The sequence below is a fragment of the Gordonia desulfuricans NBRC 100010 genome (genome assembly GCF_001485495.1).
Taxonomy (GTDB): Bacteria; Actinomycetota; Actinomycetes; order Mycobacteriales; family Mycobacteriaceae; genus Gordonia; species Gordonia desulfuricans.
Map to the genome: position 1 here is coordinate 1 of NZ_BCNF01000080.1, position 45678 is coordinate 45678.

The 45678-nt window shown below is 66.3% G+C and carries 43 protein-coding genes; 14 read left to right on the forward strand and 29 right to left on the reverse strand.

The annotated features are described in order from the left end of the window. Positions 1-207: 207 nt before the first annotated feature. The 12 genes from GD1_RS13645 to GD1_RS13700 all read right to left on the reverse strand — a co-directional run bounded on the left by GD1_RS13645 (position 208) and on the right by GD1_RS13700 (position 13846). Entirely contained in the window at positions 208-1284 is a 1077-nt protein-coding gene (locus GD1_RS13645) for an ABC transporter permease (RefSeq protein WP_020792255.1), read from the reverse strand. Next, complete coding sequence (locus tag GD1_RS13650) at positions 1284-2825, reverse strand: sugar ABC transporter ATP-binding protein (RefSeq protein WP_053777340.1); 1542 nt, start codon at positions 2823-2825, stop codon at positions 1284-1286. Before GD1_RS13650 ends, GD1_RS13645 begins: the two co-directional genes overlap by 1 nt. Positions 2826-2830: 5 nt before the next feature. Then, positions 2831-4015: a sugar ABC transporter substrate-binding protein gene (locus tag GD1_RS13655; protein WP_059037610.1), complete on the reverse strand. Its 1185-nt coding sequence runs from the start codon at positions 4013-4015 to the stop codon at positions 2831-2833. 190 nt (positions 4016-4205) lie between these two features. Then, the gene (locus GD1_RS13660; RefSeq protein WP_053777308.1) at positions 4206-4862 is read right to left on the reverse strand and encodes an isochorismatase family protein; all 657 of its coding nucleotides are present in this window, start codon (positions 4860-4862) and stop codon (positions 4206-4208) included. Beyond that, the gene (locus GD1_RS13665; RefSeq protein ID WP_020791452.1) at positions 4859-6367 is read right to left on the reverse strand and encodes an MFS transporter; all 1509 of its coding nucleotides are present in this window, start codon (positions 6365-6367) and stop codon (positions 4859-4861) included. Before GD1_RS13665 ends, GD1_RS13660 begins: the two co-directional genes overlap by 4 nt. Continuing rightward, on the reverse strand, positions 6357-8012 hold the full coding sequence (locus GD1_RS13670; RefSeq protein ID WP_053777342.1) for an amidase: 1656 nt from the start codon (positions 8010-8012) through the stop codon (positions 6357-6359). The genes GD1_RS13665 and GD1_RS13670 overlap by 11 nt, the downstream gene beginning before the upstream one ends. Next, entirely contained in the window at positions 8009-8998 is a 990-nt protein-coding gene (locus tag GD1_RS13675; RefSeq protein ID WP_059037564.1) for a carbon-nitrogen hydrolase family protein, read from the reverse strand. Before GD1_RS13675 ends, GD1_RS13670 begins: the two co-directional genes overlap by 4 nt. A gap of 99 nt (positions 8999-9097) precedes the next feature. Then, positions 9098-10183 (reverse strand): pyrimidine utilization protein A, encoded by a 1086-nt coding sequence (gene rutA, locus GD1_RS13680; protein ID WP_059037566.1) that lies wholly within the window; start codon positions 10181-10183, stop codon positions 9098-9100. Positions 10184-10330: 147 nt separating this feature from the next. Next, positions 10331-11362 carry a LacI family DNA-binding transcriptional regulator gene (locus tag GD1_RS13685; protein WP_053777309.1) on the reverse strand — a complete coding sequence of 344 codons (1032 nt, stop codon included), beginning with the start codon at positions 11360-11362 and terminating at the stop codon, positions 10331-10333. Positions 11363-11424: 62 nt separating this feature from the next. After that, positions 11425-12354, reverse strand: a complete 930-nt coding sequence (locus tag GD1_RS13690) for an LLM class F420-dependent oxidoreductase (protein ID WP_059037568.1) — start codon at positions 12352-12354, stop codon at positions 11425-11427. Positions 12355-12392: 38 nt separating this feature from the next. After that, positions 12393-13376 (reverse strand): isopenicillin N synthase family dioxygenase, encoded by a 984-nt coding sequence (locus tag GD1_RS13695; protein WP_059037569.1) that lies wholly within the window; start codon positions 13374-13376, stop codon positions 12393-12395. Then, positions 13373-13846: a nucleoside deaminase gene (locus GD1_RS13700; RefSeq protein ID WP_053777310.1), complete on the reverse strand. Its 474-nt coding sequence runs from the start codon at positions 13844-13846 to the stop codon at positions 13373-13375. Before GD1_RS13700 ends, GD1_RS13695 begins: the two co-directional genes overlap by 4 nt. An 86-nt stretch (positions 13847-13932) precedes the next feature. Between GD1_RS13700 and GD1_RS13705 the strand changes: the two genes are divergently transcribed. Next, positions 13933-15516 (forward strand): PucR family transcriptional regulator, encoded by a 1584-nt coding sequence (locus tag GD1_RS13705; protein WP_157079477.1) that lies wholly within the window; start codon positions 13933-13935, stop codon positions 15514-15516. A gap of 70 nt (positions 15517-15586) precedes the next feature. Here GD1_RS13705 and GD1_RS13710 read toward each other — a convergent pair whose 3' ends face one another. Continuing rightward, positions 15587-16999: a purine-cytosine permease family protein gene (locus tag GD1_RS13710; RefSeq protein WP_059037571.1), complete on the reverse strand. Its 1413-nt coding sequence runs from the start codon at positions 16997-16999 to the stop codon at positions 15587-15589. Between the two features lie 236 nt (positions 17000-17235). Between GD1_RS13710 and GD1_RS13715 the strand changes: the two genes are divergently transcribed. Further along, on the forward strand, positions 17236-18033 hold the full coding sequence (locus GD1_RS13715; protein ID WP_059037573.1) for an NADPH-dependent oxidoreductase: 798 nt from the start codon (positions 17236-17238) through the stop codon (positions 18031-18033). Positions 18034-18094: 61 nt separating this feature from the next. Here GD1_RS13715 and GD1_RS13720 read toward each other — a convergent pair whose 3' ends face one another. The 10 genes from GD1_RS13720 to GD1_RS13760 form a co-directional block, all read right to left on the reverse strand. Further along, positions 18095-18568, reverse strand: coding sequence for a hypothetical protein (locus GD1_RS13720; protein ID WP_059037575.1), 474 nt, complete (start codon positions 18566-18568; stop codon positions 18095-18097). A gap of 223 nt (positions 18569-18791) precedes the next feature. Further along, positions 18792-19508 (reverse strand): FAD-binding oxidoreductase, encoded by a 717-nt coding sequence (locus GD1_RS13725; RefSeq protein ID WP_059037577.1) that lies wholly within the window; start codon positions 19506-19508, stop codon positions 18792-18794. Continuing rightward, complete coding sequence (locus GD1_RS13730; protein WP_059037579.1) at positions 19505-20101, reverse strand: sulfite oxidase-like oxidoreductase; 597 nt, start codon at positions 20099-20101, stop codon at positions 19505-19507. The genes GD1_RS13725 and GD1_RS13730 overlap by 4 nt, the downstream gene beginning before the upstream one ends. A gap of 135 nt (positions 20102-20236) precedes the next feature. Further along, positions 20237-20929, reverse strand: a complete 693-nt coding sequence (locus GD1_RS13735) for a tyrosine-protein phosphatase (protein WP_059037581.1) — start codon at positions 20927-20929, stop codon at positions 20237-20239. A 117-nt stretch (positions 20930-21046) separates the two neighbouring features. Next, on the reverse strand, positions 21047-21310 hold the full coding sequence (locus tag GD1_RS13740; RefSeq protein WP_157079478.1) for a hypothetical protein: 264 nt from the start codon (positions 21308-21310) through the stop codon (positions 21047-21049). Positions 21311-21409: 99 nt separating this feature from the next. Next, positions 21410-21562, reverse strand: a complete 153-nt coding sequence (locus tag GD1_RS24745; protein WP_157079479.1) for a hypothetical protein — start codon at positions 21560-21562, stop codon at positions 21410-21412. After that, positions 21562-22797 carry a phosphotransferase family protein gene (locus GD1_RS13745; protein ID WP_059037585.1) on the reverse strand — a complete coding sequence of 412 codons (1236 nt, stop codon included), beginning with the start codon at positions 22795-22797 and terminating at the stop codon, positions 21562-21564. The genes GD1_RS24745 and GD1_RS13745 overlap by 1 nt, the downstream gene beginning before the upstream one ends. 1 nt (position 22798) lies before the next feature. Continuing rightward, a complete protein-coding gene (locus GD1_RS13750) occupies positions 22799-23311 on the reverse strand; it encodes a DUF7064 domain-containing protein (protein ID WP_059037587.1) in 513 nt (170 codons plus the stop codon). 139 nt (positions 23312-23450) lie between these two features. Then, positions 23451-24311, reverse strand: coding sequence for a helix-turn-helix transcriptional regulator (locus GD1_RS25260; protein WP_059037588.1), 861 nt, complete (start codon positions 24309-24311; stop codon positions 23451-23453). Continuing rightward, on the reverse strand, positions 24308-25261 hold the full coding sequence (locus GD1_RS13760) for a helix-turn-helix transcriptional regulator (RefSeq protein ID WP_162128860.1): 954 nt from the start codon (positions 25259-25261) through the stop codon (positions 24308-24310). The genes GD1_RS25260 and GD1_RS13760 overlap by 4 nt, the downstream gene beginning before the upstream one ends. Before the next feature lie 254 nt (positions 25262-25515). Between GD1_RS13760 and GD1_RS13765 the strand changes: the two genes are divergently transcribed. The 4 genes from GD1_RS13765 to GD1_RS13780 all read left to right on the forward strand — a co-directional run bounded on the left by GD1_RS13765 (position 25516) and on the right by GD1_RS13780 (position 29484). Next, a complete protein-coding gene (locus GD1_RS13765) occupies positions 25516-26622 on the forward strand; it encodes an NAD(P)-dependent alcohol dehydrogenase (protein WP_059037592.1) in 1107 nt (368 codons plus the stop codon). Positions 26623-26704: 82 nt separating this feature from the next. Continuing rightward, positions 26705-27721 carry a DUF7064 domain-containing protein gene (locus GD1_RS13770; RefSeq protein WP_059037594.1) on the forward strand — a complete coding sequence of 339 codons (1017 nt, stop codon included), beginning with the start codon at positions 26705-26707 and terminating at the stop codon, positions 27719-27721. Positions 27722-27742: 21 nt separating this feature from the next. Further along, on the forward strand, positions 27743-28945 hold the full coding sequence (locus GD1_RS13775) for a phosphotransferase family protein (protein WP_020790070.1): 1203 nt from the start codon (positions 27743-27745) through the stop codon (positions 28943-28945). A gap of 2 nt (positions 28946-28947) precedes the next feature. Continuing rightward, a complete protein-coding gene (locus tag GD1_RS13780) occupies positions 28948-29484 on the forward strand; it encodes a hypothetical protein (RefSeq protein ID WP_059037596.1) in 537 nt (178 codons plus the stop codon). Between the two features lie 7 nt (positions 29485-29491). On the opposite strand, the gene GD1_RS13785 is transcribed toward GD1_RS13780, so the two are convergent. From GD1_RS13785 to GD1_RS13805, 5 genes are all read right to left on the reverse strand, one after another. Next, on the reverse strand, positions 29492-30865 hold the full coding sequence (locus GD1_RS13785; protein ID WP_059037598.1) for an aminotransferase-like domain-containing protein: 1374 nt from the start codon (positions 30863-30865) through the stop codon (positions 29492-29494). An 81-nt stretch (positions 30866-30946) separates the two neighbouring features. Then, on the reverse strand, positions 30947-32590 hold the full coding sequence (locus GD1_RS13790) for an AMP-binding protein (RefSeq protein WP_059037600.1): 1644 nt from the start codon (positions 32588-32590) through the stop codon (positions 30947-30949). A gap of 204 nt (positions 32591-32794) precedes the next feature. Then, positions 32795-33955: an acyl-CoA dehydrogenase family protein gene (locus GD1_RS13795; protein ID WP_083534193.1), complete on the reverse strand. Its 1161-nt coding sequence runs from the start codon at positions 33953-33955 to the stop codon at positions 32795-32797. Between the two features lie 83 nt (positions 33956-34038). Next, entirely contained in the window at positions 34039-34836 is a 798-nt protein-coding gene (locus tag GD1_RS13800) for a hotdog fold thioesterase (protein WP_169798195.1), read from the reverse strand. 105 nt (positions 34837-34941) lie between these two features. Next, on the reverse strand, positions 34942-35733 hold the full coding sequence (locus tag GD1_RS13805; protein ID WP_059037604.1) for an SDR family NAD(P)-dependent oxidoreductase: 792 nt from the start codon (positions 35731-35733) through the stop codon (positions 34942-34944). A gap of 305 nt (positions 35734-36038) precedes the next feature. On the opposite strand from GD1_RS13805, the gene GD1_RS13810 reads away from it, so the two are divergent. The 5 genes from GD1_RS13810 (at position 36039) to GD1_RS13830 (ending at position 41057) form a co-directional block, all read left to right on the forward strand. After that, the gene (locus GD1_RS13810) at positions 36039-36887 is read left to right on the forward strand and encodes a PaaX family transcriptional regulator (RefSeq protein WP_373855325.1); all 849 of its coding nucleotides are present in this window, start codon (positions 36039-36041) and stop codon (positions 36885-36887) included. Positions 36888-37094: 207 nt separating this feature from the next. After that, on the forward strand, positions 37095-38243 hold the full coding sequence (locus GD1_RS13815) for a 2-hydroxyacyl-CoA dehydratase subunit D (protein ID WP_202927198.1): 1149 nt from the start codon (positions 37095-37097) through the stop codon (positions 38241-38243). Between the two features lie 14 nt (positions 38244-38257). Continuing rightward, entirely contained in the window at positions 38258-39598 is a 1341-nt protein-coding gene (locus GD1_RS13820) for a 2-hydroxyacyl-CoA dehydratase subunit D (RefSeq protein WP_053777321.1), read from the forward strand. Positions 39599-39600: 2 nt separating this feature from the next. Next, complete coding sequence (locus GD1_RS13825; protein WP_020790130.1) at positions 39601-40533, forward strand: acyl-CoA dehydratase activase; 933 nt, start codon at positions 39601-39603, stop codon at positions 40531-40533. Beyond that, the gene (locus GD1_RS13830; RefSeq protein WP_059037608.1) at positions 40530-41057 is read left to right on the forward strand and encodes an SDR family oxidoreductase; all 528 of its coding nucleotides are present in this window, start codon (positions 40530-40532) and stop codon (positions 41055-41057) included. The genes GD1_RS13825 and GD1_RS13830 overlap by 4 nt, the downstream gene beginning before the upstream one ends. A 78-nt stretch (positions 41058-41135) precedes the next feature. Here the strand turns inward: GD1_RS13830 and GD1_RS13835 are convergent, their stop codons facing one another. After that, positions 41136-42419 (reverse strand): MFS transporter, encoded by a 1284-nt coding sequence (locus GD1_RS13835; protein WP_059037614.1) that lies wholly within the window; start codon positions 42417-42419, stop codon positions 41136-41138. Positions 42420-42688: 269 nt separating this feature from the next. Here GD1_RS13835 and GD1_RS13840 point away from each other — a divergent pair, with 269 nt between their 5' ends. From GD1_RS13840 to GD1_RS13850, 3 genes are read left to right on the forward strand one after another with little or no spacing between them, the layout of a single operon-like run. Further along, a complete protein-coding gene (locus tag GD1_RS13840; RefSeq protein ID WP_020790135.1) occupies positions 42689-43483 on the forward strand; it encodes an enoyl-CoA hydratase-related protein in 795 nt (264 codons plus the stop codon). Between the two features lies 1 nt (position 43484). Beyond that, positions 43485-44621 (forward strand): acyl-CoA dehydrogenase family protein, encoded by a 1137-nt coding sequence (locus GD1_RS13845; protein WP_053777346.1) that lies wholly within the window; start codon positions 43485-43487, stop codon positions 44619-44621. Between the two features lie 36 nt (positions 44622-44657). After that, complete coding sequence (locus GD1_RS13850) at positions 44658-45554, forward strand: SDR family oxidoreductase (protein ID WP_020790131.1); 897 nt, start codon at positions 44658-44660, stop codon at positions 45552-45554. The last annotated feature ends 124 nt before the right edge of the window (positions 45555-45678 follow it).

A 45678-nucleotide genomic window follows, 5' to 3' on the forward strand; every position in this document is an offset into this window, starting at 1 on the left:
GACTCGGGACCTCGCCGTTCCGGCTCGGTCCCGGCTCAATCATCGGAGGAGGGTTCCCGCTCAATCAGCCACTGGCCGTTGCTGGTTGAGCCGATGAGGAGCGAAGCGACGAGACGTGTCGAAACCTCTGTCGGCCGACGTCGTCGACGTGACCACCTCGGAGGTGGTCACCGCCCCCCGCGACCAGCGGTGATTTCGACACCTACCTCACCTACGTGCAGGGGCTTTGGTGGTCGACCGGCGACGTACAGCCCCCGACAATGCGACCGCCATGATCAGCGCCCCACCGTAGAACAGCTGCTGCACAAAGCTGGCCACACCGAGCATCTGCAGTCCCACGACACCCGCGGCGAGAAAGTACACCGCGAACAAGGTCCCGACGGCATTGAACCGGCCCGGGATGATCGCGGTCGCACCAAGGTAGGCGGCGGCGAATGCCGGCAGCATGAACGACTGCCCCGACGACGGGTCGGCGCCACTGAGCATGCCCGCGTAGATGATGCCCGCGATACCGGCGATACCCGATGAGGTGACCAAAGCGCCTGCCCGAATCCGATCGACGTGCAGTCCACTGAGTCGTGCGACGGCCGCACCCCGGCCGACGAACAGCAGTCGGCGGCCGACCGGGGTGAACTGGAAGATCAACGCGACGATGACCACCAGGACCAACGCATAGTAGAACTGCAACGACACCCCGAAGACGCGAGTACCGACGGTTGCCTCGACGAGTGCCGAATCAATTCCCGTGACCGAAGTGGACTTGGAGATCCACTGCACTACACCGAGTACCACGGTCCCAGAGCCCAGAGTGGCAATGAACGAATCGATCTGGAGCCGCACGACAAGGAACGCATTGATCAGACCGACCACCAATGTCGCGATCAGCGCAACTATCACTGCCGAACCGAGGGACCAGCCATGCTGGACGTTCAAGACCGCGATCATCATGGCAGACAGGGACATCACCGAAACGCTCGACAGGTCGAACTCGCCTGCGGTGAGCGGCACGATCAGACCCAGCGCCAAGATCAGCAGTACGGCCTGTGACCCCAGGATGTTCTGGATGTTGCTCGCAGTCGGGTAGACCTCCGGTTTGAGGATCGAGAAGAAGGCGAACACCACCACCAGCGCCGCAACCAGTGCGTAGCGTTCGAACAGTCCGTTCCCGCGCAGGTACCGTCGTGGGGACTTCGGCTCGGCGACGACGAGATCGGTGGTCTTCGAGACCGCGGTGTCGGCGGCTGCAGCACCGCCCGACGTAGGCGAAGAGACTTCGGTGGGCATCAGACGTTCACAACCTCTCGGGTCGAGCTGAGCACGGTATCTGAGATCGTTCGTTTGGCGATGTCGCTCCCGGTGAGCTCGGTGACGATGTCGCCGTTCGCCATGACCAAGACGCGATCACACAGAACCGCGAGTTGCTCATAATCGGAGCTGGCCACCATGATGGCCGCGCCGCCGTCTGCGGTGGCGCGGAGGAGTTCGAAGATGCGGGCACGCGCGCCCACATCGACGCCCTGGGTCGGTTCGGCGAGCAGTATCAGTCTCGGATCGAGCTGCAACCACTTGCCGAACAGTGCTTTCTGTTGATTTCCACCCGACAGCGAACCATATGTTGCAGAGGGATCCCGCGGACGGACGTCACACGTCTCCGCGATCCGCATCGCGACGGTCTTCAGGTGTCGAGGCCGCACCAACCGAGACAACACCGGAAGCGTGACGTTGTCGGCGACCGACAGTTCGGGCGCACTCCCCTCGACCTTTCGATCTGGCGGGATGTACACCACTCCGGCTTCGAGTGACTCGATCGGACTCACCGATACCAGCGCAAGGGTGTGCTCACCCACCGACAGTTCGCCGCCGTCGGCCCGGCTCGCGCCATAGAGCGCGGGCAGTACGTCGTCATATCCCGATCCTGCGATGCCGGTGATCCCGACGATCTCACCGGGATGGACACTCAGATCTACCGAGTTGACGCGGTCGCAAGACAGTTCCCGGACACGGGCGAGTGCGGCCACCCCGTTGAAATCCCTAGGCGCATTATGGCGCTCGTCTGCAACGGCGGACCCGACGATGAGCTCGATCAGGCTCTCGGTGTCCAGCGAGGATGTCGAGTGCGTCCCTTGTGGCTTGCCGTCCCGCAGGATCGTCACCCGGTCGGTATGCGTCAGAACCTCGTCGAGGTCGTGCGAAACGAACAGCACTGCGGCTTTGCGGTCCGCGATGATGTTACGCACCACCGAGAACAACAGGTCCGTACCCTCACGGGGCAGGAACACCGTGGGCTCGTCGAGTACGAGCAGAGTGCGTCTGTCGTCCAGCTCGTCCACCGCACGCATCAACGCCAGCAGCGCCTTTTCGGTAGCACTGAGCGCCGACACCGGTTCCGCCGGATCGATGTCGATACCGTATGTGGCGAAAAGGTCTTTGGCATAGTCACGTTCGCGACGCCAAGAGATCCACGGCGACGAGCCGGCGACAACCTGGCCGACCCGAAGGTTCTCCACCACAGACAGATCCGGTACGAGCGCGAGATCCTGATGCACAAAGCTGATCCCGAGTTCCCGAAACCCCCCGGCACTGATCGGCAAGGCGATATCTCGACCTCGAACCTGCAGCGACGAGCCGGGATCCGGTTCGTGGAATCCGGCCAGAACTTTGATCAACGTGGACTTACCGGATCCGTTCTCACCGAGTAGTCCGTGGACCTCCCCGGCATGAATGGTCATTCCCACGTTGTCCAAGACCCGGTGGGTGCCGAAGGTCTTCGACAGCCCGACGATGTTGACCACCGGGTCCCGCTCCACCCGGGCAGTCGGTGACATGCCGGTCACGGAGCGCCCCACAGCGCCTCGTAACCCCTCACATATGCGTCGCCGTAGCCCTTCCCGGCAACCGGCGGAGTACCGAACGCGTCGATGTTCTCGGCGGTGATCACTTTCAGTGGCGTCTTCTCTGCGCCATCGGCGACCGGCGGCAAGCCGTTGAGAAGCCGTCCGACCTGGTCCAGCGTTGCCCACGCAAGCCACGGAATCGACTCGCCGACATTCATTGTCACGATGCCCTCATCCTGCTGGATCTTGAGGACAGCGGGCGTTCCGTTCACCGACGAGATCTGCACCTTACCCTTGGCGCCGGCAGCCTGGATTCCTGCCTGTGCGTATAACGACATCGAATCATAGATGGGCAGAACGAAATTGATCGAGGGATCGGCCGAGAGCGCCGACTGGATCTCCGGCTGGATCTTGGTGGCCCAGTCGGCAACCGGAACGTTCACCACCTTGTAGGTACAAGCCGGGCAGTTCTTGGATATCTCGTCCTCCATCGCCACCACTTCTGCCTTCGCCGGCGGCACCTCGTCGGAAGTGATGATGATGGCATTGCCCTTGCCTTCGGTCTGGGTGATCATCCAGTCGACCGTGAGCCGGTTGGCTTCTCGCAGAGGAGCATCGGTGTAGGCCGCGATCAGTGGCTGCAGGTCTTCGGGCATCTGCTCGCCGGTCAGGATGGTGTGACTGAGGACCACCGGAATGTCCGCGGCCTTGGCCTTCTCCAGAGCCGGCTTGATCAGCGATGCATCGATGCCCTGCGAGAGCACGATCACGTCGACTTTTTGATTCACGGCCTGCTCGACGCCCATCGACCACTGGGTTGGCTGCCCCTGATTGGTGTACTCGATCCACGTGGCCCCGTACCGCTCGGCCACCTTCTTCGATTCCTCGTCGACCGCGACGTTGTACGGGTTCTCACTGCTGGTGGGAATCGCGAAGATGGTCTTCCCTGCGATGTTCTTCATCGGGAACGCCGGTGCGTCCAAGGTGAATTCGGGATCCCCGGAGTACTTCGCCAATTGCGCCGACGCGGCTTCTATGCCTGCCTTGATGTCGGCCTCCGATGCGTCGGATCCCGATGCACCGCCGCTACATGCCGCCAGGGACAGGGCAGCGCTGATGCTCACCGCCGCAAACAGACTACGACCGACTCGTCGGGTGGATGGGGATGCTGCTGTGGACATGAACATGGAACTCCTGCGCGATGAGAGGTGGAAGGAGGGTGACATCCAGCAGGATCGTGACGACGTAGGCACATCACCAGACTGGCATGACTTCGAATGTCTTCTGACTTCGAATGTATCGAATGCATGTTGCGTCTACCGACGAGATTGTGTGCGTTGTGTAAACGCCGGACCCCCGCCCAGATGTGGTCTACGCGTCAGGGACTGCGAGTCCAGCCACGTACTCAGAGACTCGCGAGAGTGGCCAGACTTCTGCCATTTTCTGTTGCATATCAAAGAGATTCGATCGGTGGATGACATCATCCCGATCACCCACAGCATCCTCGACGACGATTGGGACAAATCCGTTCTGCATGGCATCCAGCGTTGTCGCGCGCACACATCCACTGGTGGAGAGTCCTGCGATGAGCACCGTGTCGATCCGATCAGCATTGAGCGACGACGCAAGGTGCGTCCCGAAGAAGCCACTCGCGTACTTCTTGGTGATGACCAACTCGCCAGGACGCGCCTCGAGCCCGTCGATCGGTTCGGCGAACGGGCTTCCCTCACAGAAGGCCTGCAGAGTTCCGGACTTCCGGAAGAACAGTCCCGCGTCACGGCCATCAGCACGTAGTCGTACCTCGGTGAAGATCACCGGGATGCCGCGCTCGCGGGCGAGTTCCACCAACGCCCGCATGGCCTCGGCCGCGGCCTCCACACCGGCGTACAGCGGACAGTCGACGTCCACATAGGCGCGCGCCGGATCCACCACGATCACCGCCGGGCGGTCCCCGGGCTCCAGCGGCAGCCCGAACCCGGCCTTGGCATAGTCGGCGGCCTGCGCGGCTCGCCCATCACCGATGGTCATACTGGCTCCTTCACAGAGATCGGGTCATCGTCATCGAGGTCGACCGGCGTGACGGTGACCGGGGTTCGAGGAAACATCAGGCACACCAGGACTCCGATGGCGGCGACCACGGTCAGGACCAGACCACCCCACCGAAGATTGCCGATCAGAACCCCGATGTCGGCCGCGCCGAGCGAATCGGTCGCCCCCGCGTAGGTGGCCTCGCGAGCACTCGCCCCGAGTCCGATCGTGGCGATGGACAGGATCAGCGCGGTGCCGAGAAGATTGCCCACGTTCTGCAGCATCGATCGCAAACCGTTCGCGATTCCCCGTCGTTGCGGGTCCACGGTCAGCATCAGCGCGCTCGTGCTGGGTGTCATGAACAATCCGATACCCATACCGATCAACGCAAGACACAGGGCCGAGGCCCATCGGGGCGTCGAGTCCGGCGTCAGCAGCAGCGTCATGCCGCCCAATCCCATGGTGATCAAGACGAGCCCGATCGCCATCAGCGTCCGCGGGCTGTACCGATTCACCACCGATCCGGCCACCGATGCCGCCAGCACGGTACCCAGGGCCACCGGCATAACCAGGATTCCGGCAACGAACGGTGAGGTTCCTTCTGCTGCCTGCTCGAACAGCGAGATGATCAGTGGAACAGCGTATGTGGTGACAGCCGTGAGAAGTGCCGCCACCATGATGATGCCGACCCGCCGATCCCGAAAGAGGGTCAGATCGATGAGCGGTTCACTCCGCCGGACAAACCACGCGACCATCACGACGGCAAGCACCATCGATCCCGTGCCGTACACAAATGGCATCCATGCGGGCCCGGACAAGCCCGGGGTCAGGGCGAGGACGATCCCTGTCAAGAGTGTTGTGGACAGCAGTGCACCCACTACATCGAAGTGTTCGCGCCGACGTCGGACCCGAGGCGAACGCGGGATGACCAGTACCGAGGTGACGGTGGCGATCACCGCGAGCGGAGTCACCACGAGGAACAGTCCGTGCCAGCCGAGCAGAGCCGTGGCAGCACCCCCGATGAGCGGACCCACGACCTGCCCGAGCGCCGCAACGGTGGCGTTCCACCCGAGCGCGCGGCCGAGTAGATGTGTCGGAAAGACATCGGTGAGCAGGGCGGTGTTGTTGGTGACCACTGCACCCGCCCCGACACCCTGCAGGATTCGTGCGACTATCAGCCACTCCGCCGACGGTGCGAACACACACGCCGCACTCGCCACCGCGAACACCGCCAGTCCACCGAGGTACAACGGCCTTCGGCCCACGATGTCGGCCAGTCGTCCGAACACGAGGATCAGGGCGGTCGTGACCACCATGTAGCCGAGCACGATCCACGTCGATTGTGCTGGAGTCGCCGAGAGCTCACGGGTCAACGTGGGCAAGGCCACGGTCAGGCCACTCATCGAGATGAAGACCGCCAGCACCCCTATGCTCGTGGTGGCGAACACCAGCCACGGGCGTGAATGTCGCTGCACTGCAACATCTACCGCCAGGTCATCGGTCATCGAAGCGACGCTGGTGGTGCGTGGTGAGGGTCTGGAACACCGACGCGAGCCCGAGCACGGCATCGTCGGCCCAGGGGCGGCCGACGATCTGCATTCCCACCGGCAGGCCCGCCGATGTTCCGGCGGGGATCATCACGGCCGGCAGTCCCAGGTAGTCGAAGGGTCCGGTGTTACGGCCGATCATCGCCTGCATGGGAATCCGGTCACCGTCGACCTCGATCCTCAGGTCGGACAATTCGGGAGCGACCCCACCGACACCCGGAGTGATCAGCAGGTCCACCGCACCAGCATCGAAGGCGGCGATCGTGTCACGCAGCGCACCGGCCCGGCGGCGCAATGCCCGGAGGTAGTCGACCGCCGACGGCACCCCACCTCGAACGATCCGGACCTGCATGCCGAGGTCGTGGTCGGCGAATCGGTCGGCGACGGCTTCTTGGTTCGATGCCAACTCGCTCGTGAGGATCACGGTCAGCTCGTCATGGATCAACCGCATGGACGGCAGATCCACGTCGACGATCTCCACTCCCGCCGTGGCGAGTCGTCCGATCGCCTGGTGCCAGGCCTGACGCACGCCGGAATCACAGAGGTCGGTGAACCAGCGGGTGGGTACTCCGACTCGCTGTGCACCGACGGACGGCCGTCGGTCAGGCGAGAGCGACTGCGACCTCACCTGGTCCCACACCTGGGTCGGCGAGCCGGTGGCATCCCCGGCATCCGTACCGAGCAGATGCGGCAGCACGAGACGTAGGTCGTCGGCACACCGGGCCATCGGCCCGACGTGGTCGAGACTCCACGCCAACGAGACGACCCCGGTCCGCGGAACCAGCCCGTAGGTGGGTTTCAGACCGGACAATCCGCACAGCGCACTCGGCACCCGGATCGATCCGCCGGTATCGGTGCCGAGGGCGAACGGCACCAGTCCTGCGGCAAGCGCACCGGCCGATCCGGTCGACGACCCGCCAGTCCAGCGATCGGTGTCCCATGGGTTGCGGACCACGCCGTATCGGGCGTTGACCGGTGCACCGCAGGCGAACTCCGTCGTCGCGGTGATCAATGCGGGAATCGCGCCTGCGGCACGGAGCCGGGCGACGACCACGGCGTCCCGAGTGGCGATCCGATCACCGGTGACAACCGAACCGGCCGTGACCGGCGCCCCGGCCACGTCGATCATGTCCTTGACACCGAAGAAGACACCTTCCAGCGGCCGGGCGGTGCCGCTGCGCCATCGGCGATCCGCCTCGGCGGCGAGCTCGTCGAGACCATCGATCACAGCAAGGACCGCACCCGGAGCCAGTTCTGTTCTATCCCAGCGGGTTCGGAGTACGGACAGGACATCCACAACGGCTGCGCGGCCAGATGCATAGGCGTGCAGTAGTTCTCCGACGCCGAGATCATGAAAGGGAACGTCGGGCCGCATGGGTGTCGGCGGGACCGGCAGTCCCGGAAACCGGCCGGGCACGGATGCGCCGTGCAACACCGCGATGAAGTCGATGGGCTCCGAACCCGGCGCATCCGGTGCCGACGGCAATGGGCTGCTGCGTGAGGTTTCCAGCACCTCCGTCATGTCAGCGGTCGCGGCAGGAAGCAGTTCGTCGGGTGATGATGCGCTACCACGGGTCAGATCGGGATAGTACGGAGCGGTCACCACCGACCCCCAGACGTGGCCAACCCTTGGATCGACATCGTGCCGGCCGCCACCCCGATCGGATTCGGGGTGAGGGATCTGTCGGACAGAGCGGCGAGCTGGTGCATCACCTCGGGGCGACGATCACGCATAAGCGGAAAGGCCACACGCGTGCGCGTCACCTCATCGAGGTCGACGGTCGCGCGCAGTACGGCACCGGCCTCGTGTGCGGGCGCCTGGGCGACGATCGTGCCGTTCGGTGCGATCACGCACGACAGGCCGAAGTACGAGACCGTGGTCCCGTCGAGGTGTTCTGGTCCGCCACGGTTGGCGGCGATCACCCATGTCTGTGATTCCATTGCGCGCGTCTGCAACTCCGCGAGAAACAGCGCCTCCCGGGTTCCCAGGGACGAGACGATCGCGAGCATCACCTCCGCACCGGCCAACCGGGCGACGCCCCAGTACTCGGGAAAACTGCGGTCATAGCAGATGACGGCACCGAAACGGGTGCCGAGAAGGTCGACGGTCACCGGGGCCGGCCCAGGTGCGAAGTGGTACTTCTCGTCGATGTCGATGTCGCCGACCTTGGAGGCCGGAAGCGACAGCTTCCGGTACGCCGGCGTCAGCTCACCTGTCGCAGTGTGCCAGTCCACCACGTCACCATCGGCGGTGAGGATCGCAACCGAGTTGTGCGTGGTCCCGTCGACGGTCCGCTCGAACATCCCGAAGGCGATCGCCGTGCCGCATTCCCGCGCGACATCGGCCAGTATCGCAGTTGCCGGTCCAGGAATCGGTTGCGCCCAACCCGATCGGTCGACCTCGTGGGTGGTGCAGAAGTAGGGGGTGGTGATGAGTTCGGGCAGGACCACCAGATCGGGAGCTCCCTCATCGGCGGTCGGGGCGGCAGCCGTCCGGACCAGATCGGCCAGCGTGGCCATGTTGGCGTCGATGTCCTCGACGAGGCCACCGGCCTGGGCGATGGCGATGGCGATTGTGCGGGAAGACATGTCGGGGAGTCCTTCGGCAAAGAGGTGTGGCGAGCGATCATCGTCGCACCGCCCGCCACACCGTCGTGAGTGGAGATCGTTCAGAGAAGGTCTCGTCGACTATGCCGCCGGCTCGATGACCTCCTTGCGGCTCATCATGAGCGGCTGAATTCGGGTGCCGAAGTTCTCGATTCCCTCGAGGAAGTCGTCGAAGGTCAGCATGATGCCCTTGATTCCGTCGATCTCGGCGATCTCGTCGAGCATCCCGGCAACGGTCTCGAACGAACCGACCAGCGTTCCCATGTTGAAGTTCACAGCCCCCTCGGGCAGAGAGATCGTGCGAGCGGTGGATTCGCCGTCGGCCTCGGTGTCGGCGGCAGACTGGTCGGCCATGTAGCCGAGGGCCGCGAGGTCGGCGTTGTCGTGGTAGTCCTTCCACCGCGCCTGGGCTTCTTCATCGGTCTCCGCGGCGATGATCATGAACAGGGTCATCGCGCCGACATCACGTCCGGTCGTGGCGGCGGCCTCCACCAGGGTACTTGTTGCCTCGGAAATCGCTGTGGGCGTGTTTATCCCGGTCCCCATGATGAAGTTGTAGTCGGTCATCTCAGCGGCGAACTTCATCCCCGACTTCGACTGTCCGGCCGCAACGATCGGGGCCGTGCCACCCGTCGGGCGCGGAGACAGGACACAGTTGTCCATCGTGTAGTACTCGCCCTTGAAGTTGCTGACACCATCTGCCCACAGTTCCTTCATGACGGTCACGTACTCGGTGGCCTGGTCGTAGCGGTAGCCGAAGTACTCCTCCCCCGGCCACAGCCCCATCTGGGTGTATTCGTTTGGCGCCCAGCCGGTCACGATGTTCACGCCGAAACGCCCCGGAGCGATCGAATCGATGGTCGAGGCCATTCGGGCCACCATGGCCGGCGGAAGGGTGAGGATCGGAGTGGAGGCGAACAGCTTGATGCGCTCGGTCGCCGCAGCCAGACCGGCCATCAGCGTGAACGATTCGAGGTTGTGGTCCCAGAACTCGGTCTCGCCGCCGAAACCCTTCAGCTTGATCATCGAGAGTGCGAAGTCGAGTCCGTAGTGCTCTGCACGCTGGACGATCTCCTTGTTGAGCTCGAACGACGGCATGTACTGCGGAGCACTCTTGGAGATGAGCCAGCCGTTGTTGCCGATGGGAATGAAGACGCCGATATCCATGGGAGTGCTCCTGACGATCGAGGTACAGAACGGAGATAGGGGAAGTGAGGAGAGAAGATGACCCGCCTCAGCGCCGGTCGTGACTTCGAATGTATTGATCGTCATTTACGCGCCCATGGCCCCACTGTTTCGAAGATGTTTCCTTCGCTACGCGCTGTTCTCCGGTGCCGTGCCCACACTCCCGCGCCGAACCCAGCCGACCTCGAACTCCCGGTGCACCGGCGCACCCGTGGCACCGTCAATTCGTGCGAGCAGCAACTCGGCTGCCGCAATTGCCATGTCCTCCAATGGCTGTCGCACGGTGGTCAGATCGAGTAGCGACCAGCTCGCGATGTCGAGATCGTTGTATCCCACCACCGAGACATGATCCGGAACACTCATCTGCAACCGTTTCGCGGCATCGAGCGCCCCGAACGCCACATAGTCGGTGATACAGAAGATCGCTGTCGGCGCCTGCGGTCGCGCCAGCAGCTCCAGGCCACCGTCGAGTCCGGTCTTGGCATCGACCGGACCGCGCGCGACAAGGGACTCGTCGAGGTCGATCCCATGCGCGGCCAACCCTTCCCGGAAACCCCGTTCACGGAGCACCACGCTCGGGTTGGTGAGCGGACCCGAGATCAGACCGACGCGTCTGTGCCCCAAAGCGACGAGGTGGTCTGCGACCAGGCGCCCTCCACCCACGTTGTCTGAGGTGATCCGGTCCACCCGGTGCGCCTGGCTCTCGTCGACGTCACGATTGAGGATCACCAGCGGCATCTTCCAGTCGATCATCTCGGTGACGATCGGTGAATCCTTGCGGGCCGAGATGAAGACGATTCCATCCACCAGCCCGCCGCGCAACGCTTCGATGTCCTTGCCGATCTCCCCGCGTTCGCGGTCGTTCATCAGCAGCACGCGATAGTCATCACGGGCGAAGCGGTCTTGCAACGTGTTCACGAGCAATGGAAACGACGGGTTGCGCAGATCACCGGTGATCACCGCGATCGCGGCCGACCGGCGTGTGATGAGGTTGCGCGCGGCGACGTGCGGGACGTAGCCCATCTCCTTGGCGAGAGCCTGGATCGCGTCCCGCGTCTCCTGGATCACGCGTGGGTCGTTTCGCAATGCCCGCGACACCGTTGACTGCGAGACGCCGGCCCGCTTGGCCACGTCGTAGCCGGTGATGTGTTTGCCGCGCATTCTGGCAGTCTAGGGGCAGGTCTCCGGCCCGCCCCACGACGCGCAACCGCTTGGAGACCCGATCACCCTCCGACGTTCGGGACGACCTCCGCGGCGACGAGATCGAGGTGGTCGAGATCGTCGAGGTCGAGCACCTGCAGGTACACGCGGGTGGCGCCGAGTGCTCGGTAGGCCTCGATCTTGGCGACGACCTCGTCGGGAGTACCGGCGGCACCGTTCTCGCGCAGCTCGTCGACCTCGCGACCGATGGCGGCGGCACGGCGAGCCAGCTCGTCCTCGGTACGGCCGCAGCACAGCACCAGCGCCACCGAGTAGGTCAGGTCGTCGGCGTCGCGGCCCACCTGTCCGCAGACCTCACGAACGCGGGCGTACTGACCGGCGACGGCGTCGAGCGACTGGAACGGGATGTTGAACTCGGTGGCGAACCGCGCCGCGAGCTCCGGGGTACGGTTGCGGCCCATCCCGCCGACGATCACCGGCACTCGCTCCTGCGTCGGCTTCGGCAGGGCCGGGGAGTCCTGCACGGTGTAGAACTTGCCGGCGTGGTCGAAGGTGCTGCCGACCGGCGTCTGCCAGAGTCCGGTGATGATCTCCAGCTGCTCGGTCAGTCGGTCGAATCGCTCGCCGAGGCCGGGGAACGGGATGCCGTAGGCGGTGTGCTCGGCCTCGAACCAGCCTGCGCCGAGACCGAATTCGACACGCCCGCCGCTCATCTGGTCGACCTGGGCCACCGAGATGGCCAACGGTCCGGGGTGCCGGAAGGTGGCGGAGGTGACCAGGGTGCCGAGCCGGATGGTCGACGTCTCTCGGGCCAGACCGGCCAGGGTGAGCCACGCGTCGGTGGGTCCGGGCAGACCGTCGGCGTTCATCGCCAGATAGTGGTCCGAGCGGAAGAACGCGTCGAAGCCGAGGGCCTCGGCCCGCTTCGCCACGGCGAGCAGCTGATCGTAGGTGGCGCCTTGCTGGGGTTCGGTGAAGATACGAAAGTCCACTCGCCCCAACATACGCGGGCGAGTGGATCTCGGTTCGATCAGCCGACGGTGATCGCGTCCAGCCGTTCCTTGATGAACTCTCCGGACACCACTGGCGGCCGCCCGCCGACCTTGCCCACCGGCGGTTCGAGCGGGGTCACGACGGCGTCGTGGTCGAGTTCGTAGAAGAAGATCAACGACACCAGGTCTTCTTCCGGTGCATCGGGTTGCGGCGGCAGGACACGATGGCGCCCGGCCGGCCAACGGCCACCCGACCAGTATTCGAGCAGGTCACCGATGTTCACGGTCAGCGCCGACGGATCGTACGGCGCATCCGCCCAACCACCCTCGTCGCTGTAGACCTGCAGGCCACCGGCCCCGGGCTCGCGGTCGAGGATGGTGACCGTACCGAAGTCGGTGTGCGGGCCGATCCGGAACTGACCCGGCTCCGGCTCGCCGACCACCGCCATCGGCGGATAGTGATTGATGTTCGACGTCCACGTGGAGTTGCCGGCGAGGTCGGCGAACGGATTGTCTGCCGGGGCCGACCCCAGGGATGCCGCCATCAGCGCGAGCAGGTCGTCGGAGAGCGCCTTCATCTGCGACGTCCACGCGGTGAACAGCTCACGCAACTTCGGCACCTCGGCGGGCCACACGTCGGGAGCGAACCAGTAGTCGTCGATCTCGGGGATACCCACCGGTGTCTGCGCACCGGAGTTGTAGGTCTCCTTCAGATCCGGCGGGGTCTCGGTGCCCTCCGAGTAGCCGTTGGCCTCCAGACCGGGACCGATCCAGCCCCGCCCGCCCACGGTCACCGCATACCGGGACTTGACGTCGTCGGGCATCGCGAAGAACTGCCGCGCGGTCGCACGCAACGCGGCCGGCAGTCCCGGATCGATACCGTGGCCGGTGACCAGCAGGAAGCCGGCCTTCTGCAGCGACTCGTCGACGTCGGCACACACCTTGGCGGCCGCCTCACCGCCGGCGCGCCACTGCGACAGGTCGACGGTCAGGATCGGGCTCGCACCCGCGGCGCCGGTCACTTCGCCTCCTCGTGATCGACGACGCCGATGTCCTCGTTCCACACGGCCGGATGGTTCTCGATGAACTCACCCATCATGGCCACGCAGCGCGGATCGTCGACGACGGTGACGTTCACCCCGAGCTCACGCAGCCAGTCCTCGCCACCGGCGAAGTTGCGGTTCTCACCGATGATCACCGAACCGATGCCGAACTGGCGGATCAGGCCGCTGCAGTACCAGCACGGCGCCAGGGTGGTGACCATGATGGTCGACGAGTAGTCACGCTGGCGGCCGGCCGCACGGAAGGCGTCGGTCTCACCGTGAACGGACGGGTCGTCCTGCTGCACACGACGGTTACGCCCCTCGCCGAGCAGCGTTCCGTCGGCGGCGAACAGGGCCGCGCCGATCGGGATTCCGCCCTCGGCCAGGCCGGTCATGGCCTGGTGATAGGCGGTGTCGAGCAGGGTCACCGGATCAGGGATGGCGGTCATCATTCGAGGATCCGCCCCCGACGACGCCGCAGCAACCGACAGTTCGTCGCCTCGCGGCCAGGTCTCGACGTGCATATCGTCTATCCATGCGCGACACCACCGGCACCCCCACCCTGCGAGAGGTGATCGACCGCCACCTGGCGGCCTCCGACCCACGGGTGCTGACCGCCCACGACCGGCTCGACGTGGCCGTGTCGTGGGTGCACTCGAGCGAGATCTTCGAGATCGGCCCGCTGTTGTCGGGTGGCGAACTGCTGCTCACCACCGGCCTCGGGCTGGCCGGACTCGACGCGGGCATCCGCCGCCACTACATCCGCGACCTCGCCGAACGCGGTGTCGCCGCCCTGGCCTTCGAGATCGGCCGGACCTTCGACGAGGTGCCCGAGGAAATGATCCGTGAGGGCTCGGCGGTGCACCTGCCGATCATCGAGCTGCGGACGGTGGTGCCGTTCATCGACGTGTGCCGCGCCGCGAACACCGCCATCGTCTCCGACGAGGTGGCCGGCCTGCGACTGCGCAGCACCCTCGACGCCCGGCTGCATGCGGCACTGACCGCCTCGGGCGGTACGGCGGCGATGATCACCCACATCGCCGACGCGACCGGATGCCCGATCGTGCTGGTCGGCGCCGGCGGTGCGCTGCTCGCCGCGCACGGCGCCGACGACGACCGCGCCGCATGGCGTCTGGTCGACTCCGCGATCGCCTCGATGCCGATCACCGTGCGCGACCGGGAGATCGGCACCCTGTACGCGGGACCCCGTGCAGATCAGCAGGTTTCGGGACCCGAGGACCCGGATCAGATCACCGAGCTACTGGGTGTCGGTGCGGGGCCGGTCGGCGCCGCACTCACCCGGTCGGGTCCCGGCCGCTCGGCGATCGGCGCCCGGCTGGTCGCCGAGTTGCTCGACGGGCGTCCGGTGCGCCGGGCCGACCTGTACGCCAGATTGACCAGTTCCGGTGTACCACTGACCGATTCATCCCATCTCGTCGCAGTCGCGATCGACGCCCCCGACCCGCGGATGGCCGAGACGGTCCTCGCCCGCGCCGACGCCACCGGCGCGGTGGTGCATGCCATCGTCGATGCCACCGTCCACGCCTTGATGGTGGTACCCGGCACCCGCGACCCCGCCGACGCCGACGCCGATCCCGTCGAGCGGACCCATCGGGCGATGGCCGCGGCCGCGGCACGGGTCGGACGGGTCACCGCCGTCGTCGGGGATGCCATCGCCGTCGGCGGATTCGACGCCGGGGCCGGGCTGTCCGGGGTACTCGCCGATGCACTGCGCACCTGCTCGGAACGGCTGTCCATCGCGATCGGGGAGCGTCGGGACGGCTCCCGTGGCGACGGCGTGTTCACCTCCCGGGAGCTGGCGGTCGACGCCGCGGCACGCACCCTGCCCGACGGGGTCGGAACGGAACTGGCCCGGCTCCTCGAACCCCTTCGCGCACATGACGAGAGCCAGTCGGCGCAGCTCGCACACACCCTCGACGTCCACCTGCGGTACGGCTGCAGCGCGACGCGCTCGGCCGCAGCCCTGCACATCGGCCGGCAGAGCCTGTATCAACGCCTCGACCGGATTCGCGGACTACTCGGATTCGATCCGACCACACCCGAGATGTACCCGTCGGTGTTGTTGGCGCTCAGCGTTCTTCGCGCACGTCCCAGCTGATCGGAGAAATGGAACGGGGTCCGGACCGCCGCCCGTCGGCGCCGGCCCGGACCCCGGGTCTGCTCCCCCTCTACCGGCCTTGCGAACTCTCGACGCGGCCGCGGGCCAGGATCACGTATCCCACGAACGCGAGCACGAACCCGACGAACGCGCCGATGTCACCGAGTTCGGGGATCGCACGCACCGCATAGCCGACAAACCGTTCCTGATTGCAGAACAGCAGGACCGATACGACGAGCGCGATCACGAATGCGGCCACACCACCCCAGTTGGTGTAGCTGCGGTCGTAGAGCAGAGTCAGGGACGGCGGCTCCTTGCGGAGCAGCCGGTCGGCGAACACGACGCCCAGCCACGGACCGATCCAGTAGGCCACCAGCAGCAGGAACGCCTCATACGACGCGGCGGCGTCGGCCAGCGCCCACCAGGCGACCAGGAATCCGACCACGCCGAAGAACACCGACACCAGCGCACGCTGCGCGCCGACCGGGAGTTTGAATCCCATCGTCACGAAAGCCATTGCGCCCGAGTACACATTGATCGCATTGGCGGCGACGGCACCCACCGCGATGGCCAGCAGCGTCAGGTTGGCGACGAAGCCGGGGAAGTTGGCGGTGAACGCCTCGGTGGGGTTGTCGGACTCGACGCCACCGATGGTCATCGACGCCGCACCCACCACCATCAGGAAGGTGGTGGCCACGAACAGTCCGGCCGAGGCGAACAGTCCGGTCTGTACTCGCGACACGGTCGGCGGCAGATACCGCGTGTAGTCGGCGGCGTAGGGGGTCCAGCCGGCGGTGTAGCCGAAGGCCGCACCCATGGTGAGCAGGAACCCGCCCATCGAGAAGCCGCCCTCTGCCGACCCCATCGCGACGTCGGCCTTGCCGAAGATGATCATCGCGCCGACCAGGAAGATGATCGCGAGGATCGGGGCGGCGAGCCGCTCGAACCGCTGCACCAGATTGTGGCCGAAGAACGCAAACGCGGTCTGGATCACGACGATCAGGACCAGACCGGCCAGCGGGGTGATCCCGCACAGGGTGGACAGCGCGAACGCACCGCTGACGCTGTTGGTGGCGAACCAGCCGACTCCACACATCACCGCCATGAACGTGGCCGGCAGGATGTTGCCCCGATAGCCGAAGCTCAACCGGCCCAACACCATCTGCGGCACGCCGTGCAGCGGCCCCTCCGCCGACAGCAGGAAGTGCGCGATCGCACCGAGCACGTTGCCGATCACCATCGCGAACACGGCCTGCCAGAACGACAGCCCGAAGTAGGCGACGGAGATGACGCCGACGAAGATGGTCGCGAACTCGAGGTTCGGCGCCGCCCACGTCCAGAACAGGCCCCGCGGCTTGCCGTGGCGGGCCTCCAGCGGGATGGGTTCGTTGCCGCCGGGCTCGACGGCCAGGACCTTGTCGCGGTAATCCGTGCGCGCAGCGTCGACGGTGCCGGCGGCCGTGGTGTCGGGAGAAGCGGTCATGGCGACACTTTGCTGCGCCACTTCGCCAGGGGCAACCGACGGATTGTCAGTCCGACCCCCGGTCAGACCCGACAGATCGGATGGATCGGCCTGGACCGTCCCAGATCCTGCGATTCCCGCGGCCGCGCGCACCGGTCTGTGATGTTCGTCGATCCGGCTGCGTCCACGGGAATCGAATCACCCCTCCGCGAGGTTTCCCACAACTGACCCCCGCCCCGACCGATCAGGAGAACGACGTGCCCGTCACCGAACGCTATGCCGATGCCACCGCAGAATTGCAGGTCACCAGCGAATCCCTCACCGTCGCGCTGGCCCATCGTTCGGTCCGCAAGTTCACCGACGCCCCCGTCGACGACGACACCCTCCACGCCGTCATCGCCGCCGCCCAGTCCGCCCCGACGTCGTCGAATCTGCAGGCGTGGAGTGTCGTCGCGGTGCGCGACCCGCAGCGCAAGGCCCGCCTGTCGGCATTGTCCGGTGACCAGCAGCACATCGTCGACGCCCCGCTGTTCCTGGTGTGGATCACCGATCTCGACCGGGCCCATCGGCTGGCGGCGCGCGCCGGTGTACCGCTGGACGGGGCGAACCACCTCGAGAGCACCCTGATCGGGGTGATCGACGCATCGCTCGCAGCACAGAACGCGGTGGTGGCCGCGAAATCGGTGGGCCTGGGCACCGTGTACATCGGGGCGATCCGCAACCATCCGCGCGAGGTGGCCGCCGAGCTCCGGCTGCCTCCGCACACCGTGGCCGTGTTCGGGATGGCCATCGGCACCCCGGACCCCACCGAGGACGCCGGGATCAAACCGCGGTTGCCGCAGAGTGCGGTCCTGCACCATGAGGTGTACGACACCGAGCGCGCCGACGCCGACATCCCGCGCTACGACGCCGCGGTCGAGGAGTACTACGGCCGATTCGGGTTGACCGGCAACTGGAGCGATCGCGTGCTGGCCCGCCTCGGCGACACCGCCGCACTGCACGGCCGGGAGAAACTGCGCGATGACCTCGAACACTTCGGGTTGTCGACCCGCTGATCGGCCCGCTCGACACGGCGGTGGCGGCCTCGGGTGAGGCCGCCACCGCCGTCGATTCTGCTCACCACAGATCGTAGGAGACAGTCACATTCGGGTATCCGGAGTCGATCTGCGGGGCGTTGATCATGTAGTGCCCGCCACCGGAGATCCCGGTCATCGCGGTGTTCACATCACCCTGCACGTCCTCGACGTTGTAGGTGGCACGCGGCCCGAGGGCACCGATCCGGTAGTTGACGAAGACCGTCTCGTAGGAGCTGTTCGGGGCGACGGTGGTCACCGTCTCACTCGCCCCCGGTGCCAGCGTCGTCCGGGGTGCCTGCACCCACTGGCCGGTGCCGGGTGTCGCCCCGGCCAGCCGCTCGGTCTGATCGGTGTGGTTGGTGATCGTCATCGCGATCGTGGGCTCCCCGGGGTGGGTGACCGGCATCGTGCCGGCACTGGCCAGTCCCGCGCCGCCCAGGGCCAGGCCGGCGGCGACACCCACGCCGGCCAGGCCGGCGATCGTGCGGTTCTTGATGCTCTTGGTGATCTTCACGACGTACTCCTCGGCCTCGGGTCCAGGCCCATCGTGGTCCGCACCGTGTGTGGTGCGTGGTCCGTGGGGTCCGGGCTCTGTGTTTCTGACATCACCGACTCTGCCGTGCCCCGCCGTGATGCGGACTCCACCGGTGGTGGGAACCGATGGCCGAGTACGGCCTCCCCCGATCGGGGGAGGCCGCAGGCCGACGTGGCCGACGAGGGCCACCGACACCGATCGGTCAGCCGAACCGTTCGGTCCGGATCCGCCCGGCGGCATGGCCGGCCGCGACCATCGCCGTCGCACAGTGCTCGACGAAGCCGTTGGTGCCGCAGATGTAGATCACCGGTTGCGCCTCCGGTGGGATCGTCGCCTCGATCAGCTCGTCGGCGGTGACCCGCCCCGGCGGGCGGGTGTCGTCCTCGGGTGCCACGCGAGTGTGGAAGATGTTGATGGGCAAGCGATTGTGCTCGGTCAGCTGTCGTAGCTCGGCGGCGAAGTACCGCCGTTCCGGTGATCGGATCGAGTAGACCAGGTTGAACCGTGTCTGCGGGGCCCAGAGTTCACGCATCCGGATCATCGACATCAGCGGGACGATCCCCGAGCCGCCGCCGATCAGCTGGACCGGCTGCGCATCCTCGATGTTCCACGTGAACCATCGACCGTGCGGGCCACTGATCTCCAGGGGTTCGCCGATCTCGACCACGTCGACCAGATATGGCGAGACCTCACCGTCTTCGGTGCGTTCGACCGTCACCTCCACGGTTCTGGTCTCCCGCACATCCGACAGCGAGTAGGCACGCGCGGTGGAATAGCCGTCGGCGGCGGTGAGCCTGATGTCGACATGTGCACCGGCTTCGGCGTGGACCGGTTCACTCAGTGCCAGTCGCAGCGTGCGTGCGGTGGGGCTCTGCCACTCGTCCCCGATCACGGTGGTGATCTGCCATGCGGTGGTCACGAGTACCGCTGCTCACGCCAGGGGTCACCGTAGGTGTGGTAGCCCCGCTCCTCCCAGAATCCTGGTGCGTCGGTAGGCATGAAGCGCAGGCGCCGAACCCATTTCGCACTCTTCCAGAAGTACAGGTGTGGCACGAGCAGCCGGACGGGACCGCCGTGCTCGGGTGCGAGGGGCTCACCGTCGAAGGTGTCGGCGAGCCACGCACGGCCATCGATCAGGTCTGCCAGGGGGATGTTGGTGGTGTATCCCCCGTAGCAGTGCGCCATCACGAACGTGTCCGGCGCCCACGGAAGGGTCGCGAGCAGATCGTCGAACGACACACCGCGCCACCGGGTGTCGAACTTCGACCAGTGCGTCACGCAGTGGATGTCGGTGGTGACGTCCTGGTGCGGCAGCGCACCGAACTGCGCCCAGTCGAGGGTGTGCGCCCGGTGATCCGACGATTGGATCGTCAACCGCCACTTGTCCAGTGGCAGAACCGGAGTGGGTTCGGCCGACAACACCGGAAAATCGAGCGTCGAGTACTGCCCCGGGGGCAGACGCTCGGCGTTGCGGTCACGGCGGCCGACGAAACCCCTGTTGACTATCGCCATGTGGCGAGTCTACGGCGTATCGCCGATTCTTCTGTGAGGGATCGATGGTTCTCACCACAAGGCGGCAATGGGAGCGATAGCACTCCCCGACAAGGACCTTCGGCCCTTCCGAACCGATTGCCGATGCGCCTGAGGTCAGATCTCCGACCCGAACCGCTCGGCCCAGCGCCGCAGTCGCTGCTCGTCGGCACCGTTGCCGGCCACCCACCCCCAAGCGCCACCGGCAGACCCACCCACCCGGTCGATGACGAGTTCGATGGCCTCCGACGGCGTCCCGAAGACCGGGTGATCGACACCGATGGCCGCGGGCAGCCGACGACGATCAGACATCCGGGCGTAGATGTGCTCGATCGCCTCCCCTGTCCGCAGGTAGTCGGCGACGATCGCCTCGGGCTCCACATCGGCCAGCATCAGGGCGATGGCGACGACGACACCGGTCCGGTCCTTGCCCGCCGCACAGTGCACCAGGGTCGACCCGTCCGGATCGAAGCTGTTGAGCGCACCGGCGATCCGCTCGGCGGAGGTGTTCAGCATCCGGTCGTACAGATCGACCAGTGACACCTCCACCAGCCGATCGAGCCGCGCACCCGAGAACACCGGGTTGTTGACCACCCGGACACCGGTACCCCACGACGCCGCGAGCTTCGCCGCCTCGGTACCGTCACGCAGATCCACCACCGTGGCCGGTGGCCACGCGATGTGGACCGGATCGGCGTCACCGAGATACGGCGCATCGCTGCGCAGCAGGATGCCCTGCCGCGTCCGGCCGCCACCCCGGACGGGTAACCCACCGAGATCCCGGCCGTTCACGATCGACTCCACGGCCATCCTCGCTCCCATCGCGCTCCACCCACTCACCTCTATTGGTCATACCATAGCCCGGTCACGGCACCCCGGACCTTTCCGGTCGGTGAAGACCCGCCGAAGTGACGGTGGAGACCACGCTCAACCCCGGGCGCCGAGGATGTCGTCGAGTGACCGGATGCTCTCCGGATGCGGGTCGAAGCCCAGCGGTCGATACCAGGACCGCTCGAACTCGACCAGCGTCTCGGAACCGTCGAGAACCGCGGTCTCCATCGCCGTCCGGACCTCGGCGTCCACCTCGGAAGCCATGACCTGCGCGACGACGGCACCCAGACGAGCGCTCGCCGCCCGAAGTTCGGCGACCTGTGCGTCGACGTTTCCGAGCAGTCCTTCCGCCTGTTCCATCGCTTCCGCCATCTGGACCGACCCGCTCGGGAGAACCACATGGAGTCCACGGGCCAGGTGCAGGCGGGCCCGCAACTCGAACCGGGCCCGCGCGTCCGATCAGTCGAGCCGGGAATGCAGGAACTCGAGGGTGCCCAAGGACAGTGCCAACTGCTCCTGCGCCATGGGATCGCCGGGATCGACCGCAGGCGCCACCACATCTCTCAGGGATTTGATCACCGCACGCAATGCGTTCTCGGAATGATCGATCATCAGATCCGCTCCTTCAGCAGGTCGATCAGCTGTCGCGACAGCACCGGGACCATGCCCCCGACCCAGGACAGGAGCACATCTTGATGCGTCTTGCCCAACCGTGAGATGCGATATGCCGTGGCCCGTGTGGCGACGATCAGCTGGTAGGTGTTGGCGATCTTGTAGTAGGCCAACCGTTCACGGTCGACGGTGAATCCCGATGCACGCTCGTACTCGCGGAGGAATTCCTCCTCGGTGAACAGACCGCAGACCAGGTAGTCACCCGTCTCGGGATCGGTGTGGCCGAAGGTGGCGTCGGTGGCCCACGCGAGATCGCGATGGCGATCCCCCAGATGGCAGTACTCCCAGTCCAGCCACGCGGTGATATCCGAGGTGCTCTCGTCGAAAAGGAAGTTCCCACTTCGATAGTCGCCATGGATGATGCTCACGTGGTCGACGACGGGCAGGTTGCGTCGAAGCCAATGTCCCGCCACGTCCATCAACGGGAGGTCTTCACCGCGGTCTTCCTCCCACACCCGCTGATAGTGGTTGAGTTTCCATTCCGCCGCCTGGGTGGTACCCGGTTCGGGCCGGTCGAACCACCGCAGGTCGAGTCGGGTGGGATCCAGCGAATGGAGGGCCGCGAGCTGGTCGACGAACTGTCGCCCCAGTCGTTTTCGGAGTTCTGGCCCGAACATGGTCCCCAGTCCGCTCACCGCACCCGAGTCGGTGGCGGTCGGCTTGGTCACACCGGAGGCGAAGTCGTAGATCAGCGCCGGCTCGGGAAACCACTCACCGGACGCGTCGAGCCATCGCACCGTGGGCACGGGTAGGACGTCGCCGACCACACCGAGGATCTCGGCCTCCTGCTTACGGCTGGTGGCGTTGAGCGATTCGGCCGGGTCCATGCGCACGACCAGGACATCGGTGACGTCGCCGCGGTGCGGATCGGTCCACTGCAGCGTCACACGCATCTGCATCTTCGAGGCACCGCCGGACAGCCATCGGCTGTCGGAGATCGTGAACGGGCCGTCGACGGTGTCGGCCAGCATCGACTCGAGATAGCCGACGAGTTCGTCGAGGGTCACCCTCTGATACTGACTCCCATTACGTCGCTGCATCTTTCGGACGAGCATGGCGTCGAGTTCGGCGTCGACCGGGAATCGACGACGCAGATCCTCGATGAACTCGGGCGACGGATCGTCACGGAGACCGAACTCGTCGAGCGAACCTGTATGCGGTTCCACGGTGGTCATGTCACGCCAACTCCAGCTCGCCGGTGATATGTCCCTTCACCTCGAAGTGGCCGTTCGCCCAGCCGTCACCATGGGTGTCGGCCGATGCCACCGAATCGGCCGCGGTGAGCAGCGCGTTCTCGGCGGGATCGTGCATGTCGAACGGATGATGGGTCGCCTCGAAGGTGAGATCGAACGCGCAGTTGTCCAGCGCGTTCTCGTATCGGAAGTGGTAGTCCCGCGGCGCATCGGACACCTTGACGCTCAGCCCGTTGGCGAGTTCGAAGTCGGAGAACGACTCCGGGCACGGCAGATGGACCTGACAGTCGGCGAGATCCATCTCGGCCGGCGACGGGCACATCCCCTGGGCGAGCGCCACCGACGACAGCGCCACACCGAGATTGGGGCGGGCCAGGACGTAGGCATTGCCCAGGATCCCGGCTTCCGGGACGCTGAAGATCAATGCGGTTGTCTCGGTCCACGTCCAGTCCTCCGGATCGCGGTCATGGAAATCGCAATCGTGTTCTTGGATCATGTTGCTTCCTTGCGAGTTCGACGTTTCGGACCCGACGGGTCACGTGCCAACAGCATCCGCCCGAACTCACGTCGCAGTGGCGCACGTCACGCGATATCCCCCAGAAGCGCCCCCAACATCACCCCAACGGAACAGCCCGTCAGTACCGCGCCGATCGGGTCACGAACTCGGCGCGGCTGCCCGCACCGCTCTTGCGCAGGATGCTCTTGACATGACTCTTGGCGGTCTCCACCGAGATCACCAGTTCGGCGGCGATCTCGGGGTTCGACAATCCCCGCGACACCAGTGTCGCGACCTCGCGTTCACGCCGGGTCAGGTCACCGAGCGCGAGACCGGGAGGCCGTCCTGCGACCGCAGGCCCCGGGTGGCCGTCATAATTCGACTGAGCTGCTGCATGTTTCACCAGTTCACTCAGTCCCCGTGCCTCGGCATCGTGTTTGGCGACACCGGCCGCGATGGCCTCGATCATCGCGAGGTACCCGGTGAGGGCCGACGACGGTGCGTGCCCACCCACGTCGACGACGATGCACTCGTCGCCGGCCCTGACGACGAGTGCGCCACGCTGCCGTGCGGCGGACACATCGACGTGACCTGCCTCGGCGACGGCCGCGGTGACCGGGTGGTGGGTGACGGCCCGCACGGCGTCGACCAGGGCCTGTCGTCGCGAGTCCCGGTCACCGGTCCGCAGCCGGGAGACCAGGAGGGAGAGCGATCCGAACAGGCGTGCATCGATCCCGTCGAGCACATCCAGCAGACACTCGTGCACGGTCAGGTACCGGATCACCCGTGCAGCCGATGCCGACCGCAGCCCGTCGGGGATCACGGTGTGCGACCGGTCCTCGTGCGCGAGGGCAGCCTCCACCTCGGCGAGGCCGGACGCCGTCTCGGCCCGGAGTTCGATGAGATCGACTGTCCCCGGGGAGCCCTCGGCCACAAGCACTTTCCCGCGGTCGGCAAGATCACGCAGCCGCTCCACCACACCGGCGGGAGCGACGGTCATCGTGTCGGCCGGGAGTCGAGGCCCGCCCGGTAGGCAGCGGCCGCGCCGGCTCTGCTCCGAACGCCCAGGGCACGATAGATGTTGCGCACGTGGGTCTTCACCGTCCCCTCGGATACACCGAGCTCCCGTGCGATCTGCACATTGGTGGCCCCCTCACAGAGCCGGCGCATGATCGAGTGCTGGCGGACCGTCAGTCCGGGATGGACATCCCGCCGGACCGACGACGGGGCGGTACCGGCCGGGCCGAGATCGGCGCGCCCGGCCAGAACCTCTTCGGCATAGGTGACGACGTCGGCGAGCCGCGTGGCCAGCTCGGCCAGATGCCGACGCCGTGCCACCCGTTCTGCGACCATCGCCATCATCTGCGTGGAGAACGTGACGCGTTCGAGATCGGCGGCGGTGGCGGGCTCGTCGAATCGGTCGGCATGGATCATGCCGACCACGGTGCGATTGCAGACCACCGGCGCGACGACGTAACCATGTGAGTCCGACACCGACATCAAGGGTTTGTAGGTCATGCTGTGCGTGTGCGGCGAGGTCACGAGGTGCGGTTCACATCCCTTGACCGCGAGTCTCTCCACCTGCGCCTGATGCAGGTCGATCGGATTGTCGAGGAGGTACTCACGGAGCCTCAGGTGGGTGTCGGCCAGGCCGTGCTCGACGAAAAGGCATGACGGCCACCATCGTCCGTCGTCGACGGTGGAGAACAGTGCGCGCCGAAACCCGAGTGCAGCGGCCACCGGGCGGAACGTGGCGTCCACCGCCTCGTCGGGAGCGCCGACATCTGCCGAGACCAGGTCGCGCATGAGTTCGGCGGTGGCGAGGATTCGGTTCACCGACGCGCGTCCGGCACCTCGACGTACCGCGTCCAGCTGCCCCAGGATGCGGTCCGCGTCCGCGAACTCTGCCGGCTCCATCTTCCCGTCGCGGATCGCACGTGCGACGTCCACCAGGAGACGCTCCGGATCGATTCGACCGGCAGCCGCCGGATCCACCGGTGCGGTCCTCGACGCCGTCGTCGTCCCCGATCCCATCCCTGCTGTCTCCGACACCATCTGTGCTGCCACCGCCTACCGAAACCCGGCCCGACCACCTGTTGTGTTCCACGCCACTCCTCCCTACACTTTGGCCTAACCATTTTCTAATCGCAATGGTTTCCCGCATTCTCACATTGGCCCAGCCAATTCCGCGCAAAGAGGTTCCCATGCAGATCACCGCAGCCGTGGCACACGGCGCCCACCAGGACTTCACCATCGAAGAAGTCGAACTGGCAGCACCCCGCAACGACGAGCTCGTGGTCGAGATCCGAGGAGTCGGTCTCTGCCACACCGATATCGCCGCCCGCGACGGCGTCTACGGGCTCCCCTATCCCGTCGTCCTCGGCCACGAGGGGAGCGGGGTCGTGGTGGCGGTCGGCGACGACGTCACAATCGTCGCCGTCGGCGACGAGGTCGCCGTGTCGTTCAGCAGTTGCCGGCGGTGCCGCCCCTGCACCACGGGAAGGCCGGCCTACTGCACCGAGTTCACCGCGGAGAACTACATCGGGAGCAGACCGGACGGAACGGACACGATGTCATCCGACGGGGCTCCGGTCCACGGACACTTCTTCGGCCAGTCGTCCTTCGCATCGCACGCACTGGTCAACGAACGCAACACCGTCAAGGTGGAGACCGACCTCGACATCTCACTCGTCGGACCGCTGGGATGCGGAATCCAGACCGGTGCCGGCGCGATCATGAACTCGATGCGTTGTGGCGCAGACCGTTCCCTCGTCGTTCTCGGTGGCGGACCGGTGGGCCTCGCCGCGGTCATGGGTGCTGTCATCCAGGGCTGCACCCCGATCATCGTCGTCGAACCGATGGCATCCCGGCGTGCCGTCGCCACGGAACTCGGGGCCACACACGTCATCGACCCGATCGGTACGGATCTGACCGCGGCGCTGCGGACGATCGCCCCGGACGGGGTCGACCACATCTTCGACACGACCGGCCGAGTCGACGTCATCGGGGCGGCGATCGATGCCGCCGCGCAGAATGCCGTCGTGGGTCTCGTCGGTGTGCCCGCGGACTTCTCGGTGGACCTCCCGGTCAACATCGTCGGTGCCATGCAGAAGGGACTCACCATCACCGGGATCGTCGAGGGTGACAGTGTGCCGGAAACGTTCATCCCGGAGCTGCTCGCCCATCATGCCGCGGGACGCTTCCCGTTCGACACCCTCATCACCACATACCCGTTCTCCAAGATCAACGACGCCATCGCGGCGCAGGAGCGTGGCGAGGTGACCAAGCTCGTCCTCGTTCCCGATGCCTGATCCCGTCAGCCTGATCCCGTCAGCCTGATCCGCCGCCCTGATCCTGGCTCCCTGATCCTGACGCCGATACCGAAAGGCAGCAATGATCCATCCCGAAGACGCCGACCTGCACCCCGTCGATCCGTCGCTCACCACCTGGACCGAGACGATCGGCTTCTGGTTCGCGATACCCGAGGAGAACCTCTACGGCAACGTGTACGTGTTGGCCAGACCCAATGTCGGCGCGGCGATCTCGTCCGTCAACGTCGTCGCCGGCCTCAACCGTCACCCCTTCACCGTGGATCTGACCGATCCGCAGATGCATTGTCCCTGCCCGGATTCCATGATGTCGTTCGAGATGCAGAGTGGGCTACGCGTGGAGGTCACCCAGGCCCCCAACCACTACCGGTTCGCCTACGACAACATCGCGGGGGCATGTTCGTTCGACATGACCCTCGACGGCGCGATGCCTGCCTGGGACCCAAACGATCCCGCCGAGAACCCGCTCCTGGACTCACCCGACGACGACCATGCCGATCTCGGCCTGGGCGATGCCTGGGCGGGAGGCCATCTCGACTTCCTCGGCCGGGTGCGCGGAAGCCTGACGTTGCGCGGCCGCACCTACGAGATCGACTCGATGGGCGGCATGGATCGCAGCTGGGGAACCCGCACCGAACTCGGACAGGCCGCCATCGCCTACATCCACATCCCCTTCGACGAGGATCTGGGTATCCATCTGGTCACCGGAATCGAGCTGCGGGGCGGTGACGTCGTCTACGGCCCACTACGATTCGGCTACATCCACGAGGGCGAGAAGGTGTACGGGATAACCCGGGCATCGGTATCGGCAAACCAGCAGGGGCTGAGCCCGTTCCAGAACGAGATCACCGTCACCGACTCCACCGGCCGGACCATCACGGTGCGCGGCTCGGCGGTGGCCGGTGCGCCCTGGTACACCTTCAGCCCGTCCTATGTGACGTTCCAATCGCTCATGCACTACGAACTCGACGGCCGACATGCCTACGGACTGCAGGCCGACACCTATGGCATCGAATTCCTCGCCGATCGGACCTCGCGTCACGGCTCCCTGACCGCGCAGGCCTTCGGACCTGGAATCTGATCCCCGACAACAGGACTGAGAATGACCCGAACACTCTCCGCACCCGGCATCTCCACCGCGACGGTGGCCGAGGTCCGCGACCGCTTCCCCACCGACCCCGCCGCCCAGCGCGCGATCGATCGCAAGTTCACCCGCCGTCAGGGGCCGGGCTGGTCCCCGATCGGTCTCGACGAGCTGACCGAGGCGCTGCGCGGGCTGATCGCCGCCCAGGCCGATGCCGGCACCGATGTCGAACTCCGCAACTCGCGCTGGCTCACCGGTGGTGCATCGAAGATCCAGATGGCCTTCGACCTCGTCTCCGATGAGCACCCCGAACCACGGAAGCTCCTGCTCCGCATGGATCCGCCCGAATCGTTGAACGCGACCATCAAGACGAGCGAGTTCGAGATCCTCCGCGGCGTCGCGGGCGTACTCCCCGCGCCGGAGGTGCTCTGGGTCGACGACGAAGCGTGTCATCTTCCCGAGCCGGGCCTGGTCTGCGGTTTCGTCTCCGGCGTGACCAAGCCGACGCTCGCCACCACCGGTCAGGTCAGTGGTCTGGGCACCGATTTCGGTCCGGCGCTGCGTAAACCGCTCGGCGATCAGCTCATCGCGGGGCTCGCCGCACTCCACACCATCGATCCGGGTTCGTGGGGTTCCGAGGCTCTCACCGTCCCCGCCGCCGGGACCACCGAGCGTGCGAGCCGGCAGCTCAACTTCGAGCGTCAGCTCTGGACACTCGACAGCCTCGACGCCTCCCCGATCATGGAGCTCGCGGCCAACTGGCTCGCCCGCAACCTTCCGGTCATGGATCGGGTCAGCGTGGTCCACGGTGACTTCCGAAGCGGGAACTTCTTGTTCGACGAGGACACCGCGACGATCACGGCCTGGCTCGATTGGGAGTCGGCCCACCTCGGCGACCGGCACTACGATCTCGCCTACTGCGCACAGGATCTCTTCGGCCACTACGACGAGACGGGCGAGACGTTCCTGGTCTCCGGACTCGTCCCACGCGAGGAGTTCTTCGAGCGCTACTCCGAGGCATCCGGACTCACCGTCGATCCCGAACGCCTGCGCTGGTATTCGATCTTCTGCGGGTTCTCGGCCACGGTGAAGACGCTCGCCACATCCATGCGTATCGCCCAGCTCGGACGATCGCATCAGGACGTCCTGCTGGCACGGCTCGAAGGTACGGTACCGATCCTGCTCGGCCAGTTGGGACGTCAACTCCAGGAGGTGCTCTGACCATGGACTACACCACGATCACGCTCAAGGCCGCGGCGAAGGCGATGGAGGACGCCGTGTTGCCCGCACTGTCCGCCGCAGGAGACCAGCAGGCACTCGAACAGGCCCACCTCGTCTGGGACGCGATCCGATTCGTGGCCGACCGTGTCGATCTCGTCGCGGCGCGACGCCGGGCGGAGGCGATCGCACTGATCGACCTCGTCGGCAGGTTGGCCGAGCTCGACGCGATCGACGACACGACCACCGCCCGTCTGGGCGGCATCCGATCTGCGGCCATGGCCCGCATCGCAGACCCCGAGACCACCGCCGAAGGGTATGCGGTCGTCATCGCCGGTCTCGGTGACGAGGTCACCGCCGTACTGCGGACCGCCGACCGGCTCGCACCCGCACAGCGGGCAGGCGTCGAGCGAACTGTCCTGGCTCACGCCCTGCGACGACTCGAACTCGACCGGTCATGGCTGCTCCCACTGGGATTCGACCCGGATCCGGCCGGCGTTCCGGAGCTTGCCGGGTTGCTCGCCGCCGGCACCACGGGCTGACTCACGGTCACACCGGCGACGAGAGCAGCTCGGCCAGATCATCGGCAGGGTGCCAGATCGGCAGTCTGATGTGGGTATCGAAACCGCGCGTCGCCGAGAAGGCCGGTCCCGCGGCGATACGGATGCCACTCGCCTGTGCGGCCATCGCATAGTCGATGGCATCGGAATGGATGTCGACCCAGAGTCCGCTGCCCCCTTCGGGGGGCAGCGGATTCCATTCGGGCCGACACCGGCGCACCACACCGACGGTTGCGGCGGCATGGTCCATCAGCGATCTGCGACGCTCCTCGGCGATGGCGCGGGCACCGAGGAGCGCTTCGGACGCCACGACCTGGTCGAGCACCGATGTCGTGACATCGATCGTCTGCTTGACGTCGGCCACGCGGGCGATCATCGCCGGCTCCCCTCGGATCCACCCGACGCGTAGTCCGCCCCAGAACAGCTTCGACAGGGTCCCCACCGTGAGGAGTTTGTCGGGTGCGATGTGACCCGCCAGCCCCGACGTCTGGATCTCCGGGTCAAAGATCAGATCGGCTGTACTCCGATCCTCGATCACCAGGAATCCCTGCCTGTTCGCCGACTCGGCGAGGTCGAGCAGCATCTCCTCGGAGCGCACCAGTCCGGTCGGGCTGTGGACCGACGACTGGGCGTAGACCATGGCCGGGCCATGTCGGCCCCGCCGGGTGAGCGTGTAGTCCGACCACGGGAGCGCGTCGACGCGAAGATCGCGGCCACACCCGGCGAGCACGGCGAGGATCCCACGGTAGGTGGGATCCTCGACCATGATGGTGTCCCCGGTCTCGGCCAGCGCGAAGACCGTGAGCCACAACGCCTGCTGCGCACCTGCGGTGATCAGGATCTGCTCCGGAACCGTGGGCGTGCCACCGACGGTGAGATACCGCGCCACCGCATTGCGCAAAGCGGCGAGCCCGAAGGCATTGTGGCCGTCGGTCTCCAGATACGGCCGCAGGGAGTTCGACCGCATCCGCTCGAGGACGTCGACGAAGGTGCCGCCGGCCGGCAGGGATTGGGTCGACAGATCGGCCACCACCGACGACAACCCCGAACCCGGGTCGTCCAGCGGGCGCAACCGCGGCTTGTTGGGTGGGCTCACCGTCGAGCCCCGCCCGACCTCTGCTGTGACATATCCGCCGCCGGCAAGGATCTCGTACGCCGTCGTCACCGTCCCGCGGGCGACCTCCAGCTCGGCTGCCAGAACACGCTGCGCGGGAAGACGCACACCGCTTCTCAGTTCCCCCGATTCCACCAGGTGGGCGATGGCGGTCGCGAGGCCGATACTCAACGTGCCGTCGTGGGAGCGCCAGGTACCGAGCATCGACGCCAGCTCGCGGGCGGAGAGCTGTGGACCCGGATCACGCATGGTCCGATCATCGCACAGGGTCAGATCACGGCGCCGCCATGCGCGAAGGCGCAGGTCCGATCACCACCCTGCGCGCCCCCGTCACGCCTTGGCGACCGACGACCGGCCACTCGTCACCGCATCGGGGACCAGATCTCCCGATTCGATGTCGGCACGCACCCGGAACTTCTGGATCTTGCCCGACGGCGTCATCGGGAACTGATCGGTGAAGAACCACAGGGACGGCACCTTGTGCGCCGAGATCCGTTCGCGGCACCATTCTTTCAGAGTCAGCGGGTCCGGCGGGGCGGCATCGTCGGCAGGGCGGATGACCGCGGCGATCTGTTCACCCCAGTACTCGTCCGGCACGCCCACGACCACCACGTCACTGATGTCCGGATGGCCGAAGAGCAGTTCTTCGATCTCGCGGGGATAGATGTTGACGCCGCCACGGATCACCATGTCCTTCAGACGTCCGGTGATCTTCAGGAAGCCCCGGTCGTCCATGGTCGCGAGGTCGCCCATGTGCAGCCAGCCCTCGGCATCGATGGTGGCGGCCGTGGCCTCGGTCATGTCGTAGTAGCCGAGCATGTTCTGATAACCGCGGCAACAGATCTCGCCTTGCTCACCCAGCCCCACCACCTCGCCGGTGATCGGGTCCACCAGACGGACCTCGAGCTCCGGGAGGGGTTGTCCGACGGTGGTCGCCTGGTCGGCGGGGCTGTCACCGATCCGGGTCTGGCTGATGACGCCGTGCATCTCGGTCTGGCCGAACAGGATCGAGAAGTCGCAGTTCCACTGCGCGGTGACCCGACGGACGAGCGCCTCGGGCACCGCCGCCGCGCCGGACATCACCGTCTGCATGCTCGACAGATCGCGGGTCGCGGCATCCGGGTGATCGAGTAGCGCCAGCAGCATCGTGGGTACCAGGAGACCATGTGTGCCCCGATAGGTCTCATACGCCTCGAGTACCGCGGCCGGGTCGAATCCCGGTAGTACCACGTAGGTTCCGCGCGCCGAGAAGGTGCCCAGCTCGGTCACCGCACCACCGCCGATGTGATACATCGGCATGGCGTTGACACAGACCCCGCCGTCCCCCATACCCGCACGCTCGAAGACGAAGGTCGCCTCGTTCACGATTCCCTTGTGGTGCAGCAGTGCACCTTTCGGGAATCCGGTGGTACCGGAGGTGTACTGGATCTGGACGGGCGCACTCGCCTCGACGTCGGGCAGGACCGTCGCCGGGTCGGCACGCTCGGCATAGGTGGCCCACTCGGCGTCGGGTACCGCCAGCCGGATCGCGGGCAGCGCGGTGGTCACCTGCTCGACGATCGCCGCGAGATCCGCCCCGCGATACTCGGCCTGATAGAAGATCCCCGAGGCCCCGGACTGCCCCAGCACGTACTCGAGCTCGTCGGCCCGGTAGGCCGGATTGGCCGCGACGACGATCATGCCCGCCATCGCGATGGCCTGCTGCAGGATCACCCAGTCCGCACTGTTCGGCGCGAAGATCGCGATCCGGTCGCCGGGCGCGAAGTCGGACAGCAGCCCCTTCGCGTAGCGCTCGACATCGGCGACCAGTTCCGCATACGTCCAGCTGCGTCGCGCATCGACGTCGGCGACCGCGTCGACCAGTGCCATCCGGTCCGGATCTGCGGCCGCCCCTTCTCTGATCAACTGCGGCAGGGTGACGTCCCGGACACCCGAACCGGCGACGGCCGGCCAGGAAGACATGGTGAGTGGCATGGATTCGGCTCCGATCGGCTACGTGAACCGTACCCGGACAGGTTCACGGATGAGTGGCTCACATCACATACTAAAGGTCGTACCATTCAAATGCAACCGCTATGTCGGAAAAGTACCGTTGCGCTGCAACGCATTTCACCGAAGCCACAAGGACCACCGGTACCCGCCCACGACATCGCGGGCGGGTACCGGTCGGCATGCCGATCACCTGGAGTACGGAATGAAATCCTTGCCGTACGTCTCACGCATGATGATGATCTTCTGGATCTGCGCCGTCCCGTCGGCGATCTCCACCGACATCGCGTCCCGCAACCGCTGCTCGAACGGCAGCTCGCTCGAGTATCCGTAGTTCCCGTGCAGCAGAAGGCAATCCTTGATCGCCGCGGAGGCCGTGACCGGCCCGAACCACTTCGCCATCGCCGCCTCGGCCGTATGCGGCAGACCCCGGTTCCGCTTCTCGAGTGCCGAGTAGCAGATCAACCGTGCCGCTTCGAGTTTCGTCAGATGCTCGGCCAGCGGGAACGACACCCCCTCGCATGTCGCGAGCGGAGCACCGAACGCCTCCCGGTGCCGCACGTACTCGGCGGTCTCGTCGACCGACCGCTGCGCGGTCCCGATGCCGGCCAATGCGAGCAGCGGCCTGGTGAAGTCGAATCCGTTGAGCACCTTGGAGAATGCCCGACCTTCCGGACCCACCCGGTTGACGTCGGGCACGACGACGTCCTCCAGGTGCAGTACGCCGCGGCTCAGCGGACGCCACCCGGTGTCGGCGACCTCCGAGGTGGCGATCCCCGCGGCGTCGAGCGGGACGAGGAAGGTCGACACACCCACATCCGAACCGTCGCGCACGGTCCTGGCCGCGAGCAGGATCGCCTCGGAGTTCGGGAGCATGGTCACCGAGGTCTTCTCACCGGTGATGCGGTACCCGCCGTCGACCCGGGTCGCCGTCGTCCGAATCCGGGCGGCATCCGAACCCACTTCCGGTTCGGTGAGCCCGAACGCGACATAGGTCTCCCCCGCGACGAGACGTGGCAGCCAGGCGTCCTGCACCTCCGGTTCGGCATGAGCGGCCAGCAGCGAACTCATCAGCATCACCGGGATCACCGCGTTGGCCATGTTGAAATCCGCCGCGGCCAGTTCCTCGATCACGAGGCCGACGGTGACGTAGTCCTCGGTCCCGAGCGCGTTGTACTTCTCCCCGGCGAGCAGCCCGAGGGCGCCCAGTTCGGCGATGCCGCGATGCAGTTCCCACGGGAAGTCACTGCTCTTGGCCCGCGCGAGGTAGCCGTCGGCGAGGCGGCGGTCGGCGAAGTCGTGGACGGCCTTGCGGATGTTGTCCTGTTCGGGTGTGAGCAATGGTGGCATCTGTGCGTCCTCTCGGGTCGAGCAGCGTTGGGGTAGGTGGTCGGGGCCGTCCACATCCAGGGGCGGCCGGTCGGCGGTGGCCGTCAGGGGCGGCGGTAGGCGATCGAGGCGCGGGTGCACACCTTGCCGTCGGGGCGGACGGAGTCGACGGTGACCAGCGCCGAGTTGCGTCCGATGTGCACCACGTCGGTGACGAAGTCCAGCGTCGATCCCGCCGGTCCCGGGCGGAGGTAGGTGATGTGCAGCGACGCCGTGACCAGGCCCGGCACCCTCGCCGACACCGCGGAGGCCCCGGCCAGGTCCGAGGCGTAGATCGCGATGCCGCCGTGCAGCGACCCGCCCGGATTCACCAGCGGGTCGACGACGTCGAGTTCCACCGTCCCGGCCGACCGTCGGAGTCCGAGCAGCGCCGGCAACGGCCGGCCCGAACCGGCGGGCGCGCCCTCGCCCGGCACCGTGCGCAGCTGCGGGGACGCCGTGCTGAACTCAATGCGTTCGACGACTGCGGCGACCATGCCGCCGTTCCTGTCGGTGACGGTTCCCGTGGCGCTCGCACCGGTGGACCCGTGGTGAACGCAGCGGCCTCGTGCGACGAGCCGCGTGCCGGCGGCGGAGGGGAAGCGACCGCAGAAGGTGATCGTGAGATCGGTGGTCACCGCCCAGCCGCCCGCCGGCCGGTAGGCGACCGCGGCGCTGCCGATCGCGGTGTCGACGAGGACCCCCAGTACGCCCGGGGTGACGCCGCCCGGCCCGGTCATCGAGGCGTCCAGCGTCATCTCGCCGACCGTGGCCAGGCTCGTGCCCACCACACCGGCCACACCGAAGACCTGTTCCGGCGGTCCGTGGATGTAGCTGATCGGCATCGACGCGGTCTCCGCCATGGTCACCCCGCCGGATTCACCATCCGATCGGGAAGTGCTGTCGACCAACATGTTCCGACCTCCATCGAGGGTGTGGTCCGCCGGGACGAGCAGCCACGGCGTGGATCAGAAGGCCGAGATCCCGCCGTTGACGCTGATGGACTGCCCGGTGAGACGCGCGGCCCCCGGGCCGGCGAGGAAGACGATCAGCGAGGCGAGGTCGTCGGCCTCGGCGACTCCCAGATGCGCTTGGGTGGCCGCCTTTTCGAACAGCGACCGGCTGAAACCGTCACTCAGGACGTTGGCGGCGGTACGGGTGCCGTTGATCAGCGACGGCGTCACCGCGTTGACCCGCACACCATTTCGCTTGGCCTCGATCGCCGCGACACGGGAGAACATCACGATCGCCGCCATCGCCGCCCCCAGGACGCTCTCCCCGGGGGTGGGCACCTTCGCCGCGTCGGAGGCGATGTTGACGATGCTCCCGCCGCCCTGCTCCTGCATCAGCGGGAGCACGGCGCGGGTGAACAGCATCGGGGGCAGCGCCTGTCCGGTCAGGATGCCGGAGAAGTCCGTGGCCGGTGTCCGGTGCAGCAGTTCGGGGCGATAGGCGGTGGCCGTGGAGTTGACGCAGATGTCGAGCGACCCCAGCTCGCGGTGAGCGGTGGACACGACGCGTTCCACCTCGGACTCGTCGGTGGCATCGGCGGAGATGAAGTGGACGTCCGCATCGGGATGGTGCTCACGCACGGCCTGACGCGCGGCGTCGCCACGTTCCTTGTCGCGGCCGACCAGCACCATTCGCCGGACACCGGCCTCGGCGAGGCCGAGCGCGGTCGCGAGCCCCACACCGGAGGTCCCGCCGACGATGAGTGCACCGGAGTCCGCGTAGGTCCGGACCAGGGGAGATTCTGACACGACTTCACCTCTCGAAGACGAACACCGACGAGTCCGACGACCCGGGACCGGGTCACGCCGCACCGTGGTGACGAAGGGCTGTGCGCGCCGCCCCGACGTCGTCGAGGGGTATCCGCGCCTTGGTTAACGTTCTACACTATGGATGCGGATCTATCCAGAGATGTATCAAAAAGGACGGGGCCCGACCCCGCTCACCCCGGAGGTATCCGATGACCCCACCCGCGCAGACCGCCACGACGCCGACCGCGCCGCGCCGAGGCCGGCCGCTCCCGTCGACTCCGTCGGGCCGATCCCCGCTGACTACGATGTCGCTCATGACCGATCAGTGCGACGAGATCCTGGAAGGCACCACGACCTCCATCAAGAGCGCCCGATCGGCACTGATCTCCATCCTCGGCGAGCTCGTCGCCCCCTACCGCAGGCCGGTACGGACCGCCGCACTGCTCTACGCGCTCACCGGCGTGGGGTTCGGCGAGTCGGCGAGCCGGCAGGCGATCTCCCGGGCGGGTGCATCCGGCCTGATCGCCCCCGAGCGGGACGGCCGCGAGACGAAGTGGGCGGTCACCGAGCGGTCATACGAGCTGTTCCGCGAGGGCACCACGCGCGTGTTCCCGGACACCTCCGCGCAGCGCTGGGACGGCAACTGGCTCGTCCTGATCGTCCCGATCCCCGAATCACAGCGGGCCACCCGCAAGAAGCTCTACGCCGCCCTCCGATGGGCGGGCTTCGGCAACCCCAGTGCCGGGATCTGGGTGTCGCCGCATGCCGACCGTCTGTCCGAGGCCCAGTCCGCCATCGAATCCCTTGACCTGCAATCCAATACGATCTCGTTCATCGGATCGCCCACGACGGTCGGCATCTCCGAGTCCGAGATCGTGCACCGGTCCTGGGATCTGGACAAGGTGTCGAGCGCCTACGAGTCCCTCCGCGCACGGTTCGACAACAACAACCATCTCACCGGCAAGGCCGCACTGGTCGCACACATCGAGCTGATCGACGCACTGCGCCACACCCCCTACATGGATCCCCAACTACCGCAGGAGCTCCTGCCCGACTGGCCCGGCCTCACGGTGATCCGGCGGTTGCAGGAGCTGCGCACCGAACGCGCCCCCGCCGCGCATGCCCACTGGCTGGAGATCGCCCGGCCGGACTGACGACCGGACGATGCCGAGAGGTATCGACACCCGGCCACCCCGTCATCCCCGACCACCCACGGATCCGCCTCAACGTTTTACACATCTAGACATGATCTAGCATGAAATGTATCGTTTCAGGTGACGCCCGATGAGCTCGACTCGTCCACAGCCACCGCGTCTCATCTCAGCCAAAGGAACATCGTGAGCCAACTCCACGCACCCTCCATGGCCCTCCTGAAGTCGGCCGCCGACGATCCCGCCGCCTACGTGCAACGATGGAAGTCCGCGCACGGGCGTCCCGCGATCGGGACGTTCCCGATGAACTTCCCCGTCGAACTCGTCCACGCGGCGAACGCCCATCCGGTGATCATCCAGGAGAGCCGCACACCCATCACCGAGGGACGCAGCCTGCTCGCCGAGTTCTACTGCGGTTACACCCGCAGCGTCGCCGACCAGATCGCCATCGGTGAACTCGACGGCATCGACGCCTTCGTCGCCGCCGACCACTGCGTCCAGCTGCTCGGGGCCGTCGACGTCATCCGTTACAAGCGTCCGGACACCCCGGTGCACTTCGCCCAGTTCACCAGCGCCATGGACGGCGCCCTGACCAGACCACGGGTGGAGAACCGGATCTCGGAGCTGACCGCCGAGATCGAGCAGGTCACCGGCACCGCGGTCACACCCGAGCGGATCACCGCGAGCATCCGGGCCTACAACGGCAACCGGCAACTCCTCCGGGAGTTCTACGCGCTGCGCAAGTCGGGCCGGGCACGCATCACCGCGAGCCAGATGCAGCTGCTGGTCAAGTCGTCGATGGTGATGGACATCGACGAGCACACCGCGATCCTGCGGACGATCCTCGCCGACCTCCGGGTAGAGCAGGATGCACCGGCCGACGTGGTCCGAATCCACCTGTCGGGCCACTTCTGTCATGCCCCTCGACCCGAGATCCTCGACGCCATAGAGGATTCCGGGGCGATCGTCGTCGACGACGACCTCTACACCGGCTACCGCTACATCTCCACCGACGTGCCCGAGACCGACGATCCGCTCGCCGCGCTCACCACGTGGTATCTGGACCGCAATGTCAACGCACCCTGCCCGACCCGGGTGACCAGCGACGTCGACTGGGACACTTACCTTCTCGACTCGGTCGCCGAGAGCGGCGCCAACGGTGTGGTGGTCCTGATGGCCAAGTTCTGCGAACCGCACATGCTGTACTACCCGGAGCTGCGCAAGGCCCTCGACGCCCACGGTATCCCGTTGCTGCTCATCGAGACCGAGCACGAGGGCCTGCCCCTCGAGAAACTGCGCACGCAGCTCGAGACCTTCGTCGAACGAATCCGCCGCCGTCCGGCCCCGATCGCGGTCTGAACCCAGGAGACATCATGACCAGTGAACTCTTCCAGAAGAACAAGACCAACAAGCTCGCCAGCACCCGCGTCGGCGGAAAGATGACCGCCGACTACTGGGAGAACATCTTCACCGCGAAGGAACGCGGCAAGCATGTCGTCTGGTACAACGGCGCCGCCATGAACCCGCTGTTCCAGGCGGCGGGCCTCGAATGGTGCCACGGTGAGGCATTCGCCGCCCGCCTCGCCGCACAGCACCTGGAGGAACCCGCCCAGCTGGCCGGCGCGGAGTACGGCTACATCGGAGAATTGTGCTCCTACGCAAGGACCCACCTCGGCTGTGCGGTCCTGACCCAGCAGAATCTCACCGAGAGCGAGACCGGTGTGGTCGGCATGCTCGACCAGCAGGAGCTGGCCGCCAAGCTGCCCGCACCCGACTTCTTCGTCAACGGCTATGCCGGCTGCAGTACCGGCCAGCAGTGGGATGCGATGACCTACCGGGTCTTCGACCGTCAGCTCCCGGTCTTCAACGTCTCGCTCCCGATGCTGTGGGGCAACAAGCCCGACGCCGGCTACATGCGGGGCGAGGAATGGGAGGAGGTCAGCGACTACGCCGAGGGCCAGCTGCGTGAACTCGTCGCCTTCCTCGAGCACCAGACCGGGCGTCCGTTCGACTGGGATGTGTTGAGCGAAAGCATGTCCTACATCAAGAAGGCATCCGAGCTGCGCCTGGAGGGAATGGCCCTGTGCACCCAGGCACCCACCCCCGCCACCTACTGGGACTGGGTCGCCAGCATCGCCCCGATCAACTTCCTGCCCGGAAACCAGGCACTCGTCGACTACTTCGCCGGGGTGAAGGCCGAGATCGAGCAGCGCCTGGTCGACGGTGTCCCGGCGATCGCCGACGAGCGATACCGCGTCTACTTCGACGGGATCATGAACTGGAACAAGCTCGGCTTCCTCACCAAGAAGTTCGCCGAGTACGACGTGGCCGTGGTCGCCGGACGCTACACCCACGAATCCTTCTGGCAGGAACCGCAACTCATCGACGTCGACAACCCCCTGCGCGGAATGGCCCAGCATTATTTGCTGTGCCCGCTCAATCACGGGTTGAAGAACCTGCAGGAGCTGCTGATCCGGCGTCTCGACGAGTACGCGATCGACGGGATCGCCTTCCATTCCACCCGAACCTGCCGGGCCATGACCAACCCGCAGACCATGCTGGCCAAGACCGCCGAGCGCGAGCGGGGCGTCAAGTCCTTCTTCTTCGAGGGTGACGTCGCCGACGCGTCGTTCTACAACGACGAGCTCTTCGACAGCCGGCTCGAGGCGATGCTGGAGGCCATCGACGTCCAGCGAACGAAGATGCTGGTCTGACGATGTCCTGGTATGTGATGGGAGTCGACCTCGGGTCGACGACAGCGAAGGCCGTCATCGTCGACGACGCCGGTGAGATCGCCGGGTCGGCCGTCGTGCAGATGGGTGCGGTGAGCCGCGATGCGGTGGCCGTGGCGATGGACCGCGCCCGCGCCGATGCCGGCGTCGACGCCTCGGAGATCCGACGGATCGTCAGCACCGGCTACGGGCGCAAACTCGTACCCGGTGCCGACCGGTCGTTCACCGAGATCACCTGCCATGCACGGGGGGCCGCGGCCATGCATCCCGGCGTCAGGCTCGTGATCGACATCGGCGGCCAGGACAGCAAGGCGATCACCGTCGGCGACGACGGCCTCGTCGAACGGTTCGCGATGAACGACCGGTGCGCCAGCGGCACCGGCCGGTTCTTCGATGTGCTCGCGCGTGCGCTCGAGGTGGACATCGACCAGATCGCCGATCTCGCACTGTCGGGAACCGAGGGCCTCGAGGTGAGCAGTATGTGTGCGACCTTCGCCGAGACCGAGGTGATCTCCATGCTGGCGCAGGGACTCGACAAGGCCGACATCGCCGCGTCGGTGCACAAGGCGGTCGCGGCACGGACATTGGGCCTCGTGGCGCAGGTCGGCAAGGACACCCCGACGGTGATGACCGGCGGGGTCGCCCAGAACGCCGCCGCACGCCACTACATCGAGAAGGCCCTGCGTCATCCGGTGCAGATCCTGACGCAACCGCAGATCGCCGGGGCGTACGGGGCCGGGCTGCTCGCACGCGACGAACACCTGGGTGCGATCGCGCGGACCGAACCCCAGGACACCGCCACGAGACGCTTTCTCGCCGAACGCAAGACCGAGGCGGCTCCGCGCTGCCAGGGCTGTGACGGTTCACTCGACCACCACCACGAACCGGTGCCCTTGACCCTGGAACCGCGACCATGAGCTCGTCGTCGGCACCCGGTGGCGGACTGACCGACTCGACCGTCTTCGTCGTCGGTGGCGACACCCCGGTGGGCCGGCTGGTGGCGCTGCACCTGGTTCGCGCGGGTTCCCAGCGAATCGGCATCATCGGATCGGACGCCGCCGAGACCGAGAACACCGCACGCGCGGTCTTCGGTGCCGCGTCGGGCATGTGGTCGGTCGCCGCCTCGGGCGAGATGTCCACACCGGCCGAGGCCCAACGGATGGTGGCCGAGCTGTCCGCCGCGTTGGGTGACCCCGACATCGTGGTGTCCTGTAGCGGCGGACCCGAGCTCGTCAGTGACATCGCCGGACACACGATGGCCGAACTCGGGGCGGGGACTGTGATCCGATTGGACTCGGCCGCAAGCCGTCCCGGCCCGACCGATGGACCCGAGCACATACGGTTGCGCACCGTGGACGGATCGGCCGACCGCACACCCGAACAGATCGCCGCAGCCGTGGTGGCGGCCGCGACCGACACCGGCGTCCCCGAACAGAACTGAGCCCTGGCCGGCATCCGATGATGCCGGCCAGGGCTCGCCACTGTGTCCTGTCAGCTCGGTCCCGTCGGTTCGGTCCCGTCAGCTCGTCATCGCGGCCTGTTCGGCCGGTGATTCGGAGTCCACCGAGATCTCCTGGTGGTCGAGCGAGTAGCGATAGGAGCCCATCGCGAGCAGGCAGACGATGGCCACGACGACCATCGCGACGATGGGAACGATGCTCGCGGTGTACGACCCGGTGATCGTGTACACCTGCCCGAGCAGGAAGACACCGGCCGCCGAGCCCATCGCGAACAGGAAGTACACACAACCCAACACCCGGCTGTACGAGTGCTTCGGGAAGTACCGGCTCGTCATGTACGCCGCGACGTCGCCTTCCGCGCCGAGTGCGAGACCGATGAGCACCGCCCCGAGGAACAGTGCCGGACTCGAGGTCGACGAGATGAGCAGGATGACGCCGACCGCACACAGCGCGAAGATGACGGCGCCGACGAACGATGCGAAGATCCGGTCGAGGAGGTATCCGACGCCGAGTCGGGCGGCGACGGACGAGAGGCTCAGCACCGACAGCAATGTCACCGCCAGCGTCTTGTCGATCCCCTTGTCGGTGGTCATCGGGACCACCTGCGACATCAACCCGAACGTTGCCGACGAGACCAGGAAGATCGCCGCGCACAGCAGCCAGAACTGTCGGGACGTGCGGGCGATGCGCCACAGCGACTCACCGGCCGTACGGCCTTCCGATCGTGCCGCGACACGTTCGCGCTCGTAGTCTGCGGGCATCTTGGTCACGAAGGCGTACACCGCGGTCGGGATGGCCGTGCACAGTGCACCGATCACCAGAAATGTCCCGCGCCAATCGATCAGCCCCACCAGCCAGTTGGCCAGATAGGGCATCAGCACGCCGCAGGCACCACTGCCGGCCATCAGCAGCCCCAGTGCGAGCCCACGCCGGTCGACGAACCAGGCGCTCACCACCGTGGCATGTGCGACCGGGTTGACCGCACCCGCACTCGCCCCGATCAGCACACACAGGGCGTAGAAGGCGATCTGGCTGTTGGGGATCACGGCCATCAACATCAGACCGATGCCGAAGCCGAGGGTCATCGGCAGCGTCGGGATTCGCGGTCCATACCGGTCGACGAGCACGCCGAGGACGATGATGCTGATGCCGACGAAGACGGTCTCGATCGAGAATCCGTTGGTGATCACATCACGGCTCCACCCGAACTCTTCGGTCATGGGTTTCCCCAGGATGTTGAAGAGCACGTTCACCGTGGCGGTGCCGAACAGTAGGGTCAAGAATCCCGTTGCCACATACCACCATCGATTGAGATGGCCGGTGTGTGCGGGCGTCGTGGTCATGGTCAATGCGAACTCCCCTGCGGTCTGGGTGTCGTCCAAGAGATCCGGACCTGATGTGCCGGACGTCACACACTGAAACATATGGACCGACCAAAAGTAAATATCGGACCTAGTACACAGTCACCCGGCGACGCACGCCATCCCGGCGACGACGTCGACCACCACTCTTGCGTCCCGCAAGGTTCCACGGTTAGTGTGGCGTAAATGGTCAGTCCATATACGCGACGGGCCGTCACCCCATCTACACAGCGAGAGGACACCGAAGTCTGATGAGCGAATTCACCGACATCACCTACGAGGTCGACAACGGGCTGGCATGGATCACGATCAACCGTCCGGAGCGCTACAACGCGTTCCGCGCGCAGACCGTCGACGAGCTGATCCTCGCCTTCAAGCGCGCCTGGGCCAGCTCCGACGTGGGCGTCGTCGCCCTCACCGGCGCCGGCGACAAGGCATTCTGCGCCGGTGGCGACCAGAAGCAGCGCGCCGAGACCGGCGACTACGGCCCCTCCCAGAGCGGCCTGTTCGAGGTCGAGTCGCTGCACCGCGTGATCCGCGACAACCCGAAGCCCGTGATCGCGGCCGTCAACGGCCTGGCCATCGGCGGCGGCCACGTCCTGCACGTCCTGTGTGACCTCACCATCGCCGCCGACACCGCCCAGTTCGGGCAGAACGGCCCGCGCGTCGGTTCCTTCGACGCCGGACTCGGCTCGGGCTACCTGGCACGCGTCGTCGGCGAGAAGCGCGCACGCGAGATCTGGTTCATGCTGCGCCGCCTGTCGGCCGAGGAAGCACTCGACTGGGGTCTGGTCAACAAGGTGGTCCCGGCCGCCGAACTCCGCAACGAGGTGCGCGCCTGGGCCGACCAGATGCTGGACTTCTCCCCCACTGCACTCAAGGTGCTCAAGCAGTCGCTCAACACCGACACCGAGCACTTCGTCAGCGTGGGACAGATGGCGTACTCCACCCTCGAGATCTTCGGCGAGACCCCCGAGGCCCGCGAGGGTATCACCGCCTTCAACGAGAAGCGCAAGCCCGACTTCACCCCCTACCGGGGCAAGTAGCGTGCAGTTCTCCACAGAACAGCGTGAGTTCGCGGCGGCAGTGTCGGACTACTGCCGCCGCGAACTGGCCACCGTCGCCCAGCGCGATGCGGTGACCGACGGCGGGACCCTGGCCAACAGTCCGACGGTGCTGGCCGACATGGCCCGCAACGGTTGGCTGGGGGTGTCGCTGCCGGAACAGTTCGGCGGCGGCGGTGCGGGATTCGTCGAGGAGTGCATCTTCCTGGAGGAGTCCACCCGTGGACTGGCCCCGATCACCGCCTACTCCACCGGCCTGACCGCCGCACAGACCTATCTGCGGTGGGGCACCGACGATCAGAAGAAGACCGTCGTCACCAACCTGGTGGCCGGCAGGCTCGAGGCGATCGCACTCAGCGAACCCGGCGCGGGTTCTGACCTCGCCGGGCTCCGGGTGAGTGCCCATCGCGACGGCAGCCGCTACGTACTCAACGGCCAGAAGACCTGGATCTCGGCCGCTCATGTGGCCGAACACATCCTGGTGCTGGCACGCGAGGACTCCAGCGGCACCAAACATCAGGGTATGACCCTGCTGATGGTGCCCACCTCGACCCCGGGGCTGACCATCCGCGGCATCGAGACGATGGAACCGCGGACCTGTAACGACGTGTTCTTCACCGACGTCGTGGTCCCGGATTCGGCGGTTGTCGGCACCCCGTGTCAGGCGTGGAAGCAGCTCATGCGTGGACTCTCGATCGAGCGGATGATCATCTCCGCCATGAGTATCGGTGGTGCACGACGCGCGCTCGACGACGTCATCGCCTATGCGGGAGAACGCGAGCAGTTCGGCCGGCCCATCTCGTCGTTCCAGGCCCTGCGTCACCGGATCGCCGACCTTGCCACCGACATCGAGATGGCACGGGTGTTCGTCTACGACGTCGCCGCCAAGATCGATGCCGGCCTCGAGGACGATCTCGCCCGTGAAAGTGCCATGGCGAAGATGCGCTGCACCGAGATCGCCAAGAACACCGCACTCGAGGCGATGCAGATGATGGGCGGCTACGGCTACGCCCGCGAATACGGCATGGAGGGCCAGGTCCGCCGCGCCCTGGCTCCGCCGATCTACGGTGGCACCAACGAGATCCAACGCGAGATCATCGCGAAGAACATCGGCCTGTAGGCAATCTGCCGGCCCCGACCATCGACGAGGTGTCCGATGAGCGAAACCCCCTTCTCCTCAAAACTGCTGTCCGGCAAACGCATTCTCATCACCGGCGGCGGTACCGGCCTCGGTCGCGGAGTTGCACGCCACCTGGTGGAACACGGCGCCGAGGTCCATTTATGGGGCCGGCGTGAGGCGGTCCTCGCCGAGGCCGCGGCCGAGGCTTCCGAACCGCGTCCCGGATCGGTGCACTACCACACCGTCGACGTTCGCGACTACGAGAACGTCGACGCCACCATGGGTGCCATCTGGTCCGAGCACGGCCCGCTGACCGGCGTGATCAACAACGCCGCGGCCAACTTCATCGCGCAGACCAAGGATCTCAGTCCGCGCGCCTTCCAGGCGATCACGAGCACCGTGATGAACGGCTCCTTCCACACCGCACATGCCGCGGGTAAGCGGTGGATCGCCGACGAACTCCCCGGCTCCATCCTGTCCACCCTCACCACCTGGGTGTGGACGGGGTCGGCCTTCGTCGTCCCGTCGGCGATGGCCAAGGCCGCTGTGCACTCCATGACCATGTCCCTGGCCGTCGAGTGGGCCAAGTACAACATCCGGGTCAATGCCGTTGCCCCCGGACCGATCCCCACCGACTACGCCTGGGAGATGCTCAACCCCACCGACAAGAGTTCGGTGGGCGCCACGCAGACCGATCAGATCCCCGCCGGCCGGGCCGGGACGATCGACGAGCTCGCCAACCTCACCATGTTCCTCCTGTCGGATGCCTGTGACTACCTCACCGGCCAGACGATCGCCATGGACGGCGGCCAGATGCTGGCCGGACCCGGCACCTTCGCCGGTCTGACCACACTGTCCGACGCCGACTGGCAGCAGATCAAGGAGACCAGCAAGGCCGCTTCGGAATCGAGCAAGTCCCAGCGAAGTGTCTGACACCCGCAACACCGAAATGGCCGCTGTCGTCGACAGCGGCCATTCTCGTGTCCCCACAACTCATCCACGGCCCGTGGATGATTGATCCGGGCTACCGGTCGATGATTGAGCCGGGACCGAGCAT

Excerpts from the sequence above, each read along its gene's own strand:
- GD1_RS13645 (WP_020792255.1), bottom strand. The coding sequence starts at position 1,284 with ATGCCCACCGAAGTCTCTTCGCCTACGTCGGGCGGTGCTGCAGCCGCC.
- GD1_RS13650 (WP_053777340.1), bottom strand. The coding sequence starts at position 2,825 with ATGTCACCGACTGCCCGGGTGGAGCGGGACCCGGTGGTCAACATCGTC.
- GD1_RS13655 (WP_059037610.1), bottom strand. The coding sequence starts at position 4,015 with ATGTCCACAGCAGCATCCCCATCCACCCGACGAGTCGGTCGTAGTCTG.
- GD1_RS13660 (WP_053777308.1), bottom strand. The coding sequence starts at position 4,862 with ATGACCATCGGTGATGGGCGAGCCGCGCAGGCCGCCGACTATGCCAAG.
- GD1_RS13665 (WP_020791452.1), bottom strand. The coding sequence starts at position 6,367 with ATGACCGATGACCTGGCGGTAGATGTTGCAGTGCAGCGACATTCACGC.
- GD1_RS13675 (WP_059037564.1), bottom strand. The coding sequence starts at position 8,998 with ATGTCTTCCCGCACAATCGCCATCGCCATCGCCCAGGCCGGTGGCCTC.
- rutA (WP_059037566.1), bottom strand. The coding sequence starts at position 10,183 with ATGGATATCGGCGTCTTCATTCCCATCGGCAACAACGGCTGGCTCATC.
- GD1_RS13685 (WP_053777309.1), bottom strand. The coding sequence starts at position 11,362 with ATGCGCGGCAAACACATCACCGGCTACGACGTGGCCAAGCGGGCCGGC.
- GD1_RS13700 (WP_053777310.1), bottom strand. The coding sequence starts at position 13,846 with ATGACCGCCATCCCTGATCCGGTGACCCTGCTCGACACCGCCTATCAC.
- GD1_RS13705 (WP_157079477.1), top strand. The coding sequence starts at position 13,933 with ATGCGCGACACCACCGGCACCCCCACCCTGCGAGAGGTGATCGACCGC.
- GD1_RS13710 (WP_059037571.1), bottom strand. The coding sequence starts at position 16,999 with ATGACCGCTTCTCCCGACACCACGGCCGCCGGCACCGTCGACGCTGCG.
- GD1_RS13730 (WP_059037579.1), bottom strand. The coding sequence starts at position 20,101 with ATGGCGATAGTCAACAGGGGTTTCGTCGGCCGCCGTGACCGCAACGCC.
- GD1_RS13735 (WP_059037581.1), bottom strand. The coding sequence starts at position 20,929 with ATGGCCGTGGAGTCGATCGTGAACGGCCGGGATCTCGGTGGGTTACCC.
- GD1_RS13740 (WP_157079478.1), bottom strand. The coding sequence starts at position 21,310 with ATGGAACAGGCGGAAGGACTGCTCGGAAACGTCGACGCACAGGTCGCC.
- GD1_RS24745 (WP_157079479.1), bottom strand. The coding sequence starts at position 21,562 with ATGATCGATCATTCCGAGAACGCATTGCGTGCGGTGATCAAATCCCTG.
- GD1_RS13745 (WP_059037585.1), bottom strand. The coding sequence starts at position 22,797 with ATGACCACCGTGGAACCGCATACAGGTTCGCTCGACGAGTTCGGTCTC.
- GD1_RS13750 (WP_059037587.1), bottom strand. The coding sequence starts at position 23,311 with ATGATCCAAGAACACGATTGCGATTTCCATGACCGCGATCCGGAGGAC.
- GD1_RS25260 (WP_059037588.1), bottom strand. The coding sequence starts at position 24,311 with ATGACCGTCGCTCCCGCCGGTGTGGTGGAGCGGCTGCGTGATCTTGCC.
- GD1_RS13765 (WP_059037592.1), top strand. The coding sequence starts at position 25,516 with ATGCAGATCACCGCAGCCGTGGCACACGGCGCCCACCAGGACTTCACC.
- GD1_RS13770 (WP_059037594.1), top strand. The coding sequence starts at position 26,705 with ATGATCCATCCCGAAGACGCCGACCTGCACCCCGTCGATCCGTCGCTC.
- GD1_RS13775 (WP_020790070.1), top strand. The coding sequence starts at position 27,743 with ATGACCCGAACACTCTCCGCACCCGGCATCTCCACCGCGACGGTGGCC.
- GD1_RS13780 (WP_059037596.1), top strand. The coding sequence starts at position 28,948 with ATGGACTACACCACGATCACGCTCAAGGCCGCGGCGAAGGCGATGGAG.
- GD1_RS13785 (WP_059037598.1), bottom strand. The coding sequence starts at position 30,865 with ATGCGTGATCCGGGTCCACAGCTCTCCGCCCGCGAGCTGGCGTCGATG.
- GD1_RS13790 (WP_059037600.1), bottom strand. The coding sequence starts at position 32,590 with ATGCCACTCACCATGTCTTCCTGGCCGGCCGTCGCCGGTTCGGGTGTC.
- GD1_RS13795 (WP_083534193.1), bottom strand. The coding sequence starts at position 33,955 with ATGCCACCATTGCTCACACCCGAACAGGACAACATCCGCAAGGCCGTC.
- GD1_RS13800 (WP_169798195.1), bottom strand. The coding sequence starts at position 34,836 with ATGGCGGAGACCGCGTCGATGCCGATCAGCTACATCCACGGACCGCCG.
- GD1_RS13810 (WP_373855325.1), top strand. The coding sequence starts at position 36,039 with ATGTCGCTCATGACCGATCAGTGCGACGAGATCCTGGAAGGCACCACG.
- GD1_RS13815 (WP_202927198.1), top strand. The coding sequence starts at position 37,095 with ATGGCCCTCCTGAAGTCGGCCGCCGACGATCCCGCCGCCTACGTGCAA.
- GD1_RS13820 (WP_053777321.1), top strand. The coding sequence starts at position 38,258 with ATGACCAGTGAACTCTTCCAGAAGAACAAGACCAACAAGCTCGCCAGC.
- GD1_RS13825 (WP_020790130.1), top strand. The coding sequence starts at position 39,601 with ATGTCCTGGTATGTGATGGGAGTCGACCTCGGGTCGACGACAGCGAAG.
- GD1_RS13830 (WP_059037608.1), top strand. The coding sequence starts at position 40,530 with ATGAGCTCGTCGTCGGCACCCGGTGGCGGACTGACCGACTCGACCGTC.
- GD1_RS13835 (WP_059037614.1), bottom strand. The coding sequence starts at position 42,419 with ATGACCACGACGCCCGCACACACCGGCCATCTCAATCGATGGTGGTAT.
- GD1_RS13840 (WP_020790135.1), top strand. The coding sequence starts at position 42,689 with ATGAGCGAATTCACCGACATCACCTACGAGGTCGACAACGGGCTGGCA.
- GD1_RS13850 (WP_020790131.1), top strand. The coding sequence starts at position 44,658 with ATGAGCGAAACCCCCTTCTCCTCAAAACTGCTGTCCGGCAAACGCATT.